The organism is Clostridium puniceum, assembly GCF_002006345.1.
Lineage (GTDB): Bacteria > Bacillota > Clostridia > Clostridiales > Clostridiaceae > Clostridium > Clostridium puniceum.
Genome location: NZ_LZZM01000185.1, coordinates 1 through 46,654 on the forward strand (window position 1 = coordinate 1; position 46,654 = coordinate 46,654).

The window sequence follows — 46,654 nt, forward strand, 5'->3', positions numbered from 1 at the left end:
ATATACTCCCAGGAAATTAACATCAATATCTCTATTCAAATATTAAATTTTCACTAGTTAGACTTTCACCATATAGACTTAAATATTCGTCTATGGATTTAGTATTTTCAAATACGAGGAAATTATATTGTTGGACAATCTGTGGATAACTAATAAAATATAGATATTATGATGAAAGAGAAAATAACAGTAAAAGACATATTAAATGATAACTATAATGATTTCAAAAATAAATATTGGAATAAGGTACTGAAATATATGCGAAAGCATATTGATGAAGCAGTAAGTAAGGCTTTAAAGTGTAGTGATATTAAGTATGGATTTGCAGAATATAAGTGTGAAACATGTGGAGAGAGCACAAAAGTTCCATTTACATGTAAAAGTAAATTTTGTAATAGATGTGGTAGATTATATACAATGAAATGGGCTGAAAAACAAAGACAAAACATGATAAGAGTTGTACATCGACACAGTGTATTTACACTAGCGAAGGAACTAAGAAATTATTTTTATTCTAAGAGAGAATTATTAAAAGAAAAGAATAAACAAAATGAAGTTAAGAAATCATGGAAACAAAGAATAATAGAGAGTTTTGAAAGAAATCCATTATGATGCAATAAATGTGGAACTGAAAAATTTTTATGGAAAATATGGCATAAGGATTATGGGGTGATATATGATATAAGGGAAACGAGTAACAGAAAGGATATATTATATGAACCAAAAAGAGATAAAGTACATAGAAAAGTTTTACAAATATTATTGATATAAATGTAATTATAGTGAATTGGCTCCCGCGGACATCGTAGATGAGTTTGCTGATATGGATGAATATTGCGATGGAGAATACAGTTCAGAACAAGAATGTAAAAGGAAGGAATGCCAGTAATGGAGTGCCCTAATTGTAATGCGGATTTTTATTATTCAGGAGAAACGAAAAGAGAAGAAGGCTCATATTGGATTGATGAAGATGAACCTTCTCAGTTTTAAAATTCACAAAACTCATAGTCCCCGCTAGGGGATTTTTTATTGAGAAAGGTTGACATTAGGAGTACCCATTCTAGACATGATGTTTTCCCTAAATGAAATTTTAAGAATACATGATTTATAGAATATGTTACAATTTATATATAATAGTAAATTAGAGTTAAGTAAAAATTATTTGTATAACATGCAGATAAATAGTAATTTCGAGTACAGATTATTTATATAATCTTCATTGCATTAAAATACACCTAATGCAATGATTGTTCCCTGAATTCTTGATATATTTGTAACGAGGAGGTGAGGTTATGGATTGGCAGAAGTGCATGAACCAAGCACTTGATTATATTGAAAATAATCTATCTTGTGGTATTGATTATTATGTAGCGGCAAAGATCATGAACTGCTCGGAGTGGGAATTTCGCCGAATTTTTTCTTTCTTAGCTCAAATTCCATTGTCCGAATATATTCGTCGCAGGCGATTAGCTATGGCTGCAATAGATATTAAAAAGGGCGAAAAAATAATTGATGTTGCTATACGCTATGGATATGAATCTCAAGCAGCTTTTTCAAGAGCATTCAGTCGATTTCACGGAATAGCGCCATCTTTGGCTCGAGATGAGGGGGTGGCTCTAAAAACATTTCCACGCCTGACCTTTAAACTGATATTAATGGAGGGAAACGGTATGAAAAAGAATCCTAATCACAGAACTAACATTATAGGTGCTGGCGAAGTTGGTTATGCAATTTCGGTTGATATGGACAAGAACAACATTCATAAAACTAATAGTTCTTTTTGGGACACTAAGGGAAACGAGGTTATAGGTACAACTGCACTTCCTAAATATGGCGCATTTGTTTCGGAGGAAAAATGTCATCTTTTTGGGGATGTATCAGGGAAAAAGTTGTTAGAAATAGGCTGCGGAACTGGACATTCTCTAAAATATCATGGAGATCACAAAGCTTCTGAACTATGGGGGATAGATATTTCTGAAAAGCAAATAGAAAAAGCTAGAAAATATTTATCATTGTATGGTTTTTCTGCAAAATTAATCTGTTCACCAATGGAAGAAGACTGTGGAATACCTGTAGATTATTTTGACTATGTTTATTCTATTTACGGTGTGGGTTGGACTACTGATCTTGAAGGTACTTTTTGCAGGATTGCTTCTTACATAAAAAAAGAAGGTGTATTTATTTTCAGTTGGTCTCACCCAATACATAAATGCGTTGCTATCGAAAATGATTTGCTTTCTTTTAAAAAAAGTTATTTTGATGAATCTTGGTATTCTGTATCTCTTGAAGGAGGTGCAATATCTTTATCGGATCGCAAACTATCAACTTATATAAATGCATTAACAAAAGCAGGATTTGTCATTGACGAAATGATTGAAGAATCTGACGATGAGATTATTCAATTATATAAAGATAGTGACTTTGCTAAAAAAGCAAAAATGCTTCCTGTAACATTTGTAATCAAAGCAAGAAAATTATAGCAATTAAAAATTATTATTTTTTTACATTTAATGAAATGCGTTTCCTGCTATAGTATATGAGCATAATTCGAAGTATGACAAATTCTAATTTGTGCAGATATTTGGAATATAATTTATTATACAATTTTCTTTAATTGTATAACAACCAATAAGACACATTATTCTAAGTGAATAATGTGTTTTTTATGTGAAAAATTATCTGAAATTTTAAGAAATGAGGCGGGAGGTTCTGGTAATATTATCAAAAAGTGTTACAATAATAAGTAAAAATTTAACTCATAAGGAATACAAAGCAAGGGAGCGCAAGAAGAAAAATTGAAGGGTTAGACGATAAATTAAAACCACCGACCTTTATTAATTTAGCTCAAAAAAAATAGTGCCTCACTATTAAAAGTATTAGCAGGACGGCGTAGGGAATAATGATATTTAGGCAACTGAGTTATATCCATTATTTAGATGTTTTGAATGGTCTAACAAATCAGTCTGCCTATTATAAAGTTTATCTAATGAATTTATATCAACGCTTGTAATTTTACTTAAAAACTTAATTCAAATTCAAAGTTCTCAACTAAATCTATTAATAACTATCTTAATGTACGAGGGTCACTTTTAATTTGTAACATAATCTCCTTTATTACTAGAAGTTAATACTAAATTATATTAACTTATAACCATTCCTACAAAACTAAAACATTTATGTAATAATTTTAAATGGAAATGAATATATTTTACATTATAAACTTGCAATGTAAATACTGCCTACTTTATATAAAAATAAATATTTACTTTTCTAATGCATGAGTTATAATTTAATTGTTAATTAAGATATATTATGTAAATAAATGCTATTATAATTTGATTGTTATGATAGGTTTGATTTTATTATAAATGGCAGTGTAAAACATCTAAAAGTAGCATGAAAGCACATTTCGTTTCTAGTCAATTTTTAGTAAGATTAAAGATAGAATATTTATTTTCAAATGATAAAAATATAAAAGAGAGAGGGGAAATAACAATTTTTGATAATGAAATTTTATCACCAAATGAAAAATTAAAAAGTATTAGAAATCTTATAGGAGCAACTCAAGAAGAAATTGCTGAGAGAGTTTGTACAAAATATTTAATTAGTCAAATTGAAAATCATAAGAAAAAATTGAATTATAAATTAGCACTTGGACTTGCTAAAAATTTGAATAAAATTGTAAAAATAAAAAAAATAGATATTTTAGAAATTACAGCTGATAAATTAATTGAAAATGAAGATATTCAGGCAAATTATTTATTTAAGAAGAATATAATAGATGGATTAAAAAAGATTAAAGAAATTAATGAACTTGAAGAAAAGTTGAGTGAGGGAGAAAGCCTGATAAGAAAATATAATATTGAAGATAGCATGAAAGTTGATATGTATAAGCTTGCGGCTAATATTTATTATTTAAAAGAAAAGTATACCCAAAGTGATGAAATGTGTAGGTATGGATTAAAAATATGTCTTAACACAACAAATACTTTAGAAGAAGCAAGCTTATATATAAGTAAGTCTCGCAATAATATGGCTAGAAAGAATTATATTGTCGCATTAGAGCAACTAGATTATGCATTAAAGCTAAATAATGATATAAATAAAAATGAGATTCTTCAACGAGTATTTTTTAATAAAGCACTTATATATACTTATATGAATATATACGATAAAGTTCTAAAATACTTAACAATATTAATAGATAAATTTGAATTGAAAGAGAAGCAGTTACTTGATGTGAAAATGTTGCATGCAAATTGCTTAACTGAACAAGATAAACTTGAAGAAGCTAGAAATGAATACATTGAAATATTAGAGCCTGCAATGAAATTTAATGATAAAGACCTGCTGGCTATGACTTACAGGAATTTATCCGAAGTATATTTGAAACAAAAAAAATATAAAGATGCAGTAATAGCTATAGAGAAGTCACTAGATTATAACAATGGTAACTGGTATCTAGCTGAAAATCTGTATTTTGCGTCAAAAGTATTTAAAAATATGAATAAAGATGTTGAAACATATCTTTTAAGAGCACTAAAAACATGGGAAAAAAATAATGCAGAGAATGCAGATATAATTGAAAAAATAATTTATGAGCTAGTTTTAGTTTATATTAAAAGAGAAGACGAAAAGAATATAATGCTAATGACAAAAAAAGTAGAAGAGTTAAATATAGACTTTTGTTTAATTTATGCGGAACTTGTAAAGTACTATAGATATCGGAATGAAGAAAAAAGTATATATTATAATGATAAATCAATTGAAAAAATGAAAAAGATTAAAAAAATCTAAAAAAAGTTTTTTTAATCGCAAGTTTCAATATAATGTTACAATGTTGATGATAATAAATGTAAAAAAAGTAAACATAAAAGGAAGGTGTATTTTATGAAAAAAATCTTAATAGCAGTAATAGCAACATCAATGCTATTAACAAATGCTGCATTTGCAGCATCAAAAACCACAAATAATGATACTAGCAAAAACAAATCGCTGTCTAGTGCAAGCCAATTTCAGTTACAAATTAATAATCCAGGCGGATGGTAAAGTAATAAATAGAAATTGAAAAGAAGTATTGAAAAATGTAATAACAAAAATTAAAGAAGTTGACCAAATTCAATAAAAATTTGGTCAACTTTTTTGAATTTGTAAAATAAGGGAAATGGCTATATAATTTATTTCGTGGTAAGCATTAAAAATAAATAAGTAGATAATATTAATAGAGAAGGCTGAAACTCGTTGTTGTATTAATAAGAACACCAGGTTGTGTTTGAAAGAAATCTATAGTAACTTACAGTTATTTTACACTGCTATTAGAGAAATGGAGGAATTAAAGTTGAAAAATAATGAAGCCATTTCTCAGCTTAACCAAGCTATGGAAAAAGCGAGGGCAGATTTGTACAAGGCCATTGAAATATATGGGAGGAGTTCTAATGAGGTGGTAATTGCCAGTCAAAAATTAGATGAATTGATTGTTAATGCATACAAAGAGCAACTTAATACAAACAATAAATAATATTTATAGAAAGGCGTGGATTAGGTGATAATTAAGGAATCAATCGAAATATTTAGGGAAGATACTTCAATGGAAAAATTTAAAAAAGAAATTAAATTATTAAAAAGTGCTGGATACAAAGTATATGAGCAGCACGAGAACTATGTGTGTGTTTACCAAACTGCAACGGTAATAGATTCGAATTTAATTGTTAATAAAAAGAGTAAATAAAAAACCGACAGTAACATAAAGTCACCTATGGATATTGCCGCATTGTTTGTGATGTTAAGTGCATTAATATTATAATATAAAATACAAAAAAGCGTTAAATACAATAGTATAAATACGAGGTAAAACTTAGTTTTACAAAGGTTATAAAAAATACACGGTGCTTAGTCTCCGAAATTAGTTCAAATATATTGACTTTAAGTGAATTTGTTAATTTATTTACTACTGGCGGTTTCTATAGATTAGGGATTATAATTGACTGTAGCGCGCAAGGGATAAATGATAATAAAAGCATATGAATTGAAATGCAGAATAAATGCAATGAGCTAAAAATTTCTTTAGGCTCATATTTCTAAATACAAAAAATAACTATTTATGGTATAATAACCTTAATTTAAATATGTTGGAGGGAAAAAATGAACAAGAGTGTCAGATTAATTTACTGTATTTTTGGAAGCATTATACTTGTATTACTAAGCCATCCAATTCCACATGATGTAATAAACGGAATATTTTTTGTAGGGACTGAATTAAGTGTATTAACCGATTTTGTTTCAGCTATAGGTGTCATATTAACTGCAATTTTTGCTGTAATGTTGATAAAAGAGAATTGTACATCTAAAAAATAAATGAAAATATTACAATTCTTGGGGTCAAACGATGAAATTAGAGCAAGAGGGGACTTTTACAATAATGGTACAACCACGGCAACAGCGGCAACAGGCGGAGCAGCATTCTGAGTTGGTCAAGGTGTGACAGTATCATTTCAAGTTAGTGTAGTTTCAACCAATTATAAATACTGTTATAAAACATGTAGATTAAACCCATTTAACTATTAATAAATTACTTATTATATAAATAACAACTTAAAACGTTTAAAAAATAGCATGAAAGTGCATTTAGTTTTTAGTCTATTTTTAGTAATATAGAGTTAGAGAGTTTATTTTTATAATAAAATAAACTCTGCAATGGTTGATTGGAATTATGACATTGCAGATTTAAAATAGAGGGGCGGGGCTAATAACAATGTTTGACAATGAAATAATTTCCCAAGGTGAAAGATTAAAGAGACTTAGAGAGATGTACCATATAACACAAGATGAGATTACACAGGGGATATGCTCAAGAACTAATTTAAGTAAAATTGAAAATAACAATCAAAATCTTAGTTTCAAATTAGCTATTGGATTTGCAAATAGATTTAATGAAATTATAAAAAAAAGGGGATTAGATATTAAATCTATTACAGCAGATTTTTTAGTGAAAGATGAAAATGAACAAGCAAATTATATTTTTGTAAAGATTTTAAAAAAATTAAAAGAAGTAGAAACGATAGATTTATTTGACCAAAAGTTGAGAGAAGCCGAAGAGCTAATTCAAAAGTATAACATTGAAGATAGTAGAAAGATAGAGTTGTATAAAATTATAGCTGATATTTATTATAATAAATATCAATATACTAAGAGTAATGAAATGTGTAACAATGGATTAAAAATATGCATTAATTCGAACAATGTTAAAGAAGAAGTGAATTTTTATATATATAAATCTAGAAATAGTATAAAAACTTTTCATTATAATGAAGCTTTAAAAGATCTAGATTATGCAGAGCGATTAAATAATAATACATACAATTCTGATCTTTCTGAAATGATACTTTACCACAAAGGGCTGACATATAAAAAAATGTGTAAGTATGATAATGCTTTAAAATATTTTAAGATTTTAATAGAAAAACCAGCAAAAAACCAAAATTTATTAATAAAGGCGAAAATGGTATATGCAAATTGTCTAATGGATCAGTATATAAAATTTGAAGAAGCTCAAAAAGAATATTTTGAAATATTAAATTTATCAATTGAAGCTGATAACAAAGATTTCATAGCATTAACTTATAAAAATTTATCTGAGTTGTATTTTAATGAAAAAAAGTACAAAGAATCAGCAAAATATATAGAATATGCATTATTATATACTCCAAGAAATGAATATCTTAACGAGATCTACTATTTTGCAGCGAAAATTTATCAAAATCTAAATGAAGATTTTGAAGATTATCTTTTATGTGCATTAGAGATATGTGAACAAAAAGATAGAGAAAATTTAAAATTAATTGAAAAAATACTTTATGAATTAGTACTTGTTTACTCAAAAAGAAAAGATGATGAAAATATAATGATAATGGCAGATAAAGTAGAAGCGTTAAATATAGACCACGATTTGATTTATCCCCAAATTGCACATTATTATAAAGGTCGAAATGAAGAAAAATGCAACTATTTTTTAGAAAAATCTATTGAAAAGTCAAAACGAATTAAAAATATTTAAAAAATTTTTTTTTTAATCGCAATTTCCATTATTATGTTACAATGGTGAGTGAAACAATGTCGATAAACTCACTATATGAAGGAGGTGAATTTATGAAAAAAATTATATTAGCGGTAATAGCAACATCAATGCTACTATCTAATGTTGCATTTGCTTCAACAAAAACTACACATATGAATACGGGCGAAAACAGCACAGAGTCTAGTATGAAGCAAAATAGTATGTATAATTTAAATTCTACTGATCCACATTGATAACTATAAATATAATTAAAAATGTAACCCCAAATATAATAAAAAGGTGAGCGAATTTAATCAAGTACACTCACCTTTTTTTCATTTTACAAATATTAGAGATGGCAATATAATTTATTTAGGAAGTAAGCATTTAAAATAAATAAGTACATAATATTAATAGAGAAAGTTGAAACTTGAAACTCGTTATTGTTTTAATAAGAACACCAGTTTGCGCTTAGAAGAAAGAAATTCATAGTAACTTACAGTTATTTTATACTGCTATTAGGGAAATGGAGGAATTAAAGTTGAAAAATAATGAAGCCATTTCTGAGCTTAATCAAGCTATGGAAAAAGCTAGGGCAGATTTGTACAAGGCTATTGAAATATATGGACGAAGTTCTAAGGAGGTAGTAATTGCCAGTCAAAAATTAGATGAAGTGATTGTTATTGCATACAAAGAACAACTCAATATAAACAAAGAATAGTATTTATAGAAAGACGTGGATTGGGTGGTAATTAGGGAATTAATAGAAATATTTAAGGAAGATACTTCAATTGAAAATTAAATTTTACTACGTTTCAGCATTTAATAGTATATATAATAATATATAGAACCATCCCCTCTGAGAGTACAATATAAAAGCTACAACTTAGTTAAATAAATGGTTGTAGCTTTTCTTATATTCAAAATACCTACATTTTCTTAATACGGTTAAATTAATGTGGCAGACATAATTTTATATGTAAGGGTGTTAATGTTAAGCATAACAGTGACACCATTTCTAATAAGTTTAGGAATACACGGCATGGAAGAAGAAAAGTAAGATAGTATTTGATAGGGATAAAAGTTTATGTGAGTTATATATTAGAAACTTATATTATACATATGGACTTATACATAATAACTCTATTAAAGTATATCACATAGAGCCTATAATCGAAGCTTAAGACTTAAGATTAGATGTTTATATAATTGTGTACTTATCACCATAAGATTGCAAATAGGGGAGAAATGCCACAGAAGTATTAAAAGATATAGTTAAAGATTAGCATTTAATTAATCTTAATAAAATATATACTAAGATACTAGTATGGTGCTTGACATATATTGAACTTAGAGGTAATATGTTATAGATAGATATGGTTATAATTTGCAAATAATACATAAAAAGGAGCTGTTTGTATGAACGAAAATCTTTTGAAAAATATGGCATGCACACTACTAGTTTGCACAGCTACGTTATTAGGAGGAAATTTTGTGACGACAAATGCTGAAACAGTAAAAAACAGTAAAGCTAAAGTACAAGCTATAACAGTTACTAATTTTAAGACATTAACAGAAAAAGTTGAACAATGTGTTACTGTTGATGAGTCAAAGGTATTATTTGACAAAGACAAAGCTTCTAAAGCAGGTCTTACAAATCAGGAAATTGAAAGATTGAGTAATATTTATAATGAAATGAATCAAATGATAAAAAGTAACAAAGCATATATTTTTAAAGCAGATAATGGTAACTATGATGTAAAGATTAATAAAACTAGCAATATCATAAATGCAGATTCAATAGACACTAAAAGATGGTATGGGTATGATTTTTACTTCACTCCTACCGAATGTGCTGATGCAGCTACATATCTACAAGATGGTGCTACAGCAACTGTTACTATTGCAGGAGTGCTAGGATTAATTGGTGTTGGTATACCTGAAGCTGTTGTTTTAACTGTTGGAGCTGGAGTAGCAGTCTTAGGTGATGATTACTTGTGGAGAGCTGCTAACCATAATGGTCTTAATGGTGTATATTATGATACTACTGGAAATGTAAATTTCTCAATAAATTATAATTAATATGAAAGATAAAAAAATAATAATTTCTAATATGCTATTACTTGTAGTAATAACACTTATGTATGTTACTAATTATTTTAGGGATAGAATCCCGTCTAATATTTATGACAAGTTAATGATTATATATGGAGTCATGACTATAATTATAGTTATCGGATTCATTATAGTGTTTATTAAGAAATGATATTTAGAAATCTTAATCAATCATAGAAGGAGTAGTTACTAAACTACTCCTTCTATGATTGTAGACCAAAAGGACTCGGGATAGTTTTGGTTATTAGTAATATTTTTATACTTAGTAAACGCCAATATATGTCTTATATACATTTTATTTCTAACTATGCTAGTATCAAGCATAGTGTTATATATTATATTACTCAATTATTTGAGCTTCAATATCGCTTCCAGCAGCATGCTTTTCTAAAAGCTTTATACCATATTTTAGAAAAGTTTCAATATCGGTCTTGCCACTAAAAGAATAAACGCATATTAAAATTTCATTTACATTGTATGTTATCATAGCTCTTTCTGAATCACTAGTAGGACTTCCAAAGCTACTAATGGAATCAGTTAATACAGGAAGATTATCTATATTTATTAGTTCTTTGCCAATCCCTTTATATTGTTCGCCTTCTTTACCTATCATTAATAAAATAGGTGAATGTAGATTTTTAATATCATATGAACCTACAGGAAACTTTGATTGTAATGATATTAAATTATTGATATCTACAATATTGTTTATTTTATAAATATCTTTTCCTTGTAATATTCTCCTGATTAATGCTTCAGAAGACAAACGATATTTACTAGGTGCTTTACCTAATTTTTTATATACTTCTCTTCCAGCTTTAATTCTAGGCAAGGTTGACAAGGCTTCAATATGTATTTCTTTCTTTAATAGGTCGCAATAATTGTTAATTTCTTTTAATAAACTATCACTGCTATTTTCAACAGTTACATGTGCTTGTATACATCCAAGCGTCATTTGAGGACAAACTTTCTTTAATTCTTCGCAAATTGATATATCTATCATAATATAATAAAACTCCTTTTTATTTTTTTAAAATAATAATATTTTATTGTAATGCGAACTTAGTATTCCATTTAAATTACAATCTCTTTTCAAAATTACCTATGACAGAAACACCTTCATTAATTATTATGAATGCATTCGCATCTATCGTCTTTATATTTTTTTTAATAAAATTAGCTTCATATTTTGAAGCTACTGTTAACAAAACTTTTATGTTTTCACTAGTATAAGCACCACTTCCTTGCCCAAAAGTCGCGCCTTTATTTAATTTATCCAAAATCAAATTCTCGATTCCATCTACTTTAGTAAAAATCATAATAGTCACCATAATGTTTTGATAGTGAGTTTTATAACATATTAAAATGTTATTTATATATTATTATATCTTTTTAATTAAATAAGTCTTTGCTGAAATATAGTTAGTTTTTAGTCTATTTTTTGATTCTTTTTCTAAATTCTGCAGGTGATATTTTTTCTGAGTTTTTAAATACTTTGGTAAAGGAGGAATTATGTTCATAACCTATCATCTGAGAAATTTGTAAAATTGTTAAGTTTGTATTTAAAAGAAGTTCTTTTGCTCTCTTTACTCTTAAATTTTGTATATATTCAGTAGGTGAGATGTTCATATTATGTTTAAACCATTCACTATAATAACTAACGTTATAATGTTCTATACCTGCTAATTTCTTTAAATCAATATCTTCTGTAAAATGTTCATTTATATATTTAATGGAATTAGGCAAATTTTCAGTAATAATAAAATTATAAAAGTAAAGAAATAAATTATTTATAGAACTAGAATTTTGATTAATATTATTTTCGTTTAATAATAAATATCTTATCGCTTTCCATTTATCATCAAATAAAAAGTTCCTTCCACCACACATTTTTTCCATGTCATATTTGTTTAGCATGCTATTAGGTATATCTAAAACTAAGAATTCATTATTGTTGTAACTATTAAAAGTATGCTTACAATCTGGAGGGAGAAAGAACACTGAATCATCGTTTAATTTCAATTTCTTATAATCAGTTTCTATAGAAAGTACACCATGAAGTGGCAAAATTAATTGCCCATATTCATGAGCATGGGTATTAGTTTTAAAATTATATATTCTACGCTCACATTTTATATTATTCAAAAGCACTCCTTCTTTCCATGTTCATACTACAATTTAAAATTAAAGTCGTAATTTAATTATATCATAACCTTAATATTTGACATTTTATTATAATGAGAGTTATTAAATAATGGAGAAAATACTAACAGGCTTTAGAATATCAGGCATTTTAGAATTAAAGGTCAAAAGATTTAATGATGGATTTGGAGATAATTTAAAACTGATATCATAGGTACAATAGATACAGAAAATATTTGTAACTTATAGGAGTCTAAATTGTATTTATTATGAATAAAAATGATTTTATTGTCGAATACTATTTTATGAATTGTAGAATTATTATATATGTAGAGGAGGAAATAATAATGAATAAAAATTTAAAAAGGGTTATGGGTTTGGTGATATTAATAACCATTGTTTTTTCATATATAATGAATGTAAATGTAATGGCTAAAATGCCTAATGATAATGGTGTAAATTTAATTCTGGATGCATTTAAATATAATGATACTCTACCAAAACATTTCCGAAAAACTACAGATTTAACAGTTATAAAAGACAATAAAGATCTGATGCTTAATGGCTTGGATAAATTAAATATTTCTGGAAGTCAGCAATTTTCAGGAAATAATATTCAGCTTTTAACAAAAGCTATTGATACTTCATTACCTATAACAGTAATAGATTTAAGGCAAGAATGTCATGGATTCATAAATGGATTTGCAGTTAGTTGGGCAGATTCAAAAAATAATGCAAATGTCGGTCTTACTAGAGAACAAGTTATATCAAAAGAAAACAATGATCTAAAAAATATTAAATTAAATGAGCCCATAAGTTTTTTTAATAATCCTAAAGAAACTATGGTTGTTAAAACAGTTCAAAATGAAGCAGAACTTACTAAATCAAAAAAATTATCTTATGAAAGAATAACCGTTAGAGATGGAGGAATACCAACTGATGACATGGTTGATTATTTTATGGGATTTATAAAAAATAAACCCAAAGATTCTTGGTTGCACTTTCATTGCAAAGAAGGAATTGGAAGAACATCTACTTTCATGATAATGTATGATATGATTAATAATTATAAGGATGTTAGTGCTGATGCTATAATTAAAAGACAATTAGCATTAGCAAATTTCGAGGATGTTACATTAAAATCTTTTTATAATAATGAAAGAATAGGCTTTTTAAATAAATTCTATGATTATTGTAAAACTAATGGAGATTCATTTAATGTAAAATGGAGTGAATGGAAAAGTAAGTATTCTAGTATTGAGAAAGCAGACAATTCTAATACTGCACAACTATTAAACATAAACTCTAACTATATAAAGAATAGCGTAATTCCTAAATTTTTACATGTTGTCTCTTTAGATTCCATGAGACCTAATGAAAGAACAATGATAACTAGCCTTCAGGGGCTAGTTAATAATCATTGTTCTTTTCAAATATATACGATTAATTCTTCTCAGCTAGATTATAAAATATGGCTGGAAGATTTAAAAAATAATTATAAAGTGTCTTATGAAATAATATCGGATCCTTGGGGATTAGTAAATATATATAAAGATTATATAGAAGGATATGTGCTTTATAGCAGCAAGATACCAAAAGATTCCTCAATAAACAATGCTTGTTCTTTAGCAGGATTAAATAAAGCTTTGGTCATTGATGAGGCAATAGAGCCTAGAATAAAAGAATTGGGTATAAAATTTAAAGGAGATTGTAGAAATACAGACGAAAACTGGGCCTATAATAATTTATGGAATAAAGGCTTAAATCATTCCATAGTAATACAGCTTTCTCCTGATAGAATTGATTCCTTAAGAGATTATGCTATAATGACTAAATCTTTAATATTTTATGAAGAAAGCATAGATAAAACAGTTCTTAGAGATAAAATATTTTCTTCCATGGAGGGGAATCCTACTTGTTTAGGATGGGGACCAGATGAATTTATTAATGTAAGTACAGCGTCAAAATATGGAGTGAGCATGGTTGCAGCAGATTGGTCCTATAATTTAACTACTTTAAGCGCTTTTCCACAGCCTTGTCTTATCAAAAAACCTTCATTAACAATTCCTAAAGAGGATAATGTTCACTATGTTACTTTCATAATGTCAGATGGAGATAATCAACAGTGGAATCTTGGAACTAACTATGGATCTCCTAAATGGTTTGGTTATCCTAGTAGAAACAAAATTGCTTTAGGCTGGTCTATAGCTCCAGTATTATATTATTTAAGTCCTACTGTTTTTAATTTATATTATAAAAACATAAGTAATGGTAATCAAGGAAATAACTTTATTGTAGCTCCTTCTGGAAATGGATATATATATCCAAGTAAATTTCCTCGTAATAAATTAAGGTTATATATTAACTCGTTAAATGATTATATGCAAAAAGTAAATGAAAATTACGTAGCAATAATAGATGATTCTGCATTTTATGATATTGATCTTTGGAATAATTTTACTAACAAGCCAAATATTCAAGGATTATTTTATCTTGATTATCATAGACATGATAATTATAAAGGAAAAATTTTATGGTCTAATAATAAGCCTATAGTATCTTGCAGGGATTTACTTTGGAATTCAATTGAAAATGAAGATGAGTTAGTGAAGAAAATAAATGACAGGGTTACTTTAGGACAAATAGATGTCAAAAATCCTGAAGCGTACACTTTTGTTTATGTTCATGCTTGGTCAAAAGAGGCAAGTAATGTTGAGAAGGTTATAAACATGCTAAAAGAAAACAAAAGTGTAAGGATAGTCACCCCTGAAATTTTTATGCAATTAATAAAGGAAAACATTAAAGAATAGTGTCGTAAGTTAAAAATGTTATCTTAATTTGTAATGAACATTTTAATTATTGCTAGTAAATTGAGAAATACTCAATATCTAAGTTTGAACTAGAAAATTGAATTATATTATATGAGCTCTAAAGATATGTTTATATCATAGTTTTGTGATATAAAAAGCATAATAGTAATTATTTAACCTTTTGATATAATTGAAGATGAAGTCGAAATAAAGAAAGAAGAATATGATATGGTAATTGAGAAATTGAGAAGAGGCATAAATTTCACCGAGAATGAAAAAATAATTTCTGAATTTATATTGAATCATCCTAATGAATTTCAAAAAATGAGTAGTGAAGAATTAGGCAAAACAACATTTACAAGTAAATCTACTGTTATTCGGTTATGTAAAAAATTGAATGTTTTAGGTTATCAAGAATTAAAAAAGGTGTTATATTCAGAGCTTAATGAGGAAAGGCTTCTTGGGAAAGAAGATGTATATCCAATTTTAAGTAAAAAAAGCACATATATAGAAATTGATATTTTGCTTCAGCAAGTGTACAAAAAAGCTATTGATGAAGTAAATTTGTCCAATAATCAAAACATTATAAATCGAATTATTAATCAAATGATTAATATGGAGAAGATAGAGTTTTATTCTACAGGTATGGGATATGCAACACTCGAAACTGTGTCTCATAAATTTAATTCTATTGGAATAGAAAGTACTGTAAGTAGTACTTTAAATGAACGATATTTAGTATCTGCTAAGAAAAAGTTTAAAATTATGGCTTTTGTATTATCTATTTCAGGAAATAACCCATTCATCATACGTACGGCAGAAGTATTAAGACATTTAGGTATATATTTAGTAGGGGTAGTAGGTCCATTATCAGATGACATATCTAAGTATTGTGATGAATTAATACATATACCAATAAGTGATTTTGTAGAAGGAATGGAAATTGTCTCCAATCAACATAGTATCAATTATATTTTTGATATGATATTTACACAAATGTTAGCAAATAAATATGAAGAGATAGTAGCTTGGCAGAAAGAAATAAGTTACGATTACCATAAAGATATATTTAAGATGACACCAAAGTGTCAAAAATGAAAAGGAAATAAAAGAAGATTATGAACCAGTAGTACAATTGGCTTCAATTATATTGTGATTTAAATAATGTGGAGTTATATTCTTATTTAAGAAGATAAACTACATTTATAAAGATGGGAGAGAGCAATATGGAAGAAGTATTAATGGAGATAATAGCGAATGCTGGAAGTGCTAGAAGTAAAGCCATGGAATCTATAGTGAAAGTTAAAAATGGACATTCAGAATTAGCAAAAAATAGTATAGAAGAAGCAAATACTTTTTTAGAAAAGGCTTATAATGTTCAAACAAAGTTAATTCAAGATGAAGTAGCTGGAAATAAAACTGAATTAAATTTATTAATGGTTCATGCTCAAGATCATTTAATGAATGCTATGACTGTAAGAGATTTAGCAGAAGAAATTGTTGAAATCTATGAAAGGTTTAGTTAGATTAAACTGGAAGGGTTGAAATGGTGTTATGAGATGAATAATACAGAGCATAGTGAGAGAGCAGCAAAAAGAAGAGAATATATACTAAGTCCAGTAGATGGAGAAGTAATTTCAGAGTCTAAAATAACAGATATGCTTTTTGGAAAGAAAGTGTTTGGAGAATATGTTTCTATTCATCCTAAAAGTAGTAAAGTATTATCTCCAGTTAACGGGATAGTTGATAAAATAGAAAAAGATGGACATTCTATTTTAATAATTTCACATTTAGGAACAAAAATATGTTTATATGTAGGAGAAGATATTAATTTATTAGAAGGAAATTGTACAAAGATATTTGTCTCAGAAGGAGATAGGGTAAGAGAAGGAGAGGTGCTCCTTATATGTGATTTTGATGAAATGGAAAGGCTGGGATATGAAACTAAAGTTATTACTGCTGTAATAAATCAAGAAAATATAATGGATATTATTACTTTATCACAGGAAAAAATAAAAGGAAAAGATAAAGCATTCGCTATTATTTTTTACCGTAGTTTGTAATTAAAGAAGGGTATATTTGTTTCAAAAAAATTCTTGATGATTTTGTAAGTTAAATTAATATATTGAATAAAGAATAAGAGAATTTTATAGGAGAGATATTATATTGCTGATGAAAGGTTTTGGGATAATTAGAGAAAAAATAATAAATAAAGAGTAACATACATAGGGGAATATGTAATGTTACTCTTTACTTTTTATATTTATGGGGTAAATATTTATGAAAAACATTTTTATTAACACTGTAATTTTATTATAAATTATTATTGTGTCAGAATAATGACAAATTTAGATTATAATAATTAGATTTTAAGTAGTAAACAATAACCAGTGTATTTAAGTATATTTTTTAAGTTAAATTTAATATATTTTCCGCTTTTATATAAAATGCAATTAACAAATATTTGAGATAACGATATATTTTAAATCCGAAAAGAGCAGAACTTCTGTTAATGTTAGAAAAAGGTACCACAATTGCTTATAATGTATGTATTATATAATACAAAAACCAAGGTTGTAATTTTATGGCTAGATAGGTCAAAGTTTAAAAGAGAAATATATTCGATTTTTAGGAGGCGAAATTATGATAAAAAGAATTAGTAAATTAAATGCATTATTGTTAACTGCTACTGCATTTGTATCAATAATACCTGCAACTTCAGCAAATGCCGCAACTAAGCTAGAAACTTTAACGGGTACTTTAGAATCAGTGCAAGCTTTCGATGGTGGGAAATATATATATGATGGTTATAAAGATAATAATCAAGATACATCAATTTATCTTTTTAATGGAACTAAAGATATTGAAATTAACAATGTTACCTCATTAGAAGGTGCTATTAAATATGGAAAGAACGATTTAAGTTTCAATAATTCAAAAAAGACATTATTAAATTTATCAACTGGAAGCGTTGAAGATGAAACAATTCAAGATAAATATAATTTTATGAAAATTAAATTATCTTCTTCAGTTATAAAAAAAGTTAAAAGATATAAGGATTTAGACTTAGCTTCTTTTAACGTAAATACAACTCAACTCAATTCAAATCAATTTGGTGATGTATGGTATGAATACTCAATTAATGACTCTAAGGTACAATATAAGGGGTATGTGTCTATAGATGGAACATATATTGATGCTAGCGAAACTGCAAATATAACTTTCTATGCTTCAAGTACAAAGAATACTTATACTTATAACAAAGTTACTTTTGATAAAATGAAAGATACTAAAAAGGTTGATGGAATCACATATTCATTAAGAGAGGGGAATACTCTATTTGCAGACTCTGGCTATATATATAGAATAGTTGAAGTTATATCTGATAATTCAATTGAAGTAGCTTCAAGATTTATTCAAAAAATAAGTAAAACAAAAGGTAATACTGTAGATGGAGCTTATATTCCAAATTCAGTTGAATCTTATGAAATATCAACATCTGATTATTCAACATTAACTAACTCAAAATCTCAAGTAAGACTTATTGATTCATCAATTTATGTAATAACAAATGAAGCAAATCAATTAAGTATATCAAAATTTGATTTAACTAAGTCAAGGGATAATTCTGATAGTTCAAAAACTTCAGATAGAATTAGTAGAGTTAAGTTGGATGATACTTATAATGATATTAAAAATGAAAATGCAACCGCTTATGATATAGATGTTAATGGGAATGTATGGATTTTATATAAGGGCTCAATAAGCAAGGTTGTAAAAGGTTCATTAAGTATTTTATATACTGTAGATAAATCAATGACTAATTTATCTGTTTACGATGATAATGATATAGTGACTTGGAATAAAGATAATGACATCTACTCAGTAGTTAATGGAAAGGCTGGAAATGGTACAGATACAGGGAAAAATCCAGTTACGACTGGATGGGTTAGTTCAAATGGGGCATGGTCATACATTAATGCAGATGGAAGTAAAGCTACTGGCTGGGTTAAAATTGGACCTACGTGGTACTTCTTAAATTCTAATGGAATAATGCAAACAGGTTGGATTAAAGATGGATCTAGTTGGTATTACTTAAATACATCAGGTGCTATGCAAACAAGTTGGATTAAAGATGGTTCATCATGGTATTATTTAAAACCATCAGGTGATATGGCAACAGGCTGGGTAAATGATGGTGGATTATGGTATTATTTAAACTCCTCTGGTGCAATGCTTTCAAATACTACTGTTGATGGATATAAATTAGGACCTAGTGGAGCTTGGATTAAGTAAGAATAAAATAAAGAAATATTGATTAATACAAAGGATGTATAAGTCAATTAAATAAAGAGTAGCACACATAGGGGAATATGTATGTTACTCTTTATTTTTTATATTTATGGGGTAAATATTTTATGAAAAAAAGATTTTACCAATCTTGTAATTTTATTATATTGTATTATTGTGTCAGAATAATGGCAAATTTAAATTAATTATATAAGTTTAATATGGTAGATGTTTAAGAAAAATAAAAGTTATTAGAGTGAAGACTACTTAATTAAATTTAGCAAGTACTATTCACTCTAATATTTACTAAATAATCATTTAGTAATAGCAACTTCTCCATTACCAATTACGGCAATGAGATCTCCATTTCTAATAGTACCTAAGTTTATAATTTCATTTAGATTATCAAATTTCTTATAGAATTTCTGATTACCGACAGAATCAATTATTAGCAAAGTTGTAGGAGGGTTTATTACAAGTTTTGCAGTAGCATTAAATTCCTGTGGAGTTGAAATATTATATATTCCTTGTTTATAAGTATCAGACACAAAAATTGCTTTTGGAATTTCTGTAAGAGCAATTGTAGATATTAAGAAAACTATTATAAAAATTTTAAATTTCATCTCATACACCTCACTATATTATATTTTGTGTGGTTTTGATGAAAATATACATTAGATTAATATAACAGTACCATTGAGAATCAAGAAGATTTATTTAAAAGAAAATATTGAAAAGAAATTCATAAGAAGCTTTTGAACGAACATAAAGAAAGAATTACAAAAATACAATTCTTTCTTTAGGCTATAAATTATGTCTAACGATTTTCATATGCTCCTAAATCTGGTGCTGCCCCTAAATAAGGTATTCCTACATCTACCCCTTTATCAATTAAATCACTAGAATTAACTAATTTGGCAAAGCCATTGTTTGGTAAGCTTCCATCTGAATTTCTTGGAGTTTTAGCTAAATTTTCAGTTAAACCAACAAAATCAGCCGCATTTGGAGTAATTTTTAAATTCCAAGTATTATTTTTTTCAACAGAACCAGTAGCAATTTCATGATCTAATGAACCACGTACAGCAAAAGATACATTATTGTCAAATTCCATGTTTGAAGCATCTTCAAACATATAATTATAACCATTTCCAAAAGAAACACAATTTTGAATAATTACGCCACCTTTATGACTATTTTGATCAAATCCTTTTTTAGATCTAAAATAGTTATCAAAGGCAACACAATTTTTAACAACATGTACACCTTTTGAACTGCCACCAGTACCATTTCCACCTAGTTTGAATCCATTTCCATTTCCTTGATATGAACTCATTTTTTTGCCCATTTTTTGTTGATATATTGCATCAAAATCTGTTTTGTCACCATTATGCCATGTCCAACAGTTAGTTATTTCAACAGGCCAATCTGTTTCGTATAAATCCCAACCATCATCTGAATTTCTCCAAGAACGACAATTTATAAACTTGTTGCCTTTTCCGTTGTGCATTTTACATGAAAATCCATCTGCATCACCACCAGCATTATCAAAATCAAAATTAAGATAAGAATCACAGTTTATTATCTCATTATTAGCACAAAGAGTTCCGTTTGGATTAACAGTTTCATGTGCAAAACCAAGTTGTATTCCAGAATCACCATTATTATGTGTTACACAATTTTCAATCTTATTGTTGTTACCTTCAATTTTTATTGCATTATCTCCTGCATATTGTATTTCTAAACCTTTCAGGTGCCAATAATTTCCTGTTAGATAAAAACCTCTTGATGCAGCAGCATAAGGTTGAAGCGAAAAATCAATAACTGGTTTTTCATCTGGGTAAGCAAATATATTGATTTGATTTGTTGAACTTCCTGATTTAACAAGATTAATTGTTGATGAATATTTATGTATACCACCTCTTAAATAAATTGTCTTGCCTGGTTGCACAACTGATACTGCATAATTTAAAGTTTTAAATGGTGCTTCCTTAGTACCTTTATTAGAATCATTTCCATCATTTGATACATAAATATCATATGGTAATTCTTGAACAGCTGCTTGTGGTGTTATTTTTGTGTCTACAATAGCAGGCTTTTCTTTCGCCATAACCATATTAAATTGTGTTGGTATTGTTGTAGTGACCGTTGCTAATAAAATAGCAGATCCCATAACTAAACTTTTAACTTTTAAACGATTTAACATTATTAGTCCTCCTACTTAAATAATTTAATATATAAGCTCTAATTAATAAAATTCATAGTTTGCAAAATTAACTTGTTTAGATTGTTCGAAATATATAATAAATTTAAATGAATAAACTTTTAGAACATACATATTTTTTAATTATTAAAAATTTTTAACTTTATATAAATATTCACATAATACATAAATTAAATAAATAACTAATCCTTTAAATATGGACAATAGTACATCAAAAGATAAAAAATAGATATTTGATAGTTTATTACTTAAAACATACTTTTTGTGACAATAATATTGAATGTCACACCAATATATGGTATATTTTTATGATGCCAACATATATTATAAAACACATTAAGACAAAATATATTTTCCTTGAGTGGAATATAATATAAAAGTTAAAGCTTAGTTACTTATATTAATTAATAGTTGTAGCTTTTGTTATTAAAAGTATTCAGAAAAGTATCAAAAATAAATTATTAATGGTTGATTATATATGATTTTAGATCCTTTCGTAGAATTATGAAAATGTGTGCATGTATTTCCCAAATCGTAGATTACTACAGGCAAGAAGGGTTTAACTAAAACGGTTAAGCCACATTTGATTTATTATTAAATATCTTTACTTTCTCAAATACTACATATAGTAACTCAAAGAATATCTTATCCTTTGTTACTACAAGTATTACTAAATAAACGCCACAACATACAATTACATCAAGTACACATGATAATATTATGCCTGATACAAATTTATTTATAAAAAAGATTATAGGAATAAATATTAAGGAGTAATATAAATATTTTAAATTTTCAAAGGCAAATAATTGTATATCGAGCTTAAGTTCCTTTTTTACTAATCTGTATTCCATTGCTATGACCACTAAATTTACAATTAGAGTTGTTCCAATTACTGTAGTTGGTGTAAATATATTAGTAATAACTAAAAGTGTATTTAATATTAAATTTAATATGCCTCCAATTAAAACTAATTTAGCATCTGCTTTTTCTTTCCCGAAAATATAAAGTATTTGATCTGCAATAATACGGTCAATTCCAATTGTTATCATATATATTGAAAATACCATTAATATTGGTACTGCAGCAAGAAATTTATTTTCACCATTTCCCATTATTAGAATAACTTGTTTGGAAATTCCAAAGAGCCCTATTGATGCTGGAAATAATAATAAAAAGTATACTTTAATTATTTTATTAAGTAATTTTAAATAAACTTCTTTTGAATGATTTTCTAAGTAATTAGAAAGTCTAGCCATAGAAACTTGAACTATTGTAAACATTAAAATATCTATCATTGACATTATTTTTTGCGCTACAGAATAATATCCTGCCTCGGTTGAACCTATATTACTATTTATCATGTTTTTATCAAGCCAGGTATATAAAATATATGTGTTAGCAAGTACCACTACTGAAAACATGGGTTTTAGATGTTTTTTTAATTGTAAGTCTGAGAAATCAAATTGTATTTTCTTTTTGATATATATAAAACTTGATATATTATTGATAAAATTTATTCCACAAGTAAGATATATGTAAAATAGAAAATCTTCTTGTGTTTTTACAAAGCATATTGTTAGAATATTATATATTATTTTAACTATCGTAGTTTTTATCGCTATAAAATCATAATTTTCTAAAGCCTCATTAATCCATTCAACATTAAACATATTGAAAACTATGTTTAATCCCATAACCATACATGTATAGAAATATCCATAATTTCTACGCAATGTAATTAGAAAAAGTACGTATAAAACTGAAATTATAGTTGTAGTAACTATAGTAATTACAAATAAACTAGTAATTGTTTGCTTTAATTTTTTTTTATCATCTCGTACCCGGCTTACTTCTCTTAATCCATATTGATAAATTCCAAAGCTTGCAAAAATCATAAAAATTGCAGTATAGTTTTCACCTATAGTTATATATCCATTTAAGTTAGGTTGGATTGCATTAAGTACGAAAGGCATTACTATTATTGGTAAAATTATATTAGATATATTTAATACTGCTTTGAAAACAGCATTTTTTGATATAGATTTAGACATAAGTACCTCCTTATCACATAATGTATTTTTAAGGTTGCAATATTATGGTAATATAGTAATTGAACTGTTTCAATTGATATATATAAATATCTAATATACTTGAAAAGTATAAAATATTGAGTTGAATATAATTCAACTTACTTGATTATCATTAGAGGATAATAATATGGAGTGATGAAATTGAATAAAGAGCTAGAAGAATTTAAAGAAATAGATGAAAAGGTCAAGAGCAAATTAAACTATATTAAAGCAAATATTGATATTATGTCCAATAATATTAATGAGGTAAAAGCATTAAAAAATGATATATATGAAAAAACTTCTAAAGTTTTTATGTACAATTTAAAAAAATTAATTCAATTAGAGTCAACACAAAAGAACTTAGCTAATAAAATTGGTATATCAGAGGATCTGCTTTCTAAGTATAAATCAGGAGATGCTTTTCCATCCATAGAAACATTACTATATATTTGTGAAGTATATAATATACGAATTGAAAAGCTTATTTCAATTCCATTAACTATGGGAGATGTTGAGAATTTAGAAAATAATAATGAGCTTGAATTTAATATATTTGAAGAGAAATATTATGTTTATTTTCTAGTGACTAACATAGCTAAAGAAGGAAGTTTACATGAAGGGATTTTCGAAATTAAAAGCGGTAATGTAAGTTTTAAGATTTGTTCTAATGATAAGGTTATTAAAAATTTTTTAGGTCAGTATACTATTTCTAATAAAATTATATTTTTCAATTTACAGAGTTCAAATGATGGAATTACATATATGAATATGATTAAACCTAATGTAAATAAAAATAAATATGTTGGTGGGTTAGCTATGATGATGCTTCCTTCCGATGCAAATAGCAAGCCATGTGTTCAAAAGATTTTGTTTAGCAAAATTAAGCTTGATAGAGATGTATATTACAATGATTTAAAGGAAATTTTAAGTTTTTCTATAGAAGGAGCAAGCTTAGGGCATGTTAAAATATCTCAATGGGAAGATGAAGCAGCTTATAATTTTATATTAAAAATTCTTTAGGTTATTAGAGAATCACATGAAATCGATGTGATATTTCACAAAAATATAAAAACTAAATACTTTTTATTTGGTTGAAGAGGTATAATATACTTGATATTATTAGTAAATAATTTAAAATATTAATATAAAGACCAAGGTGAAGAGAGGTGTAGAAATATGGAGGTTGTTTTAGAACAATTTATCCCATCAGACAGACCTAAGAGGATTAGTAATATTCTTAAAAATATATCAATTCTTTTTGGTGTACTTACATTAATGATGATATTTGGATCAATTATAATTGGAATAGCACTTGGAATAGTAGCTGTGCTATTTTTTTTAGGAAGCTATGTTATGTATGTTGATTATGAATATGAATTATATAATGGTGACATTACTGTAACAAAGGTTTATAATGCAAGCAGAAGAAAAGTTGCGCAAAAGATTAATAGAGATGATGTTAGAAGAGTATATTCTACTCAAAAGAAAGATGTGCTTAAGAATGGTGTAGCAGCATATTACAATACTAATCTAAATGGATTAAACATTTATACCTTTGAATTAAATAATAATAAAGTAGTCCAATTAGCATTAAATGAGGAAATGGAAAAGATAGTTAAAATAATTTATGTTCAAAAAATGACATATTAATAGAATTATATATTTAAGAAGTAAAGTGTGGTCTTTTAGTTATAATATGAACTGTAAAGATTACGCTTTATTTTTTTGGTAAATATCGTGCATTTAATGTCACAAGTTAGTTTAAACTGATAATGTGATATTTTTTTCATTTATTTTGTTCCATATAAATTTATGAAAAAATATGGAACTGATACCTGGGACAAAAAATAAAGTGGGTTTGAAAAAATTAAATAAGAAAATAGATAAAATCATATAGTGGAATAAATGCATATAAAGCACTTAAATACAAGGAAATAATAAGATTTTGTAGAATAAAAAAGTCAAAATAGAAAAAATAATTTATAAGTTAAAAAAATAAGCTTGACACATAATATATGGAACTGGTATCATATAATCATGAAAACGGTTTGAGATGTTAATCGAAAATTAGGAGGTAAATTATGAAAGAACAAATAGTAGCAAGAGAGATTCTTGAAAATATTGGTGGTAAAGACAATATTAAATCAATGGAACATTGTGCAACTAGATTGAGGCTAATATTAAAAGACAAAGAAAAAATTAATGAAAAAGCAATTGAAGCAATAGACGGAGTAAAAGGACAATTTTTTGCAGCAGCTCAGTATCAAATAATTCTTGGAACTGGTTTCGTAAATAAAGTTTATGATGTTATCGTTAAAGAAAATGGAGATTTAAATACCGGAAATAATAAGGAAGAAGCTTATAGTCAAATGACAACGCTTCAAAAGATTTCAAGAACCTTTGGAGATGTTTTTGTTCCGATAATTCCAGTGCTTGTTGCAACAGGATTATTTATGGGACTAAGAGGACTTATGCAAAATTTGGGAATACAAATGAATGAAAATTTCATTCTTTTTACACAAGTATTAACAGATACGGCTTTCGCATTTTTACCAGCATTAGTTGCATGGTCAACAATGAAAAAGTTTGGTGGAACACCAGTTATAGGTATAGTAATAGGTTTAATGCTTGTATCGCCAAGTTTACCAAATGCTTATGCAGTAGCATCAGGAACTGCAACACCAATAAATCTCTCTATACTAGGATTAACAGTTCCAGTTGTAGGATATCAAGGATCTGTATTACCAGCATTAGTACTTGGAATTATTGCAGCTAAAACTCAAAAAGCACTTAAAAAAGTAGTGCCAGATGTATTAGATTTAATAGTTACGCCATTTATTACATTGTTAATTTCAATGATATTAGGATTATTAATAGTTGGACCAATCATGCACAATGCTGAACAAATAATCTTTGGAGCAATCAAAGCATTTATGGGGCTTCCATTTGGAGTTGGAGGTTTGATAATCGGAGGAATTCACCAACTTATAGTTGTTACTGGAGTCCATCATGCATTAAATGCTTTAGAAGTTGAATTATTAGCAAGCACAGGAAAAGATGCGTTTAATTCAATAATAACTTGTGGCATTGTAGCACAAGGTTCAGCAGCGTTAGCAGTAGCATTTAAGACAAAAGACAAAAAGAAGCGTTCATTATATATTTCATCAGCAATTCCAGCATTTTTAGGAATCACTGAACCAGCAATTTTTGGTGTTAATTTAAGATTTATAAAACCATTTGCATTTGGTTGCGTCGGTGGAGCAGCTGGTGGTATGCTTGCAGCAATACTTAAATTAGCAGGCACAGGAATGGGAATAACAGCACTGCCAGGAATGCTATTATATGTAAACAGCTTACCAAGTTATATTTTAATTAATGTAGTAGCAATGGCAGTAGCATTTTGTTTAACTTATTTCTTCTTTAAAGCTGAAGAATAAAACTTTAAGTACAATGTGAAAATTATTATAAGATATAGAATAGATAGATTTAGCAGAAATATATATTATGGCTAAGTCTATCTAGCTATATTAAAGTAGTTATAAACTAAAATTCAATTAAAAACATGTAATTAAATATAGTTGTAAATCATATGGAACGAGTTGTAATTAAGATAAAAGATACCAATGAATAAGTTATTTTTAATAATGTGCAATAATGATATATAATAATATTAATTAAAGCTTATTTATGGAGGAAAATATGGATAGAAAAGTTACAATTCAGGATATTGCTAATATGGTTAATGTATCCAAGAGCAGTGTTTCTAGATATTTAAATGATGGATATGTCAGTGAAGAAAATGCAAAAAAAATAAAGGAAGCGATTGAGAAGACAGGATTCCAAACTAACTTTTTTGCAAAAAGGCTTAAAACTAAAAAGACTGGATTGATTGGAATTGTAATTCCAAGAATTGATTCTGTTACAGTAGGTAAATTTTTGACTGGAATTAATAAAAAGTTAAAAGAAAATAATTATCAAGGGATTATTTTAATCAGTGAATTAGATATTGAAAAAGAATTATCAAACATTAATAGTCTCCACCAACAAGGTGTTGATGGAATAGTTATTAATTCTATGGCCATTACTAAAAAACATATTGAATTAACAAGTAAACTTACTATTCCAACAATTTTTACAGGGCAAAAAAATGAATTTACTAATTATATAAAAATAGATGATTATGAAGCAGGGCAAATAATGGGCAACTATTTTAAATCTATGGGTCATACTAAGATTGCTTTTTTAGGTGTAAATGAATGGGATAAAGCAGTAGGTGTTGATAGGAAAAATGGATTTATTGATGCTGTGAAAGAGAACAATCCAAAATGTGATGTTAAATTTATAGAAACAGATTTCTCTTTCATGAATGCATATAATAAGGCAAGTGAAGTATTGGAATATAAGCCAACAGCTATAGTTTGTGCTACAGATAATATTTGCCTCGGAGTACTTAGATATCTGCATGAAAATAAAATTAAGGTACCAGAAGAAATTTCAGTAGCTGGCTTTGGTGGGTATGATATAGGTACTGTTTCATATCCAACACTTACAACTGTAGCTTTTGATTATGAATTAATTGGAACAAAGACAGCAGAAGGAATTCTGGATTTAATTGAAGGAAAAGAGTTACAAGAAAATAAGGAAGCACCTTTAAAGCTTGTAGAAAGAGAAAGTGTTCGATCTATTAAATAAAAATAGGTTTTTAAATTGTTTTCTCTATTCAATTAAATCATGTTTTCTAAAAAAGAATAATGAAAATAAATTGATATTTAAATGTAGAAAATTAATTAATAGGAGAAGAGGAAACTGATGCTAAATGAAAAATCCTACAAAAAAATAGAACAAGATTTAAATTTATATTATAGTAATAATAACAAAGATATATGGAGAAATAATTTTCATATTGAAATGCCATTTGGTTTAGTTAATGATCCAAATGGTTTAAGTTATTTCAACGATAAATTTCATATATTTTATCAATGGAATCCATTTGGATGTGAGCATAAAACAAAGCACTGGGGTCTAGTCACAACAACTGATTTTGTGAATTTTACTAAGCCTCAAATAATTTTAAAGCCAGAAGATTGGTTTGATAAAAACGGCTGTTATTCTGGATGTGGATTAGTTAAAGATGACGAATTAAAATTGTATTATACAGGAAATGTGAGAAGTGCGAGTGGTGAAAGAGAATCTTATCAATGTGTTGCTGCGTATAATAAAAATGGAATTGTTGAAAAGCAGGGGGTAATTATTGAAAAGCAGCCAGAGGGGTATACAGCTCATTTTAGAGATCCATATATTTTTATAGAAAATAAAATTTACTATATGGTATTAGGTGTTCAAAGCAATGATTTAAAGGGAAAAGTTTTGATTTATAAGTCTGAGGATGCTATGAAATGGGAACTTCTAGGAGAGTTAAAAACAGACATGAAGAATTTTGGTTACATGTGGGAATGTCCTAATTTGGTAAAGATAAATGATGAAAAATATGGATTTATTTTCTCACCACAAGGATTAGAAAGTATGGAATTTAAGTATCAAAATATATTTCAATCAGGTTATGTAATTGGCAGCCTAGATTTAAAAGAACTCAAACTTGACAATCATAGTGAATTTAAAGAATTAGATATGGGATTCGATTTTTATGCACCACAAGTATTTAACCATGATAATCAAAATTTAATGTTTGGATGGATCGGTCTTCCAGATAAGGATTTTGAATATCCAACATTTGAACATGGCTGGATGTATTCTCTAACTATTCCTAGAGTTTTAGAATATAAAAATAATGTATTGTATCAAAAACCATTTGAAAAATTAAAAAATCTAAGACAATCCCAAATTCTAAATATTAATGATTTAAGTTGTAGCGATTATAAATTAAATTTAAAATCAAGATGTGCAGAGATAATATTAAATTTAGGAATTTCTGAAACTAATATTGTACAAGTAAAGTTTAAATTTAAAGATGAATACATATTAATAACTTATGATAAAAAGAGCCAAATATGTATTATAGATAGAAGTAACATGTGCTTAGGCGGAAAAGGAATAAGAAAGTTTAAGCTAGAGACTGGGGAAGAGTTAAAGTTACATATGTTTATTGACAATTCAGTTATGGAAATATATTATCAAGATGGATTAGAAGTAACAACTTTAATGTACTTTCCAAAGGATGATAAATTAGAAATTGAAATTAAAAGTGATGATAAAATTCAAATTAATGAGTTATGTGCATGGAATTTAAGGAGTGTAAAATATGAGTAATAATATTTTTTGTATTGGAGAACTTTTAATCGACATGGTTTGTGTTGATAATAAAGGTTTGAAAAATGGTGAAAAATTTGAAAAGAAAGCAGGGGGAGCACCTGCAAATGTGGCAGCAAGTATATCAAAATTAGAAGGTAATGCGTACTTTTTAGGCCAAGTGGGGGTTGATTTCTTTGGTAAATATCTAATAGAGTTATTAGAGGATTTAAATATAAATACTGAAATGGCAGTATCTAAGGGAAGTACAACAATAGCACTAGTTGGAATTGATGAAAATGGAGAACGTAATTTTGATTTCTTAAGAGGTAGTGATGGAGAATATTCTTTTGAGAATATTGAATTATCTACGATAGATAAAGGAGATATAATTCACTTTGGTTCAGCAACAGGATTTTTAGAAGGGGAGTTAAAGAAGACATATTTTAAATTATTAGAGCATGCAAAAGCTAATAATATATATGTATCCTTTGATCCTAATTACCGTGATGCCTTAATCACAGATGACAAGTTAAAAGGATTTGTAGAAGATAGTATATCTTTCTTAAAGGCAAGTGATTTTACAAAGCTTAGTGATGAAGAATTATTACTATTAACAAATGAAAAAGACATTACTGCAGGAGTTAGTAAATTACATGAACTAGGTGTTAAGGTTGTTACTATTACTTTAGGATCTAAAGGTACTTACTTAAGTGTTAATGGAGAAAATGAAATAATTCCATCTATCAAAATAAAACAAATAGATTCAACAGGGGCTGGAGATGCATTTGTTGGAGCTGTATTAAAACAAGTTGCTGATATTGAGGAAAAGCAAAGTATAAGTTTTGAAAAGTGGAAAGATATAATTACATTTGCAAATAAAGTAGGTGCAATTACATGCACAAATTATGGTGCAATATCATCAATGCCCACATTAAGTGATTTAGATTCTCTAAAGGTATAAAATAAAGAACTTGTTTAGAGTGACTAGATAGAGCAATATAAAACTAAAATAGAAGAGGTATATTTCCTAGGAAATTAGGAATATACCTTATTTTATTCAGATTTTTTTTATTTTGCTTGGAATTATAATTAATAATAAAATAATTAAGACCATGTAGTTTTATTATTAAAGTGTATGTTAAAATGTTTTAAAAAGTAACAGATGAAATATGAGTAATTAATAAATTTGTTTATAGGAGTATAAATAATATGAGTGATTTTATGGAATTAGCAAAGGAAGAAGCTACATTAGCAATGAATAAAGGCGAGATTCCTGTGGGGGCAGTAATTGTAAAGGATGGTATTATAATAGGAAGGGCACACAATTTAAAAGAAACCTTAAATGATAGTACAGCTCATGCTGAAATTCTTGCAATTAAAGAAGCTTCAAAGAACATTGGAAATTGGAGATTAAATGGAACTGAAATGTACGTGACATTAGAACCATGCCCAATGTGTGCTAGTGCTATTTTTCAAAGCAGAATATCTAAAATCTATATAGGAACCTTTAACAAGGATATGGGTGGTTGTGGTTCTGTAATAAATCTTTTAGATAATAGAGGATTGAATTCATTTGTAGATGTTAAGTGGCTCTATGATGAGGAGTGTTCAAGGTTATTAACAAAGTTTTTTGATGAGAGAAGAAAAAAGAATTATAACTAAATTGTATTAATTACATATTTAAAAGCTAAAAAGAAAGATTTAGGAATGGAAAACTAAGAAATGATTTTCAAAATTAAGTTTACAATAAAAACAACGATTAAAATGGAAAAGGCCTATAGCTAAAAATATAAGCCTTTTACTATTTTAATTTACCATGGAGGATTTTCCATTAGATGAAGTGCACCGTTAGATTTTGTCGGTGTTGGAGCGGAAGCATGTTTTGGTGAAACTGCTACTATCACTAATGTTAGCATTAATGAACTTAAACAAAAACTTAGTGTTTTATTTAGCTTTTTTTTCATAATATTATCACCCCTTTATGTTATATATTCTTATAATACAATAAATTGGGGGTTTTGTTAATAAGGTCTTTAGATAGAGATAAATAGTAGTTAGCATCAACAATATTATTTTTATTTAAGTATATAGACGCTAGCTCGTTATAAATTAAAATTAAATCACCACTGTTAGTATCCTTTAATAAATCAGCAATTTTTAAGTATGATTTTTCTAAGTTATGAGTATCGTTTACTGTATCATATATACGTGCCATTAGATAGTTCCCTTTTACTAAATAATCAAGATCATTGTAAGCTTCAGCGTATTTTAATCCTAACTTTAAAGTTTCAATGGAATTAAAATATAACTCTTGCTGCAATAAAACAATTGATTTTTCTATGAGTGTATGTGATAAATTAGCTTTATCATGTTGAGTTCTAAATTTTATAGCCATTTCAAAATATTCTATACTTGTTTTAAAATCATTTTTATAGGAGTAGGCTAAGCCTAAATTATTATATATAATTCCTAATGAAGAAATTTGAGAATCTCTAATCTCTTCAATTAGAGATTTGTATATATAGATAGCATCATCAAATTTTTTTTCAATTTCATAACAACGAGCCTTCAAAATATTTGCATTAATATAGTAATTAAAAGTTTCATTCTTATTACATGTAGACAAATAGTTATTTATCTGAATCATAGCTAAATCTATATTATTTAATAGCATAGAGCATTTAGCTATGTGATACAAAGATATATCCTTAATTTCAGTATTATTGTAAAGCAATGAATAATGACGTGAGAGATTAAAATAAGATAATGCCTCTTTGTATTGTAATAAGTGCGCTTTGGAAAGAGCACTTTTCCAATAAAGATAAGGTATATCTTCATTTTGATTTATATCTTTATAAATATCTATAGCATTAATATAATTAATAAAAGATTCTACGAAATTCTTTTTATCAAAACAAGAATCTCCCTTAGCTTTATATGCTACAGATTTAACTTCTAGTAAATTATATTCAATTGATATTTGCATAACCTCGTCGAAAATCTCATCGATATTATTGTTTTCAAGTTTTTCTAAACAATATATATTGGCATCGTCAAATTGTGATCTTAATAAATAGTCTATATCTACATCTAAATTAATTCCTAATTTGTTAGCTTTTTTATTAAATTTTTTAATTATAGAATTAGCAGCATCATAGGTTAAGTTTCTTTTTCCAAGTTCTATCATACTTATGAGAGGTCTTGTTATGTTTTCCGACACTAAATCTTGTTGGTTCATGTATAGCTTTGACCTTAAAGCTTTAATTTTTTTTCCTTGAGTTAAAAAAATCATATTATATCACCTAAAAACATTATCTTTTGCTAACATTATATAATATTTATTATATAATTAGCAAAAATTATTTACAGAACTATTGGAATTATTCTTGTACAAAGCCTTTCTAAAATTAAAGCGAAAATAATACAGTTTAATAAAGTAGGGTTCTACTGTTGACGATTATATATTAGCGTAGTAGAATTAGTATACAAAATTAAATAAAATTTTTGTTAGGTGAGGCTCCTATATAGATACATGCTGCTGCCCGGAAACGTCGAGAGACGCCAATGGGTCAACAGGTATTACCGGATTAAGGTTCTACTTAATGTAGCCGAAAACTTTGTGGTTTTCTATGCTATATAGTGCTAAAACTCAACGAGTGAAGAAGATTCTACAAGTATGCTATGGATATATTTATATATATTTCTACGTGTATTTTGTAATATAATGTTATGTGTTTTAGTAACCCTTCACCGTGAGTGAAGGGCTTTTTATTATTTAAAGGAGGTGTATCCAATGGATGGTGACAGTACGGATAAGTGTGATAGGGATTTTTATTTAAGCTTAAGTAATACTATTTTTATGGGCATTAATTGGATGCACTTTTGATGCCCTGAATTGAAAGGGTGAGGTAAATGGAAAAAGCAACAAGTTTCTTCTTTAGTAAAATTCTAAATAAAGAAATTTACAATATTTCTGGACAAATAATTGGCAGATTAAAGGATTTTATTCTTGATTTTAGTCAAGAAAAGCCTACTTTAATATATATACAAATAATAAATGGGAGAAAATCTTTTTATATATCAGCAGAGTCATTTGATGTATCAAAGGATCAAAAAGAAAGATACAGGATCAAAATAAATAGCGAAAGCATTTTGATAAAGCAACCTGATGAAAATGATATTTTTTTAGTAAGGGATTTTTTAGATAAACAAATAGTAGATATAAATGGCAGAAAAGTAGAACGTGTTAATGATGTAAGACTTGGAAATGTAAATTCTAATTGGCAGCTTATAGCTGTTGATATAGGAACTAGAGGATTACTTAGACGACTTGATGTGGAATATCCTTTTATCAGATTTTTAGGACTCTTAAGATATCAACTTAGAAACAGATTAATTATTTGGGATAATGTACAGACTTTAGCCACAGGAATTAATAATCTGCAGCTTCATATGCCAGCGAATAAAATTGAGACTTTGCACGCTGCAGATATAGCAGATATAATTGAAGATCTTGATAATAAAAATAGAGATATATTATTTAACAGTTTAAATAATCAAAAGGCAGCTGAAGTTTTTGAAGAAATTGAAACTGATGTTCAAGTTGGTCTTTTAAAATCTATGTCTGACCAAAAAGCATCTGACATACTTGAAATTATGCCATCTGATGAAATAGCTGATATCTTAGAAGAAATAGAGGAAGATAGAGCAGAAAAATTACTTACTCATATGGATGAAGAAAGTCAAGATGAAATTAGAGAACTTATGGAGTACGAAAAAGAGACGGTAGGAAGTATTATGTCAAAAGATTTTATAACTTTCCTTCCAGATATAACTGTGAGTGATGCTTTGTCATGGTTTAAAGATAATAATCCTGATGAAGATGAAAGCTATTATATATATGTTACAAATGATAGAAATAATCTTATGGGATCTGTTTCTTTATTCTCGCTTATTATGTCTGATAAAGGCACTAAACTTTATAATATTATGACTACAAGACCTAATAGTTTAAAAGATACTGATGAAGTTGAAGATGCTATTAGCTTAATGCATAAATATAATCTTGTTTGTATGCCAGTTATAGACGAGGATGATACTTTGGCTGGTGTAGTATCATTGAACGATAGTATTCATGAGTATAAATTATTGAGGAGGGTTGTAATATGAAAAAAATATTGTCTAATAGATTCAAAAAGATACTCTTTATTATGACAATTATTGGACCAGGTTTAATTACTGTAAATGCAGGTAATGATGCAGGTGGAATTACAACCTATGCTTCAGTTGGTGCGTCATATGGATATAAAATGCTATGGGGATTACTTTTAATTACATTCAGTCTTGCGGTGATACAAGAAATGAATGCAAGAATGGCAGTAGTAACTGGTAAGGGCTTGTCAGATTTAATTAGAGAAAAATTTGGTGTTAAGCTTACTTTCTTTGCAATGACTATTTTATTGATTGCAAATATGGGAGTTGTTTTTGGAGATTTTGCAGGTATTGCAGCAAGTTTAGAACTTTTTAATATAAGTAAATATATATCAATACCTATTGTTTCTGTAGGAATTTGGTTTCTTGTTACTAAAGGATCATATAATAAGGTAGAAAATATTTTCTTGCTATTTACATTTGTATTTTTTACTTATATTATTTCTGCGTTTTTAACAAAACCAGACTGGAGTTATGTTGCAAGATCAATGGCTTCGCCTACTATTGAATTAAACACAGGTTTTATTCTTACATTTATAGGTATGATTGGTACAACAATTACTCCATATATGCAGTTTTATCTCCAATCATCAATAGTAGATAAAAAAATAAGTATATCTGAATATAAATATGAAAAAATTGATGTTTATTTAGGAGCCTTTTGGGGAAATGCAGTAGCGTTTTTTATAATTGTCTGCACAGCAGCAACGCTTTATAAAGCTGGAATAACTATAACTTCTGCAGAGGAAGCAGCGATGGCCTTAAAACCGCTAGCTGGAGAATGGGCATTTATACTTTTTGGGGGAGGATTATTTGGAGCTTCAGTTCTTGCTACAGCTGTCATACCTCTTTCTACGTCATATGCAATATGTGAAGCTTTCGGGTGGGAAAGTGGTGTTGATAATGATTATAAGGATGCACCTGCTTTCTTTGGAATATACACTGGAATAATTATATTAGGTGCATTATTCGTGCTAATGCCAGGAATATCACTTATTAAAATTATACTTGTATCTCAACAAATAGCAGGAATATTATCGCCAATCATATTAACATTCATGATAATTTTGATTAATGATAAACGTATAATGGGAGAACATGTTAATAATAAAACCCAAAATATAATATCCTGGGCAACAGTTATATTTATTATAACTTTATCTATTATTTTAGTTATATCACCCTTTATTTCATAGTGATATTTATATAGGATATTTCTTAAGCAAAATTATTAAACTTAAAAATTTTAGAATTAATAGTAATGTGGATATATTAAAAAATGCATGTAAGCGCAATGTTTATGCTTTATGCATTTTTTCGCTTATCTAGACATTTTATTTATTAACCGTATATATTTTTTTAGAACTAGTTAAACTAGAAACTATTAAGATGTTAAAATAAATTAATCTATCATAAATAAAATGAGATAATATTATCTACAATGAAAATTGTATTACAAAAAATATTCAGTTGAATTAGATATATATATATGATATTATGAAAAAGCATTAAATAATTAATAAAGGAAACTTGACTCACATACGTTTGCTGAGTAAGTGATTCACTTAAAATCATAGATTGCACCATATAAAAGTTCGAGAACCCAAATACAAGATTTGGACTCTCACTTTTAGTTTTCTATTTATGGAGAGATGTCCGAGTGGTCGAAGGAGCACGCCTGGAAAGCGTGTATAGGGGCAACTCTATCAGGGGTTCAAATCCCCTTCTCTCCGCCACCAGTGTTTATGCGTGCTCCACCTTATGGAGATATAAAATTACTACACACGTTTTTTATTGAAAAATAGTTGAAACGTGTGTATTTTTTTATGTAAAGGTGGTAGATGTTTTGAAAAGAAAAATGATAGAAGTTAGTACGAAAGATATGACTTTTGACAAAGGTTTTGACGAGTTTATCTTTAATTGCAGAGCTAGGAATTTAAGACCTGCAACAATTCAATTCTATGATAATTCTATAAAGAGTATTTATAAGTTTATTGATCCTAAGATGCGAATAAAGGATATAACTAAGGCAACAGTTGATAACTTTATTATAGGTTGTCAGAATGAATTAGATATAAAGGACATAACTATACATACTTATCTTAGAGCTCTAAAAGCCATTCTATATTATTTCATGAAAATAGGATACATGGAGAAATTTCATATAGCATTAATAAGATATGATAAGCCGCTAATTGAAACCTATACAGATGAAGAAGTCAAATTACTGCTAAAAAAACCAAATAAAAATAAATGCAACTTTATAGAATTTAGAAATTGGGTAATATGCAATACGCTTTATGCTACAGGCATGCGATCTTCTAATTTGACTAATTTAAAGATCAATGAAATAGATTTAGATAATAATTTGATAAGTCTAAAAACAACTAAGAATAGGAAACCTCTAGTAATACCAATAACTAAGTCGTTACAGCCTATTTTAAGGGAATATTTAGCCATTAGAAAAGGGAATGAGAGTGACTATCTATTCTGTTCAGCTTATGGTAATAAAATCAGTAGGGATGCTCTTAACGGTAGTATGAAGATTTATAATAATAGTAGGTATGTAAACAAAACAGAAATACACCGTTGGAGACATACTTTTGCTAAGCAATGGATTCTTAATCATGGAGATATAATAAAGCTCCAAAAGATACTTAATCATAGTAATTTAGATATGGTCCGTAATTATGTTAATATGTTTACTAAAGACTTGCAAAAAGACTTTGAAGAATTTAATCCTTTAGAATTTGTTAGTAAAAAATCAATAAAAATGCGAAAATAAAAAATAAAGGAGAGAATTACAATGGCAAGAATTAAGCTAAGAGCCTTTAGAGACGTTAAAAATTACACTAGAACTGTATCAGATTGTTATGAAGAATATATGAATTATTGTAAGTATAGGGGACAGAGAGAGGCTACTATTGAGAGTAAAAAAAGTTTCTATAAATATGAGCTGCCAAAGATGATAAGTGTTGATGAAAATATAACTAAAATAACTGAAGGTATGGTTCAAGCACATGTTACCAGTATGATGGATAGAGGCCTTAAAGGAAATTCTTATTCAACATTCGTGGTTAAATTAAAAGCATTTTTAACGTATTGCTTTAAAAAAGAGTATTTGAAGGAATTTGAAATTAAAATACCAAATGTATTATTGGAGAAAAAATCTATTTATACTGAGAAAGAAATAAAAATGTTATTAACCAAACCTGATTTAGATACTTGTGTTATAGGTGATTATAGATCATACGTAATGATTGCTTTTTTCATGGGAACCGGATGTAGAAGTCAAACCATACTTAATGTAAGAGTAAAAGATATTAATTATGAAAATCAATCAATATTATTTAGACATATGAAGACTAAAAGACAGGAAACAGTACCATTGTCAAGATTTTTAAGAGGTGAGTTGTTGGAGTATATAAGTAATATGGGTCTTAAAAATAATGACTTGTTGTTTCCTAAAATAGATGGTACTCAAATGTCATATAATACTCTTCATGAAAATTTAGAGAATTATTTCAAACACTGTAATGTAAAAATGCATGGAATTAATACATTTAGGAACACTTTCGCTACTATGTTCATAAAAAATGGTGGGGATATCTATAAATTAAAAGTACTATTAAATCATAGTACAATAAAAACTACAGAAAGATATGTTAATTTACTTCCATTAGATTTTAAAGAGGAATTACTTCAATATAATCCATTGGATGTTTTGAGAAATAGAGTTAAAGGCACCAGAATGAAATTAAAAAATAGAAAGTAAAGAAGGGGAGATATTAATTTATCTTCCATTAATTGCTGGATTTATTTAGAACTTTTAGCAGCTCTCTTTGACTTTCTTTTTCTCATTATTTCATATAAATATGCGTCCGCTTCTGGCATAATTATCAACCCTTTCAATTATTATTTTCGTTTATTGAAATGACGTAAGATTTCTAGTAAATATTTTTCAGCTTCATTCATATATTACACCATCCTTACCCTTCTACCGGTTATTAAATTGTGAAGTATTCTGACTCTCTCTATGCCTTTTAAATTAGCATTTATAAAACAATGTCTTATACCTTTTATGTCCTTATAGTAGCCATAGAAGCTTTCTATATCTTCACATATAGTAAATACCTTACACTTTTTACCTCTATATCTAAATTCATTGACTTTCTTAACTATATCTTTGACGTTCATGATATAAACCTCCCATATTTAAATTTACTTAGTGTCTGCTTTCTTTTTAGCTACTTTAACATACATATAGATTAATTTTAAGATTTTAGGATTGTTAATACCTTTGACCATTTCAATTATTTGTTCTTGCACTTAGATCAACTCCTTCAGCATTAATTTTCTTTTTAAGCTCTACTGCACAGGCATAAAGTAAGTTTAATGTTTTAGTATCATCAATAGTTTTAATTAGTTCTATTAATTGATCTTTCATTTTCAACATTCCTTTCTATAGTTAGTAACTGTTTTAAGTTATCTAAAAGTCTAGATAGTTCTAAAATGATTTCATGTTCACTCATAATATTCTCACTCCTAAAAATTTACTATTGCAATTTAGAAGCTATCAATGTATTATTAAATTGTTCAGATTCAATTAGTTAATAGCTTCTTGAGGTATATAGTTTTATATATATCTTTTATTTTTATCCATTAACTTATAAATTTAATATCATATAAACTAACAGTTCTAATGGTACCGTCTTCCAATTCAATTACAGCCTTCAGAAATGTTCTATCTTGGCAAAATTCATTTATTATTTGATGGAAATAACCATTATATAAAATTTTTATGTTATCCTCCGAATCACATTTTAATACCTCAACTTTTCTTAAATTATCTCTATTCATTACTTGATTCTCCTTTTTATTAAATTAATATTTTTTGTTGAATTTCTTTTGGTTTAATATCAGCAATTTCTATTGAATCATCATCTTCTATGCTAAAGTTTACTGGAGGAACTAACCACCAACGCTTAGAAGCACCATTAGCTCTAAAGGTCTTATTATTTGGAGGAGGAATAGCACCAAGTTTCATTAATGTATTTCTTGACTCTGTATTAGGTTTTATATCAAGCTCATTACATACTTGTGTAAAAGTTTTGTATAGCCAATATTCATTAGGTGCTGACCAATTTAAATTATCCATAACCCTTGAGTCAGCTTCAGTTTTAACTTCGAAATTAGAGTTAACAATATATAATTGCTGCTCTTCCTCTTTATTTAACCAATGAGGTTCTTTTTTATCTTTTAAAAGATGCATTATTTCTCCCCATAACTGGCTAATGTCAATATTATGATCTACAATTATATTAGTAACATTAATACACCAGTAACGACGATTGCCTGTATTATCTTCAAGAAATTCATTATTGTTAATGGTTGCATAAAATGAAGTTACTCTGGGATATTCTTCGGCATTTGTACCATAGGGACGCCTATATCTATCTTTGGTCCTGGTGAAAAACATTTTTAAAGCGTCAACAGTATCTTTTTTTAAGCTTGTTTTTAATTCACCAAGTTCTACAATTAAAGCTGATGTAACGTCAATAACATCATCAACTTTTTTAGGATTAATGAGTTTATCAGTATCTATCCACTGAGAATTAGGCAATAGTGTTTTTATCCAACGTGTTTTTCCTAGACCTTGATTGCCTTGGATAACAAGTATACCATTCATATTTTGAGTACCATCATTAAAAGATATATTTGCAGTACCTATAAGCCATTTTTTCAGTAATAGTAATTTGAAATTATTGTCATAATCATCTGAGGTTATTATGGTATCTGCTAATTGCCTGATGTATCCTTCTTCATGATTCCAATTCTTATAACATTCTTCAAAATAATCTCTTGCCGGATTATATGAGTTAGCTTGAGATACTCTAAATACGAAATCTCTTAAATTTGATTTGCTAATATTAAAATTGAATTTTACACACAAAGAATATAAATCTTCCATACAAGCAACACTATTATTTTTTAAGCTAAATATATTGCCTTCAAATTCAAGTTTTTTAGAAAGTTCATTGTATCTAATTGTAATATGGTTAAGCTCGCATATACGCTGAAAATTTTCCCATATCTTTTTTGGAAAGCCTTCTTTAGTCACATATTTGAAATTTCTATTTTTTATATAATCCCACTTATCGATTAAAGCTGCTTTAAAGTCATTTAACGTTCCACCACTTTGGAAATAATCAGTGATATCGAAATTTGAAGGAAACTTATTCCATCCTTTAGGATATATCACATTAAACTCTTTTGCATAATCTTTAAGTTTATAATATAAATCATCCTTGTACTTTTCACCTGGATGACCTGTATCTGGACAACAATAAACTATAGCATCTTTAAATATACTATAATCAAATTCAGTTACACCTTTAAATGATGTTGCCAAATATCCAAAATGAATAAGTGTATCAGCATCTTTTGCGCCTTCAACGATAAATATATCTTTATTATTTTTTAATCCATCTAACAACGTATAGAAGTTATACGGAACTGCATCAGCTTCACGCTTTGGAATTACATTACCGTCATTATTAATTGATAAAAAACGGCTTGTACTTTTATTGGCAATATCTTTAAACTTAGCTTCAAAATATATAGGTTTGTTGTACTGATCCACAAATATATAAGTGTGTATATGCTTTAATGGATTATCATTACTATCTTTAAAGTTAAGCTGTTTTATAGCTATTTCTACTTTTTCAACTAAAGTCATTAGTCTGCCATATTCTTCATTAGGCTCAATATTTAAGTACTTACAGGCATCAATATAGCGTACATTTTTATATTTCATATAGAAGTCAATGCAATCGCCACCTTCACCACTTGAAAAGTCTTTAAACATCCATTTGTTATTTTTACGATTAAAATAAATCGAAAAGCTTGGAGTTTTTTCGCTTACGAAAGGTGAAAGCATTTTATTATTTCCGTCAAATCTTTGTCCTGTTTCAGATTCTATTAAATTTTTTAGATCTATGTTTTTAAATTCTTCCTTTGTCAAATGATATCACATACTTAAGACTATGCTTAAAAAGCATCAGTCCTTTAAATATCACTGTTTTATCGTATTTTTTCATAAGTTGTACATAATCTGTAAAAATCTTAAGATTCATCTATTCCACCTCCATTTACTCAACATCTAAATAAATTCTATAAAATTTACCTGATCTATAAGGTTTGCTGATTTTGGCTATAGTTGCTTTTGTTGATAATATTTCAATTATTTTATTTTTTTCAGCATCTGTTTTATATCTAAGCTGTAATTGCATAAAATTATACCTCCAGTTTATAAATTTAATTTTTCTATAATTTCGTAATATTCCATATTGCCATCAGTTCTATTAAGTTTCTTTAAGTTGCATTGATCTAAATCTAACTTTCCAATTATTGAATTATCAGATATTAATTCTGCAACTGTTTTATCATCATTGAACTTAATTTCATTAATGATAAGTATCATGCTTTTACTTGGTGTCATTATGCAAAATTTCATTTTGATTCTACCTCCAGTACAAATACTAATTTATTTTGTGCTAGCTATAAGCAGGAGCTAACCTTTACTATTAGATATGATTTTTTAGAATTTTAAGATAGGATTTTTAACTGGCTGATTTTTCAGCTAGGTTAATTTTCAGATAAGAATAATTCTTGTACAGATGATCCAAGAGCAGTAGCAATTTTCTTTAAGGTACCTAGTTGAATATTATCAACTCTACCATTTTCAATTTGTGAAATAGTAGTTCTACAGACCTTAGAATCTGTTGCCAAATCATCTTGAGTTTTGTTGTTCTTTACTCTTTCAACTTTTAATTTTGAATATGTCATATTATTTACCTCATACGAACATATTGTTCATATTTTCCGTAATTAAATAATAACTCAACGATTTGTTCGTGTCAATATATTTTTGAATTGATTAGTGAACTTTATGTTCATATGTGATAAAATAAAAACATCTTATATTAAAGGAGACAAGTACATGAGTTTAGGTGAAAATATTAAAACTGAAAGAAAAAAGAAAAAAATTAAACAATCAGAGCTTGCTCATGAATTAGCAGTTACAGTTAGAACTATTCAAAATTATGAAAGCGGAAACAGACAACCTAATATTGAAACTATAAAAAAAATATCTGATTTTTTGGATGTACCACTAGATGAATTATTAAACGATGAATCAACTTCGTTTTCAAGTATATTAATAGCAGCTATTTTGCGTATGGATTATGTTAAAGTAGATCTTCCTCTAGATACCGATTTTGCAAATGAACGTGAATTTATTGAAAATGGAGGAAATCCAGAAGATTATAGTTTTGAAATTATTAGATCACATACAGAAATAAGTATAAATTCTTTGAAAAAATGTATAGAAGAAAATAAAGAATTAGAAATTGATGAGCAGCTAAAACTTATTGATTTTTGGTATGACAAAAGGTGGGAAGATGATGAGATTGAACTTGAAGAATTTTATCACCAGAACATTAATAGAATCAATAAAAATCCTATTATATCAAGTAAAATAAAAACTTTACTTTATGACGGAGTAACAAAAAACGATACAGAAAAATTAGTTGATTTATTAGAAAAATATAATTTTAAGATAAATATATCAAGTAAAAATGATGAAAGCATATTAAGTATATATAACAATGAAAGTCCTATAATAACTGAATTTGAATCTAAGTTATTGCCTATATATAATGAAATTATAAATAAAATCGATAGTTATGCAAAATTTATAATTGAAGATGAGTTAAAGAAATTAAAAAAAGATTAATTATAAATAATACTAAGCATTTTATGATCCTTTACTAATTTCGTAAGGGATTTTTTTATTTCACCTTAAACAATGTCTAAAATATGGAAACGTGACGCAATGTGTGACACCTGTAAAAACTCTATAAATCCCATAATATCAAGGCTTTGAGTGGGCGTGACGTGACGTGTCGAATTTTTTTCTATGGCGCGCATAGGGTGTATATATGGCATATTACACCTTATATTATTATTATTTATTATATATAATATATAGTCACAATAGTCACATAGTAGTATGTAAGCAAGTAATATCAACACTTTTAGAATGTGACAGTAGTATAAAAATAGCGTCACAATAGGGTCACATCTTAATTAAGCGTCACACATATTTATTTATATGATTATTGGAAAATATTAAGCTGAAAATATTTAAATAAAAATAGCCTTAAGCTATTGAAAATACTATGATTAAAGGCAATAATATGTTATAATAAATACAAAGATAGAAATAAAAATGAATAGAAAAGTACCCCACTTTTAGAAGTGGAAAGCATTAAGAATTTAATGGCTGCGGGAAATAAATTTTACTAAACGTAATTATGAGTTAAGTGATTTATTACCGTAGCCTTTTTATTTTATCAAAATATAAGGAAAGGAGAAATTAGTAATGGATTTGTCGCAAGTATCAACTAAAGAATTAGTAAATGAATTAAAAAGTAGAGAAGGCATAGAAGTAATTACTACAGGACTATATAAGAGTTATGTAGTAAGACCTGAAAGCACTACGATGGTGTTTGTATATTTGAAAGAAGATGAAGGAGTGATTTGTATTGAATGATAAAGCTAAGGAACAAAGAAACGCTTATATGAAAGAATGGAGGGCAAAGAATAAGGATAAAGTTAAGGCAGCACAAGAGAAGTGTTGGGAGAAGAAATTTAATGAAAAGGAGAAGGAGAGTGATTCCTAATGGGTTATGCTTATAGGAAAGTTGGATATCAAGATTTAACTTATAAGAACAAAGCAAAAATCAAAAGTAAAGAATTATTTAAAAAAAAATTAGTGGATCCGGATAAGAAAATCTTAAAAGTAAATCAGAATGCTAATTCAAATTTAAATATGTAAAGGAGTGAAAAGTTATGGATTATCAAAACAGAGAAGACAGAGCCAAAAGAGATAAAGTCGTAAGACGTGGCGCTGAAATAAGTGGCAGATTACAGGCTATAGGCAACATTGAAAAGAGAGCTAAGAACAAAGGATTATTCCAGGAGCAAAGAGATAAGATGCGAAAAGAATTATTAGAAGTAAGGAAGGGATTATAAGAATGAAAATAGTTGATAAAAGAGCCGAGAGAGAAAAAGAAATTATTGAAAATAATAAGAAGAGTCCTGCTGCTATTAGAAGCAAGAAAGTCGATAAGGAAAGACAACTGGAAGAAGAGAAGAAAGCACGTACTATAAAAGTTGTATTGGATTGGAGAGTATCCGGACAATTAGATCCTATTACAAAAGACATATGGTATTCACAAACAAACAAAGAAAACTTTCTTAAGTATGCTATTAAAAACAGAGAACAACTAAAGGAATTATATGTTGAACCATTTGAATACATTGCACACGGTAATGTTAGAAGTATAGAGGTAGAATGTGACAAAGATACTATTGATATGTTAGATAAGGAAGCACGCAAGGAAGGATTAGGTTTTAATGAATATGTAACATCAATTGTATATACTACTGCATTTAATATTAACCAAGAGCGTGAGAGAGTAAGAGCTATTGCAGATGCTGACGCTGCAGAGAGAACACCTTTCATGATAAGTGAAGGATATATAAGTAAAGAACTTAAAAGAAAATTAGAATCAAAGTATGGTGAGCCTAAGGGTATCTTAATACCACAAGATATTTATACTAACATGCTTGTTGATCTAGCAAAAGAATATTTTGGAATTGAGAAGTAAAGAAGGTACCCCGCCCCTAATTTTAAAAATCAATGGGACGGTTGGAGACCGGGGAGAGGAACTTTTTCCAATAGAGCGATAAAATAATTTTTTTGAAAGGGGGTGTGAGTGCCTCCTAATACGCTCTATATGACGAGAATATCAAGGGTGTAATTCACTATGATGAAAAATAGGCTTGTTTATGGCTTAGTATGATAGGTTTATTGGTCTTTATTAACAATGATATTAAATAAAAAAAAAATATATATGAGGTGAAAGAAAATGCAAAATAATGTAAAAATAATTGAAATTGATGGTAAACAAATTAAATTTAAAGCTACTGCAGCAACGGCATTGAGGTACAAAAAACAATTTGGGAAAGATTATTTTTCGGAGTTATGCAAGTTAGAAAACTTGCAAAAAGCAATGAAATCTAAAAAAAGTAATAGTGAAAAGCTTGCAAGTATAAATTTTGAATTATTCTATAATATTGCTTGGGTTTTTGCTAAGACAGCAGATAACACTATCCCAGAGCCTATAGAGTGGCTAGATGGTTTTAATGTATTTCCTATGGTCGAAATAATTCCACAGCTACAGGAATTAATTGCAATGAGTGTATAAAACAAAAGTCGATAGCTTAGAAGGAATGAGACTAACTATATGAAGTCAATATAAGTTAATAAAAAAATCATATTTTTTAGTCAATAAAAAAGTGCATGACAAATAAAGCAACTATGTTGCTTGGAAATTTAAGGAATTACATTTGTGGAACA

At 27.6% G+C, this 46,654-nt stretch carries 50 protein-coding genes, 1 tRNA gene and 1 riboswitch; of the genes, 35 read left to right on the plus strand and 16 right to left on the minus strand.

From position 1 onward, the window contains the following. Positions 1-168 precede the first annotated feature (168 nt). The 11 genes from CLPUN_RS16200 to CLPUN_RS16240 all read left to right on the plus strand — a co-directional run bounded on the left by CLPUN_RS16200 (position 169) and on the right by CLPUN_RS16240 (position 10,135). Positions 169-612, plus strand: coding sequence for a transposase zinc-binding domain-containing protein (locus CLPUN_RS16200; RefSeq protein WP_077848288.1), 444 nt, complete (start codon positions 169-171; stop codon positions 610-612). Between the two features lie 770 nt (positions 613-1,382). After that, positions 1,383-2,480 (plus strand): helix-turn-helix domain-containing protein, encoded by a 1,098-nt coding sequence (locus tag CLPUN_RS16205; RefSeq protein WP_242954160.1) that lies wholly within the window; start codon positions 1,383-1,385, stop codon positions 2,478-2,480. A gap of 916 nt (positions 2,481-3,396) precedes the next feature. Then, positions 3,397-4,797, plus strand: coding sequence for a helix-turn-helix transcriptional regulator (locus tag CLPUN_RS16210; protein WP_242954161.1), 1,401 nt, complete (start codon positions 3,397-3,399; stop codon positions 4,795-4,797). Between the two features lie 93 nt (positions 4,798-4,890). Then, positions 4,891-5,049, plus strand: a complete 159-nt coding sequence (locus CLPUN_RS28160; protein WP_198944356.1) for a hypothetical protein — start codon at positions 4,891-4,893, stop codon at positions 5,047-5,049. Positions 5,050-5,338: 289 nt separating this feature from the next. Further along, entirely contained in the window at positions 5,339-5,518 is a 180-nt protein-coding gene (locus CLPUN_RS16215) for an aspartyl-phosphate phosphatase Spo0E family protein (RefSeq protein WP_242954162.1), read from the plus strand. A 24-nt stretch (positions 5,519-5,542) separates the two neighbouring features. Then, positions 5,543-5,728, plus strand: coding sequence for a hypothetical protein (locus CLPUN_RS16220; RefSeq protein WP_077848290.1), 186 nt, complete (start codon positions 5,543-5,545; stop codon positions 5,726-5,728). Between the two features lie 413 nt (positions 5,729-6,141). Beyond that, positions 6,142-6,354: a hypothetical protein gene (locus CLPUN_RS16225; protein ID WP_077848291.1), complete on the plus strand. Its 213-nt coding sequence runs from the start codon at positions 6,142-6,144 to the stop codon at positions 6,352-6,354. Between the two features lie 397 nt (positions 6,355-6,751). Further along, the gene (locus CLPUN_RS16230) at positions 6,752-8,053 is read left to right on the plus strand and encodes a helix-turn-helix domain-containing protein (RefSeq protein ID WP_077848292.1); all 1,302 of its coding nucleotides are present in this window, start codon (positions 6,752-6,754) and stop codon (positions 8,051-8,053) included. Between the two features lie 56 nt (positions 8,054-8,109). Further along, positions 8,110-8,307, plus strand: a complete 198-nt coding sequence (locus CLPUN_RS27175; protein WP_143329073.1) for an acid shock protein — start codon at positions 8,110-8,112, stop codon at positions 8,305-8,307. Positions 8,308-8,594: 287 nt separating this feature from the next. Further along, a complete protein-coding gene (locus CLPUN_RS16235; protein WP_242954163.1) occupies positions 8,595-8,774 on the plus strand; it encodes an aspartyl-phosphate phosphatase Spo0E family protein in 180 nt (59 codons plus the stop codon). A gap of 698 nt (positions 8,775-9,472) precedes the next feature. After that, positions 9,473-10,135 (plus strand): hypothetical protein, encoded by a 663-nt coding sequence (locus CLPUN_RS16240; RefSeq protein WP_077848294.1) that lies wholly within the window; start codon positions 9,473-9,475, stop codon positions 10,133-10,135. A 373-nt stretch (positions 10,136-10,508) separates the two neighbouring features. Here CLPUN_RS16240 and CLPUN_RS16245 read toward each other — a convergent pair whose 3' ends face one another. The 3 genes from CLPUN_RS16245 to CLPUN_RS16255 form a co-directional block, all read right to left on the minus strand. Next, entirely contained in the window at positions 10,509-11,171 is a 663-nt protein-coding gene (locus CLPUN_RS16245; protein ID WP_077848295.1) for a B3/B4 domain-containing protein, read from the minus strand. A 76-nt stretch (positions 11,172-11,247) separates the two neighbouring features. Then, entirely contained in the window at positions 11,248-11,487 is a 240-nt protein-coding gene (locus CLPUN_RS16250; RefSeq protein ID WP_158078786.1) for a YitT family protein, read from the minus strand. Between the two features lie 115 nt (positions 11,488-11,602). After that, positions 11,603-12,319, minus strand: a complete 717-nt coding sequence (locus CLPUN_RS16255; protein ID WP_423237306.1) for an AraC family transcriptional regulator — start codon at positions 12,317-12,319, stop codon at positions 11,603-11,605. A 338-nt stretch (positions 12,320-12,657) separates the two neighbouring features. Here CLPUN_RS16255 and CLPUN_RS16260 point away from each other — a divergent pair, with 338 nt between their 5' ends. The 5 genes from CLPUN_RS16260 to CLPUN_RS16280 all read left to right on the plus strand — a co-directional run bounded on the left by CLPUN_RS16260 (position 12,658) and on the right by CLPUN_RS16280 (position 19,416). Continuing rightward, on the plus strand, positions 12,658-15,120 hold the full coding sequence (locus tag CLPUN_RS16260) for a GxGYxYP domain-containing protein (RefSeq protein ID WP_077848298.1): 2,463 nt from the start codon (positions 12,658-12,660) through the stop codon (positions 15,118-15,120). Between the two features lie 228 nt (positions 15,121-15,348). Beyond that, a complete protein-coding gene (locus CLPUN_RS16265) occupies positions 15,349-16,218 on the plus strand; it encodes a MurR/RpiR family transcriptional regulator (RefSeq protein ID WP_077848299.1) in 870 nt (289 codons plus the stop codon). Between the two features lie 128 nt (positions 16,219-16,346). After that, complete coding sequence (locus tag CLPUN_RS16270; RefSeq protein ID WP_077848300.1) at positions 16,347-16,646, plus strand: PTS sugar transporter subunit IIA; 300 nt, start codon at positions 16,347-16,349, stop codon at positions 16,644-16,646. Between the two features lie 33 nt (positions 16,647-16,679). Further along, a complete protein-coding gene (locus CLPUN_RS16275; RefSeq protein WP_077848301.1) occupies positions 16,680-17,183 on the plus strand; it encodes a PTS glucose transporter subunit IIA in 504 nt (167 codons plus the stop codon). 580 nt (positions 17,184-17,763) lie between these two features. After that, positions 17,764-19,416 carry an N-acetylmuramoyl-L-alanine amidase family protein gene (locus tag CLPUN_RS16280; protein WP_077848302.1) on the plus strand — a complete coding sequence of 551 codons (1,653 nt, stop codon included), beginning with the start codon at positions 17,764-17,766 and terminating at the stop codon, positions 19,414-19,416. Between the two features lie 308 nt (positions 19,417-19,724). Here the strand turns inward: CLPUN_RS16280 and CLPUN_RS16285 are convergent, their stop codons facing one another. The 3 genes from CLPUN_RS16285 to CLPUN_RS16295 form a co-directional block, all read right to left on the minus strand. Beyond that, positions 19,725-20,033, minus strand: coding sequence for a hypothetical protein (locus CLPUN_RS16285; protein WP_077848303.1), 309 nt, complete (start codon positions 20,031-20,033; stop codon positions 19,725-19,727). Positions 20,034-20,227: 194 nt separating this feature from the next. Next, positions 20,228-21,613: a right-handed parallel beta-helix repeat-containing protein gene (locus CLPUN_RS16290; RefSeq protein WP_077848304.1), complete on the minus strand. Its 1,386-nt coding sequence runs from the start codon at positions 21,611-21,613 to the stop codon at positions 20,228-20,230. Between the two features lie 590 nt (positions 21,614-22,203). Further along, complete coding sequence (locus tag CLPUN_RS16295) at positions 22,204-23,685, minus strand: oligosaccharide flippase family protein (protein ID WP_077848305.1); 1,482 nt, start codon at positions 23,683-23,685, stop codon at positions 22,204-22,206. Positions 23,686-23,865: 180 nt separating this feature from the next. Here CLPUN_RS16295 and CLPUN_RS16300 point away from each other — a divergent pair, with 180 nt between their 5' ends. The 7 genes from CLPUN_RS16300 (at position 23,866) to CLPUN_RS16330 (ending at position 31,617) form a co-directional block, all read left to right on the plus strand. Next, complete coding sequence (locus CLPUN_RS16300; RefSeq protein WP_077848306.1) at positions 23,866-24,726, plus strand: helix-turn-helix domain-containing protein; 861 nt, start codon at positions 23,866-23,868, stop codon at positions 24,724-24,726. 156 nt (positions 24,727-24,882) lie between these two features. Further along, on the plus strand, positions 24,883-25,356 hold the full coding sequence (locus CLPUN_RS16305; RefSeq protein WP_077848307.1) for a hypothetical protein: 474 nt from the start codon (positions 24,883-24,885) through the stop codon (positions 25,354-25,356). A gap of 431 nt (positions 25,357-25,787) precedes the next feature. Further along, entirely contained in the window at positions 25,788-27,143 is a 1,356-nt protein-coding gene (locus tag CLPUN_RS16310) for a sucrose-specific PTS transporter subunit IIBC (RefSeq protein WP_077848308.1), read from the plus strand. Between the two features lie 262 nt (positions 27,144-27,405). Next, entirely contained in the window at positions 27,406-28,398 is a 993-nt protein-coding gene (locus CLPUN_RS16315) for a LacI family DNA-binding transcriptional regulator (protein ID WP_077848309.1), read from the plus strand. A 117-nt stretch (positions 28,399-28,515) separates the two neighbouring features. Continuing rightward, positions 28,516-29,973 carry a glycoside hydrolase family 32 protein gene (locus CLPUN_RS16320; RefSeq protein ID WP_077848310.1) on the plus strand — a complete coding sequence of 486 codons (1,458 nt, stop codon included), beginning with the start codon at positions 28,516-28,518 and terminating at the stop codon, positions 29,971-29,973. Next, positions 29,966-30,916 carry a carbohydrate kinase family protein gene (locus CLPUN_RS16325; RefSeq protein ID WP_077848311.1) on the plus strand — a complete coding sequence of 317 codons (951 nt, stop codon included), beginning with the start codon at positions 29,966-29,968 and terminating at the stop codon, positions 30,914-30,916. Before CLPUN_RS16320 ends, CLPUN_RS16325 begins: the two co-directional genes overlap by 8 nt. Positions 30,917-31,164: 248 nt before the next feature. Next, entirely contained in the window at positions 31,165-31,617 is a 453-nt protein-coding gene (locus tag CLPUN_RS16330) for a nucleoside deaminase (RefSeq protein ID WP_077848312.1), read from the plus strand. A 149-nt stretch (positions 31,618-31,766) separates the two neighbouring features. Here CLPUN_RS16330 and CLPUN_RS27715 read toward each other — a convergent pair whose 3' ends face one another. Continuing rightward, positions 31,767-31,919, minus strand: coding sequence for a hypothetical protein (locus CLPUN_RS27715; protein WP_158078787.1), 153 nt, complete (start codon positions 31,917-31,919; stop codon positions 31,767-31,769). Positions 31,920-31,939: 20 nt separating this feature from the next. Continuing rightward, positions 31,940-33,247: a helix-turn-helix domain-containing protein gene (locus CLPUN_RS16335; RefSeq protein WP_077848313.1), complete on the minus strand. Its 1,308-nt coding sequence runs from the start codon at positions 33,245-33,247 to the stop codon at positions 31,940-31,942. Between the two features lie 204 nt (positions 33,248-33,451). Further along, positions 33,452-33,623: riboswitch (M-box (ykoK) riboswitch) on the plus strand. 244 nt (positions 33,624-33,867) lie between these two features. Here CLPUN_RS16335 and CLPUN_RS16340 point away from each other — a divergent pair. The 5 genes from CLPUN_RS16340 (at position 33,868) to CLPUN_RS16360 (ending at position 38,941) form a co-directional block, all read left to right on the plus strand. Then, positions 33,868-35,124, plus strand: coding sequence for a magnesium transporter (locus tag CLPUN_RS16340; protein ID WP_077848314.1), 1,257 nt, complete (start codon positions 33,868-33,870; stop codon positions 35,122-35,124). Continuing rightward, positions 35,121-36,362, plus strand: a complete 1,242-nt coding sequence (locus tag CLPUN_RS16345; RefSeq protein WP_077848315.1) for an Nramp family divalent metal transporter — start codon at positions 35,121-35,123, stop codon at positions 36,360-36,362. Before CLPUN_RS16340 ends, CLPUN_RS16345 begins: the two co-directional genes overlap by 4 nt. Positions 36,363-36,812: 450 nt before the next feature. Further along, a tRNA-Ser gene (locus CLPUN_RS16350) sits at positions 36,813-36,902 on the plus strand. 110 nt (positions 36,903-37,012) lie between these two features. Then, complete coding sequence (locus CLPUN_RS16355; protein WP_077848316.1) at positions 37,013-37,951, plus strand: tyrosine-type recombinase/integrase; 939 nt, start codon at positions 37,013-37,015, stop codon at positions 37,949-37,951. Positions 37,952-37,972: 21 nt separating this feature from the next. Continuing rightward, positions 37,973-38,941: a tyrosine-type recombinase/integrase gene (locus CLPUN_RS16360; RefSeq protein ID WP_077848317.1), complete on the plus strand. Its 969-nt coding sequence runs from the start codon at positions 37,973-37,975 to the stop codon at positions 38,939-38,941. 203 nt (positions 38,942-39,144) lie between these two features. Here CLPUN_RS16360 and CLPUN_RS16365 read toward each other — a convergent pair whose 3' ends face one another. The 8 genes from CLPUN_RS16365 to CLPUN_RS16385 form a co-directional block, all read right to left on the minus strand. After that, complete coding sequence (locus CLPUN_RS16365) at positions 39,145-39,363, minus strand: hypothetical protein (RefSeq protein ID WP_077848318.1); 219 nt, start codon at positions 39,361-39,363, stop codon at positions 39,145-39,147. A gap of 112 nt (positions 39,364-39,475) precedes the next feature. After that, complete coding sequence (locus tag CLPUN_RS27720; RefSeq protein WP_158078788.1) at positions 39,476-39,613, minus strand: hypothetical protein; 138 nt, start codon at positions 39,611-39,613, stop codon at positions 39,476-39,478. A gap of 215 nt (positions 39,614-39,828) precedes the next feature. Next, positions 39,829-40,026: a hypothetical protein gene (locus tag CLPUN_RS16370; protein WP_077848319.1), complete on the minus strand. Its 198-nt coding sequence runs from the start codon at positions 40,024-40,026 to the stop codon at positions 39,829-39,831. 19 nt (positions 40,027-40,045) lie between these two features. Continuing rightward, positions 40,046-42,190: a VapE domain-containing protein gene (locus CLPUN_RS16375; RefSeq protein WP_077848320.1), complete on the minus strand. Its 2,145-nt coding sequence runs from the start codon at positions 42,188-42,190 to the stop codon at positions 40,046-40,048. Then, positions 42,171-42,302: a hypothetical protein gene (locus CLPUN_RS29245; RefSeq protein ID WP_278281664.1), complete on the minus strand. Its 132-nt coding sequence runs from the start codon at positions 42,300-42,302 to the stop codon at positions 42,171-42,173. Before CLPUN_RS29245 ends, CLPUN_RS16375 begins: the two co-directional genes overlap by 20 nt. Before the next feature lie 15 nt (positions 42,303-42,317). Continuing rightward, positions 42,318-42,458: a hypothetical protein gene (locus CLPUN_RS28165; RefSeq protein ID WP_198944357.1), complete on the minus strand. Its 141-nt coding sequence runs from the start codon at positions 42,456-42,458 to the stop codon at positions 42,318-42,320. 17 nt (positions 42,459-42,475) lie between these two features. Next, positions 42,476-42,682 (minus strand): hypothetical protein, encoded by a 207-nt coding sequence (locus CLPUN_RS16380; RefSeq protein ID WP_077848321.1) that lies wholly within the window; start codon positions 42,680-42,682, stop codon positions 42,476-42,478. Between the two features lie 131 nt (positions 42,683-42,813). Beyond that, on the minus strand, positions 42,814-43,014 hold the full coding sequence (locus tag CLPUN_RS16385; protein ID WP_077848322.1) for a helix-turn-helix transcriptional regulator: 201 nt from the start codon (positions 43,012-43,014) through the stop codon (positions 42,814-42,816). A 154-nt stretch (positions 43,015-43,168) separates the two neighbouring features. Between CLPUN_RS16385 and CLPUN_RS16390 the strand changes: the two genes are divergently transcribed. The 7 genes from CLPUN_RS16390 (at position 43,169) to CLPUN_RS16405 (ending at position 46,502) form a co-directional block, all read left to right on the plus strand. Continuing rightward, positions 43,169-43,963, plus strand: coding sequence for a helix-turn-helix domain-containing protein (locus CLPUN_RS16390; RefSeq protein ID WP_158078789.1), 795 nt, complete (start codon positions 43,169-43,171; stop codon positions 43,961-43,963). Positions 43,964-44,611: 648 nt separating this feature from the next. Further along, complete coding sequence (locus tag CLPUN_RS27180; RefSeq protein WP_143329074.1) at positions 44,612-44,782, plus strand: BC1881 family protein; 171 nt, start codon at positions 44,612-44,614, stop codon at positions 44,780-44,782. After that, positions 44,775-44,912, plus strand: coding sequence for a hypothetical protein (locus CLPUN_RS28170; protein ID WP_198944358.1), 138 nt, complete (start codon positions 44,775-44,777; stop codon positions 44,910-44,912). Before CLPUN_RS27180 ends, CLPUN_RS28170 begins: the two co-directional genes overlap by 8 nt. Beyond that, complete coding sequence (locus CLPUN_RS27725) at positions 44,912-45,067, plus strand: hypothetical protein (protein WP_158078790.1); 156 nt, start codon at positions 44,912-44,914, stop codon at positions 45,065-45,067. Before CLPUN_RS28170 ends, CLPUN_RS27725 begins: the two co-directional genes overlap by 1 nt. Positions 45,068-45,081: 14 nt before the next feature. After that, entirely contained in the window at positions 45,082-45,264 is a 183-nt protein-coding gene (locus CLPUN_RS16395; RefSeq protein WP_077848324.1) for a hypothetical protein, read from the plus strand. A 2-nt stretch (positions 45,265-45,266) separates the two neighbouring features. Then, complete coding sequence (locus CLPUN_RS16400; protein ID WP_077848325.1) at positions 45,267-45,902, plus strand: hypothetical protein; 636 nt, start codon at positions 45,267-45,269, stop codon at positions 45,900-45,902. A gap of 261 nt (positions 45,903-46,163) precedes the next feature. Further along, positions 46,164-46,502, plus strand: coding sequence for a hypothetical protein (locus tag CLPUN_RS16405; protein ID WP_077848326.1), 339 nt, complete (start codon positions 46,164-46,166; stop codon positions 46,500-46,502). Positions 46,503-46,654: the final 152 nt, after the last annotated feature.

Excerpts from the sequence above, each read along its gene's own strand:
- CLPUN_RS27720 (WP_158078788.1), bottom strand. The coding sequence starts at position 39,613 with ATGAAAGATCAATTAATAGAACTAATTAAAACTATTGATGATACTAAA.
- CLPUN_RS16335 (WP_077848313.1), bottom strand. The coding sequence starts at position 33,247 with ATGATTTTTTTAACTCAAGGAAAAAAAATTAAAGCTTTAAGGTCAAAG.
- CLPUN_RS16275 (WP_077848301.1), top strand. The coding sequence starts at position 16,680 with ATGAATAATACAGAGCATAGTGAGAGAGCAGCAAAAAGAAGAGAATAT.
- CLPUN_RS16200 (WP_077848288.1), top strand. The coding sequence starts at position 169 with ATGATGAAAGAGAAAATAACAGTAAAAGACATATTAAATGATAACTAT.
- CLPUN_RS28165 (WP_198944357.1), bottom strand. The coding sequence starts at position 42,458 with ATGCAATTACAGCTTAGATATAAAACAGATGCTGAAAAAAATAAAATA.
- CLPUN_RS16205 (WP_242954160.1), top strand. The coding sequence starts at position 1,383 with ATGAACTGCTCGGAGTGGGAATTTCGCCGAATTTTTTCTTTCTTAGCT.
- CLPUN_RS16325 (WP_077848311.1), top strand. The coding sequence starts at position 29,966 with ATGAGTAATAATATTTTTTGTATTGGAGAACTTTTAATCGACATGGTT.
- CLPUN_RS27725 (WP_158078790.1), top strand. The coding sequence starts at position 44,912 with ATGGGTTATGCTTATAGGAAAGTTGGATATCAAGATTTAACTTATAAG.
- CLPUN_RS16315 (WP_077848309.1), top strand. The coding sequence starts at position 27,406 with ATGGATAGAAAAGTTACAATTCAGGATATTGCTAATATGGTTAATGTA.
- CLPUN_RS16345 (WP_077848315.1), top strand. The coding sequence starts at position 35,121 with ATGAAAAAAATATTGTCTAATAGATTCAAAAAGATACTCTTTATTATG.
- CLPUN_RS28160 (WP_198944356.1), top strand. The coding sequence starts at position 4,891 with ATGAAAAAAATCTTAATAGCAGTAATAGCAACATCAATGCTATTAACA.
- CLPUN_RS16270 (WP_077848300.1), top strand. The coding sequence starts at position 16,347 with ATGGAAGAAGTATTAATGGAGATAATAGCGAATGCTGGAAGTGCTAGA.
- CLPUN_RS16260 (WP_077848298.1), top strand. The coding sequence starts at position 12,658 with ATGAATAAAAATTTAAAAAGGGTTATGGGTTTGGTGATATTAATAACC.
- CLPUN_RS16245 (WP_077848295.1), bottom strand. The coding sequence starts at position 11,171 with ATGATAGATATATCAATTTGCGAAGAATTAAAGAAAGTTTGTCCTCAA.
- CLPUN_RS16385 (WP_077848322.1), bottom strand. The coding sequence starts at position 43,014 with ATGACATATTCAAAATTAAAAGTTGAAAGAGTAAAGAACAACAAAACT.
- CLPUN_RS16230 (WP_077848292.1), top strand. The coding sequence starts at position 6,752 with ATGTTTGACAATGAAATAATTTCCCAAGGTGAAAGATTAAAGAGACTT.
- CLPUN_RS16295 (WP_077848305.1), bottom strand. The coding sequence starts at position 23,685 with ATGTCTAAATCTATATCAAAAAATGCTGTTTTCAAAGCAGTATTAAAT.
- CLPUN_RS16330 (WP_077848312.1), top strand. The coding sequence starts at position 31,165 with ATGAGTGATTTTATGGAATTAGCAAAGGAAGAAGCTACATTAGCAATG.
- CLPUN_RS16210 (WP_242954161.1), top strand. The coding sequence starts at position 3,397 with ATGAAAGCACATTTCGTTTCTAGTCAATTTTTAGTAAGATTAAAGATA.
- CLPUN_RS27175 (WP_143329073.1), top strand. The coding sequence starts at position 8,110 with ATGTCGATAAACTCACTATATGAAGGAGGTGAATTTATGAAAAAAATT.
- CLPUN_RS16370 (WP_077848319.1), bottom strand. The coding sequence starts at position 40,026 with ATGAATAGAGATAATTTAAGAAAAGTTGAGGTATTAAAATGTGATTCG.
- CLPUN_RS16265 (WP_077848299.1), top strand. The coding sequence starts at position 15,349 with ATGGTAATTGAGAAATTGAGAAGAGGCATAAATTTCACCGAGAATGAA.
- CLPUN_RS16250 (WP_158078786.1), bottom strand. The coding sequence starts at position 11,487 with ATGATTTTTACTAAAGTAGATGGAATCGAGAATTTGATTTTGGATAAA.
- CLPUN_RS16395 (WP_077848324.1), top strand. The coding sequence starts at position 45,082 with ATGGATTATCAAAACAGAGAAGACAGAGCCAAAAGAGATAAAGTCGTA.
- CLPUN_RS16310 (WP_077848308.1), top strand. The coding sequence starts at position 25,788 with ATGAAAGAACAAATAGTAGCAAGAGAGATTCTTGAAAATATTGGTGGT.
- CLPUN_RS16380 (WP_077848321.1), bottom strand. The coding sequence starts at position 42,682 with ATGAAATTTTGCATAATGACACCAAGTAAAAGCATGATACTTATCATT.
- CLPUN_RS16405 (WP_077848326.1), top strand. The coding sequence starts at position 46,164 with ATGCAAAATAATGTAAAAATAATTGAAATTGATGGTAAACAAATTAAA.
- CLPUN_RS16400 (WP_077848325.1), top strand. The coding sequence starts at position 45,267 with ATGAAAATAGTTGATAAAAGAGCCGAGAGAGAAAAAGAAATTATTGAA.
- CLPUN_RS16320 (WP_077848310.1), top strand. The coding sequence starts at position 28,516 with ATGCTAAATGAAAAATCCTACAAAAAAATAGAACAAGATTTAAATTTA.
- CLPUN_RS16240 (WP_077848294.1), top strand. The coding sequence starts at position 9,473 with ATGAACGAAAATCTTTTGAAAAATATGGCATGCACACTACTAGTTTGC.
- CLPUN_RS27180 (WP_143329074.1), top strand. The coding sequence starts at position 44,612 with ATGGATTTGTCGCAAGTATCAACTAAAGAATTAGTAAATGAATTAAAA.
- CLPUN_RS16285 (WP_077848303.1), bottom strand. The coding sequence starts at position 20,033 with ATGAAATTTAAAATTTTTATAATAGTTTTCTTAATATCTACAATTGCT.
- CLPUN_RS16365 (WP_077848318.1), bottom strand. The coding sequence starts at position 39,363 with ATGAACGTCAAAGATATAGTTAAGAAAGTCAATGAATTTAGATATAGA.
- CLPUN_RS27715 (WP_158078787.1), bottom strand. The coding sequence starts at position 31,919 with ATGAAAAAAAAGCTAAATAAAACACTAAGTTTTTGTTTAAGTTCATTA.
- CLPUN_RS16340 (WP_077848314.1), top strand. The coding sequence starts at position 33,868 with ATGGAAAAAGCAACAAGTTTCTTCTTTAGTAAAATTCTAAATAAAGAA.
- CLPUN_RS16290 (WP_077848304.1), bottom strand. The coding sequence starts at position 21,613 with ATGTTAAATCGTTTAAAAGTTAAAAGTTTAGTTATGGGATCTGCTATT.
- CLPUN_RS16390 (WP_158078789.1), top strand. The coding sequence starts at position 43,169 with ATGAGTTTAGGTGAAAATATTAAAACTGAAAGAAAAAAGAAAAAAATT.
- CLPUN_RS29245 (WP_278281664.1), bottom strand. The coding sequence starts at position 42,302 with ATGAATCTTAAGATTTTTACAGATTATGTACAACTTATGAAAAAATAC.
- CLPUN_RS16305 (WP_077848307.1), top strand. The coding sequence starts at position 24,883 with ATGGAGGTTGTTTTAGAACAATTTATCCCATCAGACAGACCTAAGAGG.
- CLPUN_RS16225 (WP_077848291.1), top strand. The coding sequence starts at position 6,142 with ATGAACAAGAGTGTCAGATTAATTTACTGTATTTTTGGAAGCATTATA.
- CLPUN_RS16360 (WP_077848317.1), top strand. The coding sequence starts at position 37,973 with ATGGCAAGAATTAAGCTAAGAGCCTTTAGAGACGTTAAAAATTACACT.
- CLPUN_RS16280 (WP_077848302.1), top strand. The coding sequence starts at position 17,764 with ATGATAAAAAGAATTAGTAAATTAAATGCATTATTGTTAACTGCTACT.